Annotated in this window: 47 protein-coding genes, 1 tRNA gene, 1 rRNA gene and 1 pseudogene (1 of these 50 running past the window's edge); 14 read left to right on the plus strand and 36 right to left on the minus strand. The window is 44.9% G+C overall.

The window, feature by feature from the left end; genetic code table 11:
* Positions 1–210 (minus strand): 16S ribosomal RNA (locus tag AWH61_RS15515); the annotation flags it as partial.
* A gap of 501 nt (positions 211–711) precedes the next feature.
* Here AWH61_RS15515 and AWH61_RS15520 point away from each other — a divergent pair.
* Entirely contained in the window at positions 712–1,860 is a 1,149-nt protein-coding gene (locus AWH61_RS15520; RefSeq protein ID WP_075177567.1) for an iron-containing alcohol dehydrogenase, read from the plus strand.
* On the opposite strand, the gene AWH61_RS15525 is transcribed toward AWH61_RS15520, so the two are convergent.
* The 7 genes from AWH61_RS15525 to AWH61_RS15555 form a co-directional block, all read right to left on the minus strand.
* Positions 1,857–2,624: a 3-keto-disaccharide hydrolase gene (locus tag AWH61_RS15525; RefSeq protein ID WP_075177568.1), complete on the minus strand. Its 768-nt coding sequence runs from the start codon at positions 2,622–2,624 to the stop codon at positions 1,857–1,859. The genes AWH61_RS15520 and AWH61_RS15525 overlap by 4 nt on opposite strands.
* A gap of 65 nt (positions 2,625–2,689) precedes the next feature.
* Positions 2,690–3,307 carry a gluconate 2-dehydrogenase subunit 3 family protein gene (locus AWH61_RS15530; RefSeq protein WP_039225776.1) on the minus strand — a complete coding sequence of 206 codons (618 nt, stop codon included), beginning with the start codon at positions 3,305–3,307 and terminating at the stop codon, positions 2,690–2,692.
* Entirely contained in the window at positions 3,307–4,992 is a 1,686-nt protein-coding gene (locus AWH61_RS15535; protein ID WP_075177569.1) for a GMC oxidoreductase, read from the minus strand. The genes AWH61_RS15530 and AWH61_RS15535 overlap by 1 nt, the downstream gene beginning before the upstream one ends.
* A 44-nt stretch (positions 4,993–5,036) precedes the next feature.
* Entirely contained in the window at positions 5,037–5,966 is a 930-nt protein-coding gene (locus AWH61_RS15540) for a hydroxypyruvate isomerase family protein (RefSeq protein ID WP_014947964.1), read from the minus strand.
* Entirely contained in the window at positions 5,959–7,176 is a 1,218-nt protein-coding gene (locus AWH61_RS15545) for a nucleoside permease (protein WP_020745223.1), read from the minus strand. The genes AWH61_RS15540 and AWH61_RS15545 overlap by 8 nt, the downstream gene beginning before the upstream one ends.
* Before the next feature lie 26 nt (positions 7,177–7,202).
* The gene (locus AWH61_RS15550) at positions 7,203–8,270 is read right to left on the minus strand and encodes a sugar phosphate isomerase/epimerase family protein (RefSeq protein WP_014997052.1); all 1,068 of its coding nucleotides are present in this window, start codon (positions 8,268–8,270) and stop codon (positions 7,203–7,205) included.
* A gap of 36 nt (positions 8,271–8,306) precedes the next feature.
* Complete coding sequence (locus AWH61_RS15555) at positions 8,307–9,461, minus strand: Gfo/Idh/MocA family protein (protein ID WP_014978074.1); 1,155 nt, start codon at positions 9,459–9,461, stop codon at positions 8,307–8,309.
* A gap of 376 nt (positions 9,462–9,837) precedes the next feature.
* On the opposite strand from AWH61_RS15555, the gene AWH61_RS15560 reads away from it, so the two are divergent.
* From AWH61_RS15560 to AWH61_RS15570, 3 genes are all read left to right on the plus strand, one after another.
* The gene (locus tag AWH61_RS15560) at positions 9,838–10,842 is read left to right on the plus strand and encodes a LacI family DNA-binding transcriptional regulator (protein ID WP_075177570.1); all 1,005 of its coding nucleotides are present in this window, start codon (positions 9,838–9,840) and stop codon (positions 10,840–10,842) included.
* Between the two features lie 54 nt (positions 10,843–10,896).
* Positions 10,897–11,835 (plus strand): sugar phosphate isomerase/epimerase family protein, encoded by a 939-nt coding sequence (locus AWH61_RS15565; RefSeq protein WP_075177571.1) that lies wholly within the window; start codon positions 10,897–10,899, stop codon positions 11,833–11,835.
* A gap of 64 nt (positions 11,836–11,899) precedes the next feature.
* Positions 11,900–12,223, plus strand: a complete 324-nt coding sequence (locus AWH61_RS15570) for a DUF3392 family protein (protein ID WP_014947959.1) — start codon at positions 11,900–11,902, stop codon at positions 12,221–12,223.
* 18 nt (positions 12,224–12,241) lie between these two features.
* On the opposite strand, the gene AWH61_RS15575 is transcribed toward AWH61_RS15570, so the two are convergent.
* On the minus strand, positions 12,242–16,084 hold the full coding sequence (locus AWH61_RS15575) for a hybrid sensor histidine kinase/response regulator transcription factor (RefSeq protein WP_075177572.1): 3,843 nt from the start codon (positions 16,082–16,084) through the stop codon (positions 12,242–12,244).
* 77 nt (positions 16,085–16,161) lie between these two features.
* On the opposite strand from AWH61_RS15575, the gene AWH61_RS20165 reads away from it, so the two are divergent.
* Positions 16,162–16,317 (plus strand): hypothetical protein, encoded by a 156-nt coding sequence (locus tag AWH61_RS20165; protein ID WP_014947958.1) that lies wholly within the window; start codon positions 16,162–16,164, stop codon positions 16,315–16,317.
* 3 nt (positions 16,318–16,320) lie between these two features.
* Here AWH61_RS20165 and AWH61_RS15580 read toward each other — a convergent pair whose 3' ends face one another.
* Complete coding sequence (locus AWH61_RS15580; RefSeq protein ID WP_075177573.1) at positions 16,321–16,839, minus strand: HAD family hydrolase; 519 nt, start codon at positions 16,837–16,839, stop codon at positions 16,321–16,323.
* A gap of 281 nt (positions 16,840–17,120) precedes the next feature.
* On the opposite strand from AWH61_RS15580, the gene AWH61_RS15585 reads away from it, so the two are divergent.
* A complete protein-coding gene (locus AWH61_RS15585) occupies positions 17,121–18,014 on the plus strand; it encodes a DMT family transporter (protein ID WP_075177574.1) in 894 nt (297 codons plus the stop codon).
* A 159-nt stretch (positions 18,015–18,173) separates the two neighbouring features.
* Positions 18,174–19,973 carry a GGDEF domain-containing protein gene (locus AWH61_RS15590; RefSeq protein ID WP_075177685.1) on the plus strand — a complete coding sequence of 600 codons (1,800 nt, stop codon included), beginning with the start codon at positions 18,174–18,176 and terminating at the stop codon, positions 19,971–19,973.
* 70 nt (positions 19,974–20,043) lie between these two features.
* Here the strand turns inward: AWH61_RS15590 and AWH61_RS15595 are convergent, their stop codons facing one another.
* From AWH61_RS15595 to AWH61_RS15605, 3 genes are all read right to left on the minus strand, one after another.
* A complete protein-coding gene (locus AWH61_RS15595) occupies positions 20,044–21,567 on the minus strand; it encodes a trehalase family glycosidase (RefSeq protein WP_075177575.1) in 1,524 nt (507 codons plus the stop codon).
* A gap of 2 nt (positions 21,568–21,569) precedes the next feature.
* On the minus strand, positions 21,570–22,808 hold the full coding sequence (locus AWH61_RS15600; RefSeq protein ID WP_249922667.1) for an MFS transporter: 1,239 nt from the start codon (positions 22,806–22,808) through the stop codon (positions 21,570–21,572).
* Positions 22,809–22,975: 167 nt separating this feature from the next.
* Complete coding sequence (locus AWH61_RS15605; protein ID WP_014947952.1) at positions 22,976–24,010, minus strand: LacI family DNA-binding transcriptional regulator; 1,035 nt, start codon at positions 24,008–24,010, stop codon at positions 22,976–22,978.
* 306 nt (positions 24,011–24,316) lie between these two features.
* On the opposite strand from AWH61_RS15605, the gene AWH61_RS15610 reads away from it, so the two are divergent.
* Together AWH61_RS15610 and AWH61_RS15615 are read left to right on the plus strand one after the other, a co-directional pair.
* Entirely contained in the window at positions 24,317–26,575 is a 2,259-nt protein-coding gene (locus AWH61_RS15610; protein ID WP_075177577.1) for a TonB-dependent receptor, read from the plus strand.
* 280 nt (positions 26,576–26,855) lie between these two features.
* Positions 26,856–27,527 carry a haloacid dehalogenase type II gene (locus tag AWH61_RS15615; protein WP_075177578.1) on the plus strand — a complete coding sequence of 224 codons (672 nt, stop codon included), beginning with the start codon at positions 26,856–26,858 and terminating at the stop codon, positions 27,525–27,527.
* Positions 27,528–27,660: 133 nt separating this feature from the next.
* Here the strand turns inward: AWH61_RS15615 and AWH61_RS15620 are convergent, their stop codons facing one another.
* The 19 genes and pseudogenes from AWH61_RS15620 to AWH61_RS20315 form a co-directional block, all read right to left on the minus strand.
* Positions 27,661–27,921 carry a hypothetical protein gene (locus tag AWH61_RS15620; RefSeq protein WP_014947949.1) on the minus strand — a complete coding sequence of 87 codons (261 nt, stop codon included), beginning with the start codon at positions 27,919–27,921 and terminating at the stop codon, positions 27,661–27,663.
* Between the two features lie 431 nt (positions 27,922–28,352).
* On the minus strand, positions 28,353–29,399 hold the full coding sequence (locus AWH61_RS15625) for a protein-glutamate methylesterase/protein-glutamine glutaminase (RefSeq protein WP_014947948.1): 1,047 nt from the start codon (positions 29,397–29,399) through the stop codon (positions 28,353–28,355).
* Positions 29,400–29,401: 2 nt separating this feature from the next.
* Positions 29,402–30,019, minus strand: a complete 618-nt coding sequence (cheD, locus tag AWH61_RS15630; RefSeq protein ID WP_014947947.1) for a chemoreceptor glutamine deamidase CheD — start codon at positions 30,017–30,019, stop codon at positions 29,402–29,404.
* 8 nt (positions 30,020–30,027) lie between these two features.
* A complete protein-coding gene (locus tag AWH61_RS15635) occupies positions 30,028–30,861 on the minus strand; it encodes a CheR family methyltransferase (RefSeq protein ID WP_061439173.1) in 834 nt (277 codons plus the stop codon).
* Positions 30,861–33,770, minus strand: a complete 2,910-nt coding sequence (locus tag AWH61_RS20305) for a methyl-accepting chemotaxis protein (RefSeq protein WP_075177579.1) — start codon at positions 33,768–33,770, stop codon at positions 30,861–30,863. The genes AWH61_RS15635 and AWH61_RS20305 overlap by 1 nt, the downstream gene beginning before the upstream one ends.
* Positions 33,771–33,873: 103 nt before the next feature.
* Positions 33,874–36,180 (minus strand): methyl-accepting chemotaxis protein, encoded by a 2,307-nt coding sequence (locus AWH61_RS15645; protein WP_075177580.1) that lies wholly within the window; start codon positions 36,178–36,180, stop codon positions 33,874–33,876.
* Between the two features lie 4 nt (positions 36,181–36,184).
* Positions 36,185–36,688: a chemotaxis protein CheW gene (locus AWH61_RS15650; RefSeq protein ID WP_014947943.1), complete on the minus strand. Its 504-nt coding sequence runs from the start codon at positions 36,686–36,688 to the stop codon at positions 36,185–36,187.
* Complete coding sequence (locus AWH61_RS15655; RefSeq protein WP_075177581.1) at positions 36,685–38,646, minus strand: chemotaxis protein CheA; 1,962 nt, start codon at positions 38,644–38,646, stop codon at positions 36,685–36,687. Before AWH61_RS15655 ends, AWH61_RS15650 begins: the two co-directional genes overlap by 4 nt.
* Before the next feature lie 36 nt (positions 38,647–38,682).
* Entirely contained in the window at positions 38,683–39,048 is a 366-nt protein-coding gene (locus tag AWH61_RS15660) for a response regulator (RefSeq protein WP_014947941.1), read from the minus strand.
* A 66-nt stretch (positions 39,049–39,114) separates the two neighbouring features.
* A complete protein-coding gene (locus AWH61_RS15665; RefSeq protein WP_075177582.1) occupies positions 39,115–40,326 on the minus strand; it encodes a methyl-accepting chemotaxis protein in 1,212 nt (403 codons plus the stop codon).
* A gap of 201 nt (positions 40,327–40,527) precedes the next feature.
* Positions 40,528–41,574, minus strand: coding sequence for a protein-glutamate methylesterase/protein-glutamine glutaminase (locus AWH61_RS15670; protein WP_014947939.1), 1,047 nt, complete (start codon positions 41,572–41,574; stop codon positions 40,528–40,530).
* Positions 41,549–42,178 (minus strand): chemoreceptor glutamine deamidase CheD, encoded by a 630-nt coding sequence (gene cheD, locus AWH61_RS15675; RefSeq protein ID WP_061439163.1) that lies wholly within the window; start codon positions 42,176–42,178, stop codon positions 41,549–41,551. The genes AWH61_RS15670 and cheD (AWH61_RS15675) overlap by 26 nt, the downstream gene beginning before the upstream one ends.
* 14 nt (positions 42,179–42,192) lie before the next feature.
* Positions 42,193–43,023 (minus strand): CheR family methyltransferase, encoded by an 831-nt coding sequence (locus AWH61_RS15680; protein WP_039234773.1) that lies wholly within the window; start codon positions 43,021–43,023, stop codon positions 42,193–42,195.
* A 3-nt stretch (positions 43,024–43,026) separates the two neighbouring features.
* Positions 43,027–45,198, minus strand: a complete 2,172-nt coding sequence (locus AWH61_RS20310) for a methyl-accepting chemotaxis protein (RefSeq protein WP_502686374.1) — start codon at positions 45,196–45,198, stop codon at positions 43,027–43,029.
* Positions 45,172–45,927, minus strand: a pseudogene (locus tag AWH61_RS20370) (PAS domain-containing protein); the annotation flags it as partial. The pseudogene AWH61_RS20370 and the gene AWH61_RS20310, both read right to left, overlap by 27 nt.
* A gap of 51 nt (positions 45,928–45,978) precedes the next feature.
* Positions 45,979–46,482, minus strand: a complete 504-nt coding sequence (locus AWH61_RS15690) for a chemotaxis protein CheW (RefSeq protein ID WP_014947935.1) — start codon at positions 46,480–46,482, stop codon at positions 45,979–45,981.
* Positions 46,479–48,572, minus strand: coding sequence for a chemotaxis protein CheA (locus AWH61_RS15695; RefSeq protein WP_075177584.1), 2,094 nt, complete (start codon positions 48,570–48,572; stop codon positions 46,479–46,481). Before AWH61_RS15695 ends, AWH61_RS15690 begins: the two co-directional genes overlap by 4 nt.
* A 37-nt stretch (positions 48,573–48,609) precedes the next feature.
* A complete protein-coding gene (locus AWH61_RS15700) occupies positions 48,610–48,975 on the minus strand; it encodes a response regulator (protein ID WP_014947933.1) in 366 nt (121 codons plus the stop codon).
* Between the two features lie 56 nt (positions 48,976–49,031).
* Positions 49,032–49,994, minus strand: a complete 963-nt coding sequence (locus AWH61_RS20315; protein WP_429929613.1) for a methyl-accepting chemotaxis protein — start codon at positions 49,992–49,994, stop codon at positions 49,032–49,034.
* Positions 49,995–50,630: 636 nt separating this feature from the next.
* On the opposite strand from AWH61_RS20315, the gene AWH61_RS15710 reads away from it, so the two are divergent.
* A complete protein-coding gene (locus AWH61_RS15710) occupies positions 50,631–51,344 on the plus strand; it encodes an HAD family hydrolase (protein WP_249922668.1) in 714 nt (237 codons plus the stop codon).
* A 180-nt stretch (positions 51,345–51,524) separates the two neighbouring features.
* Here the strand turns inward: AWH61_RS15710 and AWH61_RS15715 are convergent, their stop codons facing one another.
* The 4 genes from AWH61_RS15715 to mutY all read right to left on the minus strand — a co-directional run bounded on the left by AWH61_RS15715 (position 51,525) and on the right by mutY (position 53,996).
* Positions 51,525–51,980: a hypothetical protein gene (locus AWH61_RS15715; protein WP_249922669.1), complete on the minus strand. Its 456-nt coding sequence runs from the start codon at positions 51,978–51,980 to the stop codon at positions 51,525–51,527.
* A 389-nt stretch (positions 51,981–52,369) separates the two neighbouring features.
* Positions 52,370–52,445, minus strand: a tRNA-Phe gene (locus AWH61_RS15720).
* A 151-nt stretch (positions 52,446–52,596) separates the two neighbouring features.
* Positions 52,597–52,869 (minus strand): oxidative damage protection protein, encoded by a 273-nt coding sequence (locus tag AWH61_RS15725; RefSeq protein ID WP_014947929.1) that lies wholly within the window; start codon positions 52,867–52,869, stop codon positions 52,597–52,599.
* Positions 52,870–52,928: 59 nt separating this feature from the next.
* Positions 52,929–53,996 carry an A/G-specific adenine glycosylase gene (gene mutY, locus AWH61_RS15730; RefSeq protein ID WP_075177588.1) on the minus strand — a complete coding sequence of 356 codons (1,068 nt, stop codon included), beginning with the start codon at positions 53,994–53,996 and terminating at the stop codon, positions 52,929–52,931.
* A gap of 113 nt (positions 53,997–54,109) precedes the next feature.
* Here mutY and AWH61_RS15735 point away from each other — a divergent pair, with 113 nt between their 5' ends.
* The 4 genes from AWH61_RS15735 to glgA form a co-directional block, all read left to right on the plus strand.
* Complete coding sequence (locus tag AWH61_RS15735) at positions 54,110–54,814, plus strand: alpha/beta fold hydrolase (RefSeq protein ID WP_075177589.1); 705 nt, start codon at positions 54,110–54,112, stop codon at positions 54,812–54,814.
* Between the two features lie 91 nt (positions 54,815–54,905).
* Complete coding sequence (gene trmB, locus AWH61_RS15740; protein WP_014978023.1) at positions 54,906–55,625, plus strand: tRNA (guanosine(46)-N7)-methyltransferase TrmB; 720 nt, start codon at positions 54,906–54,908, stop codon at positions 55,623–55,625.
* Positions 55,625–56,707, plus strand: a complete 1,083-nt coding sequence (locus tag AWH61_RS15745; protein ID WP_014947925.1) for a methyltransferase — start codon at positions 55,625–55,627, stop codon at positions 56,705–56,707. The genes trmB and AWH61_RS15745 overlap by 1 nt, the downstream gene beginning before the upstream one ends.
* Positions 56,708–56,856: 149 nt before the next feature.
* Positions 56,857–57,671: the 5' portion of a glycogen synthase GlgA gene (gene glgA / locus AWH61_RS15750; protein ID WP_075177590.1), read on the plus strand. Its footprint extends 610 nt past the window's final position; the window shows 815 of its 1,425 coding nt (coding positions 1–815); it begins with the start codon at positions 56,857–56,859; the stop codon falls past the right edge of the window.

Consider the following 57,671-nt stretch of genomic DNA (forward strand, 5'->3'; position numbering starts at 1 on the left):
GGAGCCGAAGCCCCGTTTGGTCCGAAGACATTATGCGGTATTAGCAGTCGTTTCCAACTGTTATCCCCCTCGCAAAGGCAAGTTCCCAAGCATTACTCACCCGTCCGCCACTCGTCAGCGATGTGCAAGCACATCCTGTTACCGTTCGACTTGCATGTGTTAGGCCTGCCGCCAGCGTTCAATCTGAGCCATGATCAAACTCTTCAATTAAATATATCGAAATATGAATCGTCGTTGCGACACTCTTAACGAGTGCCCACACAGATTGTCTTGTCTAAATTTTTAAAGAACATTCACTTGAAGCCGTTGCTTCTTAGTGACTCACCCTGTTCGAGTGAGGTGCGCATTATACGCTGGAAGTTTTCGCTGTCAACACTTTTTGAAAATTTATTTTCTGAAGCGTTTCTTCTAAACTCCCGTCTTTACTGACCTATAAAGGTAGTAGAGACTTACTTCAGGAGGCTTGCTGTTTTGCTTTTCCCCCGAAGCGGATGCGCATTTTAGGGAAATGAGCGCTCACGTCAACAAGTATTTTAAAAAAATCCTTATTTTTCGATCGTTTGCATAAACAATGTGCAATACGTTCATAAAAACCACTAATTCACCGCGCTTTTCACGATCTATAAGGTTAGTTAATTGGTAAGTCACGCTGTGTACTATAAATTAATAGAACAGTATTTGAACGTGTACGTGGATTATTGAGGGGTTTGCATGAAGGTTTCTGAATTTAAAACCGCTGGAAAACTCATAACGGGTCTTGGCGCTATTAAAGCCCTCACGGATGAAATGGCGAGATTATCCATAAAGGAATGTGCCATCGTTACTGACAAGGGCGTTTCTTCATCTGGTCTTCTTGATCAACTACTCACACTATTACCCTCTTCACCCTTACTTATTATTGATGACATTCCACCAGAGCCTGAAGTGAATATCATAGAAGATAAGTTAGCGATACTTCGTGAGAAGCAAGTAGACGGTATTATTGCTCTTGGTGGAGGTAGCGCTATTGATAGTGCAAAAGTACTTGCAGTTACATACGATCATACTGGCCTCCTCAGTGAACTCTTCGGAGAAAATACGCTTTCGAAACGTCGTTTGCCTCTTATTGTTATCCCCACTACCGCCGGTACAGGTTCAGAAGTTACCAACATTGCTATTTTGTCAGATCCGATAGCACAGATGAAAAAAGGGATTGTTAGTCCCTGCCTGCTACCCGATGTTGCGATTGTTGCGCCTGAGATGACAAAAACATGCCCACAGTCCATTACAGCAGCAAGCGGTATAGACGCATTCGTTCACGCGCTCGAAGCCTATATAAGTGTAAATGCTAGTCCGATAACCGACGCTCTGGCAGAGAAAGCACTCAAGCTTATCTTCAATTCATTACTTCACGCTTATAACAATGGTGAGAACTTATCTGCACGTGAAGATATGGCCACCGGCAGTTTAATGGCCGGTCTTGCGTTTGGAAACGCCGGCGTAGGGGCAGTACATGCATTGGCTTATCCACTGGGGGGACGGTTTCATCTGTCACATGGCATGAGTAACGCGGTAATGCTACCTCATGTATTGAAAGTAAATGCGCCGTTCTGCCAAGACAAACTTTTTTGTGTAGCAAAGCTATTAAAGGTATGTGAGCGCCATCACTCAAAAGAGGAAGCAATTAAATTGTTATTAGTTGCTATAGAAAAACTGTGTCGCGACGTAGGCATTCCCGCTTCACTCACCCACTTTAATATTCCGCCTTCTTGTGTAGGTGAATTAGCAGAAGAGGCGAGTAAAGTAACTCGCCTTCTTCGCAACAACCCCAAGCAATTGAGTATTGAAGAGATTGAAGATATCTATCGGCTTGCTTTTTAAAGTGGTCTTACCCACATATTTTTAAAGCTTACTAAATTGCCGTGATCTTGCAATTGAAGCGGCGCGCATCCGTGAGCTTTGTACTTAGGTGCACCGATCCATTCTGTTGTCCCTTGAATTTCAGTATGGTTCTGAACCACTACGCCGTTATGTATTACCGTAACATAACCTTTCGTTGCTAGCGCTTCACCGTTAAAGGTAGGCGCTTTATATATGATGTCGTAAGTTTGCCATTCGCCAGGCGCCTTCATAGCGTTAACTAAAGGAATAGTTTGCTTATATACGCTTGCCGCTTGTCCATTGGGATAGGTCTTATTCTGATATGAGTCCAAGACCTGAATTTCATATCGCTGCTGCAGGAAGATACCACTGTTATTGCGCTGTTGTCCTTCCATACCTGCTTCTGGCTGTGGCGCTTTCCACTCTACGTGCAACTGAACATCACAGAACTCTGCTTTCGTTTTGATATCGCCTGTTCCCGGCTTCACTGTTAGAACACCGTTTTCCAGCGTCCACTTAGCATCACCTTCCTTTACTGAAGTCCAGTTAGATAGGTCATCACCAATTAAAGAGATGGCATCAGAGGGCACGCCCGCCTTATCAAAAGAAACCACTTCAGGAACAGGTTCCCAAACTTCTGTTTTAGCGGCCTGTTGTTCGCGGGTTAACCGCGATTCGCTTTTCTCAGTATCTGCATCTGTCGTTGCGCATGCAGAGAGTGGCATAAGTAAAGCCACAGTTGAAGCGACGAGTGTTTTATTCATAGTGTCAGTACCTTGTTTTATCCGTTGTATAACTGTGTTGTGTTTGGCAGCTCGATAGCGCAGGCTTAGGTTGCCCACGCTTTGTCGCCCTTTTTATAAGGGAATGCACCGTCGTAACGTCCAGGAATAGCCACATATCGAAGTACTTTAGTCGCGCCAACTTGAGACGTGAAAAAGCAATAAAGTGTTAGCTGTTTTAATAACGTAAAGTAGTGAGGGGTTGGCTCATCGGTGCCTGGCTCCCACTGACTTGGCTTTCCTGTTTCAACACCCTGATAAACACCGTTAGCAAGGTTCGCCGCTTTCGCTTCTACATCCAGGTCGTTAAATAAAGCCTCTCGTTCTTGCTTGGTAAGCTGAACAAATTGCTTGTTGAAACGACTTTGACTTAACGAAGATATTTTCTTAATTCCATCAAGAAAGGTCTTTTGAAGTAAAGGTGTGTAGCAATCGGTTATCAACACAGCCATTGTCGCGCCAACGTTGGCCGCTTTTGCTCCAGGCGTGTCAGTTTGAGGAATGATCACCTCACCCATTTCATTCAGCAAGGCCACATCTTTTTCATTAAATAATGTGTCGCTAAGCGGTACAGCGGGCACATCTGTGTAGGCAAGTACATTACCTGCGAACAATGCTGTGCCTGTAGCAGTTGCTATGAGTTTAAGTAGTTCTCTGCGTTCCATTATAGATTTCCTCGCTTTAACTCTTCTACGGCAAAGTCTGCGGCTCTTGCCGTTAATGCCATATAGGTCAGTGAAGGGTTAACACAGCTGGCCGATGTCATTGCTGCACCATCGGTCACGAATACGTTTGGTGCATCCCATACTTGGTTATGCGCGTTGAGCACAGAGCTTTTAGGATCTCTCCCCATACGCGCCGTACCCATTTCATGAATGCCCATACCAGGTGCGTAGTCTGCATCCCAGCCTTGAACATTTTTAAGGCCAGCCGCTTCAAACATCTCAATAGCGTCTTGCTGCATGTCCTTACGCATCTTAAGCTCGTTTTCTTTAATCTCTACATCCATTGCGAGTACTGGTAAGCCCCATTTGTCGGTGACTTTTTTATTCAAGTACACTTTGTTTTCGTGATACGGAAGAATTTCACCGAAGGCTGTCATGCCTATTGTCCAAGGACCTGGCTCGGTTATCGCATCTTTAAGCCCAGCACCTATACCAAGTTCCGCTATGTCTTTGCTCCAACCTGAACGGCTTGCACCGCCTTGATAACCAAATCCACGCAAGTAATCTCGCTTATCACTTCCCCAGTTTCTAAACCTTGGCACATAGAAGCCACTCGGTCTGCGACCGTAGGTATATTTGTCGTCAAAGCCTTCTACGTCTGCCGAAGCACCTACTCTAAAGTGGTGATCCATAACGTTGTGACCCAACTCGCCGCTGCTGCTTCCTAAGCCACCGTCCCATACGTCTGTGGCAGAGTTCATCAGTACCCACGCCGAGTTAAGTGCTGACGCATTTACAAAGATGATCTTGCTTTTAAATACATAGGTCTCGTTGGTTTCAGCATCGATAATTTCAACGCCAGTCGCGCGTTTCTTGTCTTTGTCGAACAAGATCTCTTTTACTATCGAAAAAGGTCGAAGGGTTAAGTTACCTGTTTTAACCGCAGCTGGAAGCGTAGATGCCTGTGTACTGAAGTAGCCACCGAAAGGACAACCCAACCAGCACTTATTGCGGTATTGGCAATGAACACGCCCTTCTTCGGGCTTGCTTTGTGTCATGTTTGAAGTGCGGCCATGCACCATGTGCCGCGCGCCTTCATAGGCCTTTTTCACCCGCGCCGCGACACTTTCCTCTACAATGTTCATTGGCATTGGTGGCTGGTATACACCATCAGGCAATACATCTAAGCCATCGCGATTACCACTGATACCCGCGAATTTTTCTACGTAGTCATACCATGGCGCCAAATCGTCGTAGCGAATAGGCCAGTCGACTGCAATGCCTTCTTTAGCATTGGCTTCGAAATCTTCTTTGTTCAAACGGTAGCTTTGGCGTCCCCACAACAGTGAGCGTCCACCTACATGGTAGCCTCTGTACCAGTCGAAGCGCTTGTCTTCGGTATAAGGGTTTTCTTTTTCGTTTGCCCACATACCGTACGTTTTTTCATTTAGCGGGTAGTCGCGCTTAAGCACGGGATAATCCACTTTCATTGCTTGAGTAGGCAAGTCTCGGTGAGGAAAATCCCAATCTTCTTTGTGCGCATTTTTATAATCTTTAATGTGCTCGATATTTTGGCCACGTTCTAACATGAGCACTTTTAGGCCCTTCTCAGTTAGCTCCTTAGCAGCCCAACCGCCACTGATACCAGATCCAATAACTATTGCATCATATTCGTTACTCGCCATAACACGTCCTTAAAACTTAATTCGTCGCTGTGCCTGTTCGCACGTTACACATCACAGATATGGATCGCTTGTTGTAGCGACGCTATTCTGTTGGCTTTGGTTTTCGGTGTGGGTATAAACTCTTGTGCTAAGTAGCCTTTAAATCCGGTCTCGACAATGGCTTTAGCAATTGCTTCGTAATTGAGTTCTTGTGAAGCATCTATTTCGTGACGCCCAGGTACGCCGGCCGTATGGTAATGGCCAAAGTACTGATAGTTATCTCGAATAGTTCGGATGATATCTCCCTCATTAATTTGCATGTGGTAGATATCGTAAAGCAGTGAGAAGTGCTTAGAACCTAGGCGTTTGCAAAGTTCTATCGCCCATGCAGAATTGTCGGCCATGTAATCAGGGTGGTCGACTTTGCTGTTAAACAGCTCCATGAAAATCACTACGTTGCGTTTTTCAGCATGAGGTAAAATGCGTTTTAACCCTTTAACCGCATTTTCCAGTCCATCTTCTCGTGACATGCCTCGGGCATTGCCGCTAAAGCAGATAAGGTTTGTATAACCTGCATCAGCGACCAAATCGATGTGCTTTATATAACGCGCTTCTAGTTCGTCGTGGAGCTCACTGTGAATGAAGCCGTCTTCAAGACTTATCTCGGCGCCGTTACACATAGAAGAGTCGATGCCGTACTGCTTTAGCACAGGCCAATCTTCAGGGCCTACCAAGTCAATGGCTCCAAATCCTAATTGCTTAACGGTCTGGCACAACTCTTCAATGCTTAAATCGCCGTAAGTCCATCGGCTTACCGAATGATTTACATTTCCTTTAAGCGGCGTATTCATGGTGTTGCTACCTTTCGTGCCGTTTGTACTCGCTACAGCAGGCATCGCAGTGGCTAAACCAGCTGCTGCTAACCCTGTTCCGGCAATGCCTGCCCCTGTCATAGCCATACTTTGAAGTAATTTTCTGCGGGTAATGTTATGCATCTGCGTTCACCTTTTCCTTTCTGAACAGAATGGCGAATAGCACTAACACAACAGCGGCAAACCCTGCTGGGAATAACCAGACTTGCTGCCAACTGTGCGCACCGGTTTCCATCGTGTAGGTGTCGGTAATTGCGCCTGCCACTGCAAAGCCCACCAGCATACCTACGCCATATGTCGCTAAGGTAATTAGCCCCTGCGCTGCACTTTTTACGTTTTCTCCCGCCTTTGCATTGGTATAGATTTGCCCTGATACAAAGAAGAAGTCGTAACAAATACCGTGCAGTGCAATACCAACAATAAGCATGAACAAGCCTTCGTCAGCGTTCCCGAATGCGAACAGTGCATAACGTACTACCCACGCCGCCATACCTATCACTAACGTGGCTTTAATGCCGAAACGGTTCAAAAATACTGGCAGAGCCAACATGAACAACACTTCGGAAACTTGACCTAGTGTCATTTTGCCCGTTGCATTTTCAACGCCTATTTCAGTAAGGAAAGGGTTTGCATTCTGGTAGTAAAACGCCAGCGGAATACAAATAAGTACAGATGAAAGAAAGAATACAAAGAAGTTTTTGTCTTTTAACAATGCCAACGCGTCCAAGCCAAGAATGTCGCGAATAGTTACCGCTTTACCGCTAGATTGAGGTGGCGTGTTTGGCAGTGTAAAACTGAATACGCCCAACATTAGCGAGGCAACGCTGCACAATAAGAACGTGTTTTTGAGCATACCATCGGCAATAGACTGTGCAGAATCCCATGAGAAGACATAGCTAATCATAAGGCCTGCCACAATCCAGCCGATAGTGCCCCACACACGAACTTTTCCGAACTCTTTTGACGGGTCGACCATTTGTCCGAATGACACTGAGTTAACCAATGCAAGCGTAGGCATGTATGCAATCATGTATGCCAACACATAAGGGTAAAAGCTGGCAAAATCATTCGCTTGGTACATACAGTACATAAGCACGGCGCCGACAATATGTAGTAAGCCGAGGATCTTTTCTGCATTAAAGAACCGGTCAGCAATAAGGCCCACAATAAAGGGGGCAATGATGGCGCCCCAACTTTGGGTTGAGAAGGCCATGCCAATTTGCCCACCATTGGCAGACAAGGTATTCGATAAATACGTGCCTAATGTTACAAACCAGCCTCCCCAAATGAAGAACTGAAGGAACATCATCAAACTAAGGCGTAGGGTTATCATAGTTATTGTTATCCTATTGATGGCGCTTAGCGCTCAAGGCCTAAAATACGATTATTCTTCGCTTCGCTAACGTCTCCACCAGCAAAGTCGTCAAACGCATATTTACTTGGCTCGATAATGTGTGAAGCGATAAACGGTGCGCCTTCTGCCGCGCCTTGCGCACTGTCTTTTAAGCAGCATTCCCACTCTAGTACTGCCCAACCTGTGAAGCCATACTGGGTGAGCTTGCTGAAAATACCTTTGAAGTCGACTTGGCCGTCGCCAAGGGAACGAAAACGTCCCGCGCGGTCTTGCCAGTCTTGATAGCCGCCGTACACACCGTTTCTACCGTTCGGATTGAACTCGGCATCTTTGACGTGAAACATTTTGATCCGGCTGTGGTAGCGGTCAATAAAGTCAAGGTAGTCAAGCTGCTGTAAAACAAAGTGACTTGGATCGAAAAGAATATTTGCTCGTGGGTGGTTATCTACAGCTTTTAAAAACTGTTCGAACGAAGCGCCATCGTGCAGGTCTTCCCCAGGGTGAATTTCGTAGCATACGTCAACACCCGCATCGTCGAATGCATCGAGAATGGGTTTCCAACGCTTGGCTAATTCAGCAAAGCCTTGCTCAACCAAGCCAGCAGGACGCTGAGGCCACGGGTAAACCAAGTGCCACATTAATGCACCAGAAAAGGTAGCGTGAGCTTTCAATCCCAAGCGCTTACTGGCAATAGCCGCACATTTGAGCTGATTAATTGCCCATTCGGTTCGCTCTTGTGGCTTGCCGTGTAAGTGTGCCGGCGCAAAGTTATCAAATAACTCGTCGTAAGCGGGGTGAACCGCCACTAGTTGACCTTGTAAGTGCGTCGAAAGCTCAGTGATTTCTACGCCTGCGTCTTTACAAATTTTAGCGATGTTGTCGCAGTACTCTTGGCTCTCGGCTGCTTTTTCTAAATCAAACAGACTAGGGTCAGTAGGTACCTGTATTCCCTTGTAACCAAGCGACGCTGCCCACTTCGCCATATTTTCGAGCGTATCGAACGGCGCTTCTTTTCCCATGAACTGAGCAAGGAAGATAGCCGGCCCTTTTATAGGTTGTTGATTAGTAGCCATAAGCGCTCACCTTTTTCATTGTATGTTTTAATTGCATTACTGCGTTCCTTCCTGACTGACCGACTCCCATTTAGTGTCGCTGTCAGTACTGGCAAGCATGGCATCTATAAATACCATTCCGCGTATGCCTGAATTTATTCCTGGAACGCCATCAGCTTTGCCTTTTTGATTCGCGCGTACCGCTTTAGCAAAATCGGTATACAAGTTTGCCATTGCTTCTAAGTAGCCCTCTGGGTGGCCAGCTGGAACACGACAACGTGCAGATGCAGCATCACATAACCCAACTTGACCTTGGCCGGCTCTAAACACTTGATAAGGGGCATCAACAGGGCGATAGATAACGGAGTTTGGCTCCATTTGACGCCACTCTAAACCGCCCTTGTCACCGTAGACGCGGATCTTCAACGCGTTTTCTTCACCAGCACATACCTGCGAAGCAATCAACACGCCCGACGCACCCTTCTTAGTTTTAATAAGCGCGGCGCCGTCGTCATCTAAACGACGCCCTTCAACATGGGTGTTTAACTCGCCACATAACGAGGTAACACTGTCGTTTAATACAAACTCAACAAGTCCAAACGCATGAGTGCCGATGTCGCCCATTGCGCCCGTTGCGCCAGAAATTGCTGGATCGGTACGCCACTGCGCTTGCTTATTGTGCGTTTCTTCTTCGCCAGACAACCAGCCCTGCGGATACTCAACATACACTTTTCGAATTTTGCCCAGCTTACCGCTTTCAACGAGATGACGTGCTTGCCAAACCATAGGATAACCAAGGTAGGTATGAGCCAAGCCGTATAGCGATTCACTGGCGTGAATAACATCTTGAAGCTCTTTTACTTCTGCAAAGCTAACGCCTGCTGGTTTTTCACAGAAAACATGAAAGCCCGCCTTAATTGCGGCAAGTGAAATAGGTACGTGAAGATGATTAGGCGTTACGATAACCACAACCTGCATGCGCTGCTGCTCAGGTAATTTGGCTTCTTCTTCTAACATTGACTGCCAGCTATCGTATGTACGCGATGTTGATACGTTCAATGCAGAAGCAGTACGCGTATTATTTTCTTCGTTGCGGCTAAATGCGCCACACACCAACTGGTAGTTCCCATCTAACCCTGCGGCATGACGATGCACGGCACCGATAAACGCGCCTTCCCCGCCTCCGATCATTCCCATTCGAATTGGTTGCATTGAAATTCCTCTGTGTGCAAACGCACTATTGGTGTTACTAATGCCACAAAATGTAACCCGTTACATTTTAATGGTCAATACAAAAAACAGCATTTTATTAATCTAAAGTTTACAAATGGCGAGGTAATACCGGGGCTTTACTACCTTTAACCGCCTATTCCTGCACCAAATTTGAACATAACACTAGCTCAAATTTACATAAATCCTACAAATAACCTTTGACGTTTTAATGAAAGTGCGTATTCTTTTGCTTAAAATGAAAACGGTTACATATTAATTTCACGTAAATTTTGAATTCGCTACCATCGTATAGACCACACCTCTACTGGGTTAGGTTTACAATGCGCGAGTGAATTAACAAACAACAATAACGTAAATGGCAAATATTAGAGATGTAGCAGATAGTGCCGGCGTGTCGGTCGCTACCGTATCAAGAACATTGCAACAACCTGAGCGTGTTTCTCCTAAAACGCGCAATAAGGTGATGGCCGCTGTTCAGGCAGTTGGATATAAACCTAACTTAATGGCAGTTAAGTTTCGTTCGGGAAAAACGCACAATTTAGTGGTACTGGTGCCTACGGTAGCGAACGTATTTTTTGCCCGTGTTATTAGCGGTATGCAGGAAGCGGCAGCCGAACTGGGCTATTCCATTTTACTTGCCAATACGCTTGGTAATAGTGAAATAGAAAGCCATTACGCCAAGATGGTAAGTACTTCTCAGGCTGATGGGCTTATACAGTTACGTGCGCACAACCCATTTGATGCCACGATGATCAACGACAATGGCCTACTTCCCATGGTGAATGCCTGTGAGGTGATTGACGATGGCCAATATCCTGTTGTGTCGTTAGACAACCGTGCTGCAGCCAAAGCAATGACCGAGCACTTAATTTCATTAGGCCATACCCGTATAGCCATGATCAAAGGACCTAATTCAAGCCCGCTTACCCAAGAACGCTTGGTTGGATATAAAGACGCATTAGCGCAAGCCAATATTGCCTTTGATGAGAACTTGTTGTTCCCGGGGGATTTTACATTACAGGCCGGATACAACGCAGGGGAAACCATTAGTCACCTTGAAAGTAGACCCACCGCCGTATTTTGTGAGAACGACGAAACGGCTATTGGTGCCATGCAAGCCTTCAAGCAAGCCAACCTACATGTTCCTAATGACATATCGGTGGCAGGTTTCGATGACATTGCGTTTTCAGCATTTGTGGATCCACCGCTAACCACTATTGCCCAACCTGCAGAAGAATTTGGTAGAACGGCGGTTACGCTACTGGTGGACCTTCTTAACGGAAAAATTCGCAAGGCCCCCAAAGTTATTATGCCGTTTGAACTTATTGTGCGAGAGAGCACGGGCAAAGCTTTGGGTTAATTGATGATAGCGATGCGTCATCACCTATGTACCACTACAGAAAAGGAGCAAGCAGTGAATTTAAGTAAAACAAACTTAAGTAAGACAGCAATTTTAGACGCGGCCAGTAATATTGGCTCTGGCGTTTCAAGACGACAGTTCATTAAATATTCATCTGGTTTACTGGCGGCTATGAGCGCTCCTGCTGTTTTGGCGCACGGACATGGTAGTGATAAAGGAGCTATGATGAAGGGCATGCACAAAAGTGCTGTTGGTCTGCAGCTTTACACGCTTAGAGATATTATGAAAGTAAGTGTGCCGGCTACGCTTAAACTGGTCGCTGATGTTGGTTATTCGGAAATGGAATTTGCAGGCTACTTTGACCATAGCGCAAAGGAAATTAAGCAACTGCTTGATGACAATGGCCTAACTGCGCCTTCGGCTCATATTCAGTTAGACGCGTTCGATACTAACCTGTCACAAATTTTAGATGACGCACAAACCGTTGGTCACAAGTACTTGGTAGTTCCTTGGCTTAGCGAAGCCCAACGTGGTACGGGCATTGCGCCATACCAAGCCCTTGCCGATAAGCTAAATACCATTGGCGAAGCGTGTAAGAAGGAAGGTATTACTCTTGCCTACCACAACCACGATTTTGAATTTGAAGTACGCGACGGTAAGACACCATTAGACGTGCTTATAACTCAGACCGACCCAGACCTTGTTGCCATGGAACTGGATTTATACTGGACGGTAAAAGCAGGTAAAAACCCCATTGATTACTTTAAGCAGTACCCAGGCCGCTTTAAACTTTGGCATGTAAAAGATTTGGCTGAAGACGGCAGTTTTGCTGATGTGGGCACAGGCACCATTAACTTTAAAGAGATATTCGCGCACGGCAAGTTAGCCGGTATTGAACATAAATTTGTAGAGCGCGATCAAACCACCGACCGCATTGCCACTATTGAGCAAGGCTTTAAAGCAGTAAGCGCACTTAATAAAGGCGTTAGCTAACGCTTTTGATCTTACCGTGGTTATAATGGGCACACAGTAAAAACGTCATAATAGTAGTAATTTTATGAGTGAACTTTTCAGTGCCCTTTCTCGCGCCCTAAGCCCCTATTACACCGAAATGAGCATTATGCTTATGGCCACTATTTTAGTGGTGTACGGCGACCTGATTAACGGCCATGTAAAACGCATACTGGCACCTTACCATTTCACCATTCGCGTTAGTTTGTTTGTAGTGCTGTGTGCCTTTGGCTATGGCGCACTAACTTTGTACGGCGCGCCGTTCTTAAAACACACCCTAGCCTACTTGCCCTGGCAGTACCAAGGTGCAGGCTATGTGGCATCGTTTCTATTGATAGGCTTTTTGGCTGAAAGGCGCAGGTATATTTAGTTCTTTTAGATACTACCTTTACGCTACTGTTTTATTGTATTGCTCCACAAACTTTTTGGGTGGTAAGCTCATAACCTTTTTAAAGGATGTCGAAAAATAAGCTGCGGTGCCGAAGCCAACGTCTAGGCAGGTATCTAGAATGCTATTTCCCTCTAACAGTAACGGAATAGACTTTTCGATTCTGAAGCGTGAAAGAAACTCGCTGAAGTTGTATTCAAACAACTCTGACATTCTTCGGTTCAAACTTCTAGGACTTATCAATAACTGCGAGGCAGCTTGGTCTCTATTGAATGATTCATTGTGGTAGTTCTTTTCCAATACTGCGATAAAGTTCAAAAAGAACGCCATATCCTTTTCGTTATCAAACTCGGGGATTTTCAGGCATCCAAATTTAAATGCAGGCTCTTCGCTTTCCTCTTCCTCGCGCTCTTTTGCCTCTCTAACCGACAATAAATGCTCAACCCTAAGAGTAATTTCCTCTTTTGATGCAGGTTTTGCCAAAAAGTAGTCCACTTTTTCTTCTAGCGCTGATTTTTCTAATTCAGTTCCAGTTTCCGCAGTTAACATCAATATGGGAATACTGGCATAGCTTACATTACCGCGAATTTCTCTTATTAAACTCAGCCCGTCCATTTCGTGCATCATTTGATCTGTGATAACTAGATCGACAAGGTAATGCTGCATAACGTCTAACGCCTGCACACCATTTCGCGCAACTAAACAGCGATATTTGCTAGAAAACAAATCAAATAGATAAGAGCGGAACTCTCTGCTGTCATCAACTATTAATAGTGATTTCTTGTTCGATTTGGCATTTGCGGGTGACAATTTTTCAGCATGCGAATTTACATACTCAATGTCATCAATGGGTAACGTTACGGTAACTTTAGTTCCAATGCCTTTTTGACTCTCTAACGCAATTTCGCCCTGGTTCAATTCAACTAAGGTTTTCACCATTGCTAAGCCAACACCATGGCCTTCATGCTCACCGCTCCCTTTAGTGAATCTCTCGAATACTTTTTTGTGAAAGTGCTCATCAATTCCTTCTCCGTCATCACTAACGATAACTTTAAGCACTTTACTATCTTGTATAGCGGCCACTTTTATTGTGCCAAGTTCTGGTGTGAACTTAATTGCATTTTGAATTAGATTTGCCAGGATTTTCTCTAAGCTGTCGTTAATGAGCGATATTTCTTTTTTCCCTTTAATACGTAATTCTAAATTCTGCCGCTTCTGCTTGGCTAATGGCTCTAGCGATAGGACGATGAATTTTATGTTGTCTGGCGAGTAGGACCTGTAATAGTCGGCAGCAGCCAAGGCTTTAGGGACATCTTGACTCATTTGATTAATCAACTGTTCGACTCTTTTCATATTGTCCTGAACACATATCAGTTCTTTGCTCGCTGCATGAGCTGTTTTGGATATGCCTTCTAACGATCCATTGATGAGCTGAATTGGGGTGCGAAGTTCGTGAGTGATTTCGTTAATGAAGCGTTCTTTGCTGCGAAGCATCTTTTCAAATTTAGAGTGCCCGTCGGTTATTTCGTAGCGCGTAAGATGGTTGTAGAGTTTAGTAGTTTTGAATTTGTTATATAGCCTGCCTAAAACCCCTATTCTCCACAAACCCAAAACCCCAGCCAATATAAATAAATATATAGTAAAGCCGATATAAGAAGCCCAAATAGGTGGATCTATATCAAAACTAATTGTCAGTTCATTTGCAGTACTTTTATCTGCTGGAACACGGACTCTAAGAGTATGCTCACCAACGTTCATATCACTCAATGTTAAATTCATTACAGGTTTATTGTGAGAAACCCAAGCGTCATCATCTAATTTAAATTCAATACTGCTGCTTTCATTGTAGAAATCACTGACGATAAAATTGAATGTTACCTCCTTAAAGCTACTTTTAAACTTGAAGTCAAAGTCCTCAGGAAAATATGTGGTATGCCGTCCTTCTCCATCTCCCCATTGAACATAACTAAGAATAGTAGACATCTCCCCAATTGAATTTGCATTGAGACTCTCAATTAGCTTTTCTTCATCCAACAGGTAACTATACTTATCCCCCTTAACTAGCACTTTTTCACCAAGCGCTTCAAAGCTCTTATACTCAAAGTCTGTATCGAAGAGTCCAAAACGAATACCCACTTTAGAAGCTGAGTTGCTTATATTGGGCTTAACAAACAGGCCCATGTTAGACGCTACCCAGAGATTTTTCCCTTCGGTAACCATGGCGCCTCTAATGAACCTTAGTTTGTCTAGGCCCAATATCGTGGAAGAGCTAACTTTTCCATTTTTCTTGTTGATTTCTTTTAGTCCAGCACCTGATGTACATACCAAATAGTTTTCTTGGAACTCTATTAAACATTGAAGCCCGAACCAGCCACCTTCTTTAGAGGTAACAGTACGCCAATTGAATTTGGACAATTGAAAATGAACGTCATCAAATTCATCAATCGCAACGATTTCTCCACTACTCAACAAAGAGCTAAAGACCACTTTTTTGGGGGCTTTAATTGTGTCACGTATGGTGTTGTCAGCGATATAGTAGTAATTGGCATCGAGTCCATCATCAAAGTAAAAATAAAAAGCATTTTTACCGGCTTCTATATAATGGGAAAACTCGCTATTGCAGAGAACAGAAGGGTCTATTTCATTGAGACGTATAAAAGCTCTTTCCTGCCAAGAGGTACAAAACTCTGCCTTGTCTTTCTCCAAATGAGTATTGACTAACTCCCCACTCTTCTCGTTTAACTGAAAGAGACCTTTTTCAGTTCGAACTATAGTTCCGTTTTCATTTATTGATGTCTTTTGAATATTTTCCCTTACAACGCTCCCATTAAATGACACTAGGTTTGTCACTAGCTTTGTTTTAGGTAATGAAACTAAGCCTAATTGTGAGGAGGCGATAAGGATGGAATTGTAGGGGTCTATAGCTATTTTGGTTACTGACCTTATCGCTTCAGACGTCAATATAGGATTCATGAAAGGGGGAGCCGATAGTTTTTCATCTTCTAGCAGTAAAAGGCGACCGTCGGAAACCCAGATCACCCCATCTTCACCTTTAACCACATCTTGGATATAGGTGCCACTAATTCCCTCGGTTGGAACGAAGCGCTCGTTACTTCCTAATATGTACACCCCTTGTGGACCGCCGATATATAATTCTTCATCAATTACTTTAATAAACGTTGCATTTGATAGTAATGGTAGCTTGCTACTCAATTTAAATTCTTGCAGATTATCTAATGCCCCTTCAATTGAAAGATAGCCCTTATTAGATGCTACATACGCATTGTGATTGTTTGCAAAAAGCGAGTAAGTGCCGTTTAACTTGAAAGATTCTAATTTGGAATTTAGGCTTGTCGATTGCCCTGTAGTTCTATCTACTGCAATGACATCGTCAATGACTGAGAAATAAAAATGACTAGATGTCATTGCCATAGTCCAAATAGAACTCGACCATTCACGATCACTAAATACTTGCTGTGAGTTTTTATTTTCTAAATTAACTTTAAAAACACCAACTCCATATTCAACAACCCATAGGTCCGTTCCATTCAGTTGAATGTCAGAGATAACCCCTGTGGCGTGATTAGATATGTTGAACTCTAATTTCTCAGACTCGTGCCCAATAACTTCAAACACACCGTTTTCTGCCGCTACATAAACTGCTTTGTTTGAAACCTCTAAGTCTCGAATTACACCTGAAGGAATTCCATCAAATGATGTCCTTCCCTCTAAGTTAATACCTATGGCATGGCTCAATTTTGGAAAAACTAAGAAAAAAATTAGAAATATTGGGACACAAGTATGGATTTTCTGTCGATAAGGACAAACTGTCTCAGTAAACATGTCTTACATCCCTGTTTAATTATTACTTTATGTGTGCTCATTCGAGCTTGAGAATCAAAAAACAAAAAGGAAAAGACATGAATATCGAACAAAAAACAAACATGCAAGAGCTTGCCGAGGCAGAGTATACTAAAGTATATGCTGGAACTAATGCACCAACGTTGGAAATAGACTTTTACGTGATATTACCAATTGGGCCTATCAAGCCAAAGAAACCAGATGTAAATAGTTAATACCTAAACCAACAACCACTTCATCCCAGCATTCTCGGCGGCTTGCTGGTCATAAATAAAGTCGCCAACGTACAGGCAGTCTTCCGGCTGAAGCTGCCATGTGTTCGCCACCATCAGTAATGCGGTTGGATCGGGCTTGGCTGGGGCATCTTCGCGGGTTAGCACGTAATCGATGGGAATGCTGTTATTTGCTACCTTAATTGCGGTGGCTTGTCGGCAGTTGCGGGTAACTATTGCCATGGGAAGCTTGTGTGCCTGCACCTTTTCCACCATGGCTTTGCCAATGGGTAACCACTTAGCATTTTGCGCATCGTCAAGTTCGTGCTGCAATATAGCTCGGTGTGCACTCGCTTTGGCTTCGGCGCAGCTAAGGGCATCTACAAAGGTAAGAATATCTTCGTTTTGTGGGCAGCCTACGTCAGCGCGCATTTGCGTGAAGTTAAGGCTTGATTCTACCAAGGTGCCGTCTAAATCGAATATTACACCTTTAATACCGGTTAAATTCATCTGCTCAACGCTCACGCTTTTCTCGTCCTTTTACTTCACTGTTATTCTTAAACTTCGGTTAACGCCCACTTAATTAAGTACAGCGCTTAACTTACTCACGAATCTTACCACTAACATAATGCCACGAATGCCTTTAGCCTTCTGTTACGTTTGCTTAAGGCTTCAATATATTTAGTTAAAAACTACTGATGTGATTTAAGTTTACCCCGCCCACACCTTGCATTAGCATAGCCGCTCATTTTGGCAAGCTACTTATTTGCCCCAGCGTTTTTGGGCAAAGTTATAACAGGTAATGTATGGGTGTTTTTGCTGCGCTAGGTACAGCGCTTTGTTGGGCAATTGCTGCGCGTTTATTCCGTGGAACGGGTAACGCATTTTCGCCGCTTACCATGAACTTTTGGAAGGGACTTATTTCTATTGCCATTTTGGCAGTGGTTTTAGTAGTGGTTCAGCCAACAGGGCTTAGTACTCATGCTGTTTTGTGGTTATTGCTTAGCGGGCTTATTGGTATAGGCATTGGCGACACTTGCTTTTTTAAAGCCTTACAAAGCATTGGCGATAGCCAAGCGGTGTTGGTCGCCGAAACCCTTGCGCCTTTATTCACTGCCCTTTTTGCTATGGCGTTTATTGGCGAATGGATTACCTGGCAGCAGTGGGTTGGCGTTGCAGTAGTACTGTTTTCGGTAGATATGGTTATAAAGGTACGTAAACGCAGCACTACTCATGTATTTGCTACCAGTGGCTATTTGTATGGTGTGGGCGCGGCGTTATGTCAGGCAGTTGGTGCCGTAGTTAGCCGCGACATTTTAAGTGCCGGTGAAATTGACGCTGCCAGCGCTGCGTTCTTACGCTTAGTTGGCGGTATGATATTTGTGGTGCCATTTATAGCCATAACCAAAACACGCTATATGCCCGTTATTAACTATGAAAGTGACAGCGGAAAACGTGTATGGCCTGCTTTTGTGTTAGCCACGTTACTTGGCACGACTGCTGCTATTTACCTACAAATGTTTGCGTTTGCTTATGCGAAAGCGGCCGTGGTTCAAACCCTTATTGCTACAAGCGCATTAATGTCGCTAGGGGTTGCATGGGTACTTGGTGAACGGGCGACTAAAGCAACTATTGTATGGTCTGCCGTTGCCTTGGTTGGAGTAGCTATATTGGTTAGTTTTGGTTCGCCTGTACATTAGCAATTTAGGGGAAATACCTAACACGTGCCTATATAGCCCAACGTTTTAAAAAATAGTAGACGCATTAAGATACAAAAAATACGTAACTTTTAGGTGCCCCGTGTAGTAGTTCTGGGCTCAAATCGATATTATGAAGAAAAAACAAAAACGTTATTTCTCATGTTTCAAAGGTTATCTTTAACAGTATTCTCTTTTTTGAGCGTTGCGCTAGCTTCTTTTGCCGCGTTGGCAAACGACAACATCGATGCCGTTATCGAAAAGGTACGCACGCCTTCGTATGATTGCCCTAATCAGTCTCTACTTCCAGAGCTTGAAGACACACTTGCTCTTGAGTCGCTTACATCACAACAACGTTTTGCCTTAACCGTAGCCAAAGGGCAGTTTTTAATTTGCCGTGGTAAGTACGAAGAAGCTGAAACTATGCTGCTTAAAGCCATTATGCAAAGCAATATTGATGAAAGCTCTTATGCGTTTGCATCGGCTATTTATCAAATTGGCTTTTCTTATGACGCCAGAGAAAACCCTGCACGCTGTAAGTACTACCAACAAGCCCAAGAACTATCATCGCCCGAGCGCCACAGCGATATCTTTACCAGCTCTTCTTTAGGCCTAATTAACTACTGTTCAGAAACCACTTCACCTGAAATAAGATTAGGTAAGATGTTTGGTGTGCTTAAGCGTTATTCAAACGACGGCAGCCCCGGTGAGTTAGCGCATATTCACAACGCAATTGGCTTACTATATGGCGATTTAGAGCAACATGCCTTAGCAGCAGAGCAATATCTAAAAGCACATGAAATGGGCTTGCTTGTATATGAAGGCAGTAATAAGGTAAGTATTCTTATCAGCGCCATTGTGTCATTGCTAAGCAGCGGTCAAACTGAGCGCGCCTACCAAAGCATTTTAGAACTGGGTGTACTCAATAGCGAAATAGACACACCGCTAACCAACTTCTTGTATCAGTATGCACTGTCTATTTACTATAGAAAAACACAAAACTACAACCGACTTACCTACACCCTTCCCGATTTAGAAAAAGCGTCTTCGAACATCTCGAGTTCGTTTGGCGAGCTTCTTGTTAACTGGCACAAAGCTGAGATTTGCTTACATGACAACGATCTCACCTGTATTAAGCAGTATATATCAGGTATTGAAGCGTTAAATGATGACGCGATACCGCCGGTCTTTCGTTCAAATTTGGATTACCTTAGCTTCAACGTGTCTATGTATATCGCACTGCAGGACTTAGCTAAGGCGAAAGAAGCGCACGAGATTTATTCTAAAGAAGTGACTAAGCGCCGTGAAGTTACTCAAGACTCGGCCTTAATTATTGGTGCAGCTAACTTGTATACCCGCATTTATGATTTGGAATCTGCGATTGAACAAGCGGAACAGCAACGAAAGAACACGCTGTATACCGCTATTATTATTTTCCTTCTGGTAAGTGGTATTACTGGCTACGTACTTCGTAGAAAACACCTTGCGCGCAAAGCCATCGATCCCGTTACTCTGCTGCTTAATGCGAATTCGGCGATAGCCCGCATTAACAAGCTTGATGCGCCGAAAAAAGGCCGAGCCATTGCCATTGCTATCTTCGACATTAGCAACCTGCGTGAAATAACGCGGAAAATGGGGTCAACAAAAGGTGATTTAGTATTACGACAAATTGCACAAACTCTTCAAAATGTTACCCGCGGTAACGATATTTTAGGGCGATTTGGTACCGAGCAATTTATTTTGTGTCTGCACAATATTGAAGAACGAAGTGCGCGACAGTTTTTCGACCGCGTACAGAGCGCGTTAGACAATACCTTTGAAAACGATGCCACTTCCGACCATATCGTGGTTGAGTCGCAGATGAGCGTATTTATTGCTAACGAGAAAATTACTGGGCTAAACGACATACTCGATGATATTGCCATGTCGATTGATATGGGTAACCGCTCAGGCGACAATTAATATCTACACAACCAAAAACGCGCGGCCCGTTGTTACGGTACCGCGCGTTTTTGTTTTAATGGAAGCTTGTTTACTGGTTCAGATATGTCTGAAAACGGGTATACACGCCATTGGTCCACCCGAAACCTAGCTGTACGTCGTATTCACCGCCACCTGCTTTTATTTCCGGTTCGCACACATTGTACTTTTCAAGTAGCACACCGCTTGATGCAAAGTGACGCTCAATGGTTTTACAAAAGCGCAGCATGATGGTTTGAGCCTGCATTTCAAACCCATAGTTGCGCAGCCCTTCAACGGCAAACAGTTGAAGCGGTGCCCAGCCATTTGGCGCATCCCATTGTTGCGACGTAGCGTTTGAAGTGGTTACCACGCCACCTTCTTTTAACAAGGAGTTCATTACCGCGGCGCGCACTCCCTCTGCCTGTTGTTCATTTGCAATACCAACGAACAACGGCACACACATAGCCGCTGACACTACATCGGTTTGAGTTTGTGTGGGGAAGTGATAGTCAAAATAGCCCGCCTTTTCAGCATTAAACAAATAGGTGTTTATTGCGTTAATTCGCGCTGTAGATGCCGCACTGTAGCGCGCTTGCTCGGCACCTTTTGACACGCTTGCCAGAGTCTGTTCAAGCGTTACTAAAAGCGCATTTAAATCTACGGGAATAATTTCAGTTGTACGAATACTTGCTAGTGAATTGGGATTAGCTAGCCAGCGCGAACTAAAGTCCCAACCCGATTCGCAAGCCGCGCGAACATGCTGGTAAAACTGACTTTTGTCAGCGCCTATGTGCTCTGCTGTTTCTATGTCTTCTCGATAAGACTCAGGGCGAGGCGTAGGCTCGGTGTCGAAGTAACGATTAAGTGTAGCGCCACACGGCATGGTAACCGTGCGCAGATGTGCTACGCCCTTTTGTGACGCGTTCTCGCCCGCTTCATTCATCCAAAACTGGTATTCTTTCTTTAAGCCCCAGATAACGTATTCTTTTTGCTGGTCGCTTAGTGCGTCTTTAAGCAAATTATAAAACAACGCCAAAATAGGAGGCTGACTGCGAGAGTAATAATAGGCGCGGTTGCCATTAGGAATGCAGCCTACTTCATTTAAAATATCTACAAAGTTCACCAACATGTTAATTGCCATGTCGGTGCGCCCCGCGTCAATTAGACCTAACGCGGTAAAATATGTATCCCAGTAATAGATTTCGCGAAAGCGTCCACCCGGCACTATGTATGGGCGGGTAAGCGCTATTAAGCTGTCTTTCTGCTCAGTGTCGGGGGTACGCGTTAGCACCTGCCACATATGCTCAATATAATCGGCTACATTTTCAAACTTGGTTTGCGATGTTGCGCTAATCATTTCTGGAATATCGAAATGGGTATTAACAAACGTAGCTAAGTCTACTGCTTCGCCGCTTTTCTCAGCATCTAAGCACGCTTGCTCATAGGCCGCTAAAACGGTATTGAGATCAGTTTTAACAATAGCGTCAGCGAAGGTTTTGCTGTCTGGGAATAGCTGTGCCATTTGCACATGTTTAAACAGGTCGCTGGCAAAAAACGACAAGCTGTCGCGCCAGTTGTGTGAAGAAGAACTCATAGTTACTGCGCACCTTTAGGCGATAGAGAAGAAGACGCTCGTTTAAAGAAGAAAAGGGTTACCACTAATGCACCGATTGGAATAAGCGATAGATAAAATGCTTGTTGGCCCCCTACTGCGTCGAAAATAAATCCAGTCACGATAGAACCTGTGGTTCCCCCAAGAGCCGAAAATACCACAATTAGCCCTGTCATAGGTGCATGTTGATGTTGAGGTAGTGCGCTTAGCATTACCGAGTTTAATACGGGGTAAATAGGCGCCATCATCAATCCAATTAATGGAATAAGGAACGCAGCTATTGGTGCATCAGCCCAGCTGGCTATTGTGCTGTCAGCCACGTTTTCGGCAAGCGGTAAGCTTAGTAGCATTACCGTAGCCATACCCGCTAAACAGATATTTAAGAAGGGATACCAGTTCATTCGCGTAAGTACTGCGCCCGCAGTTAAGCGCCCAACGGCCAGCGCTATCGCAAAGATACTGGTTATTTGAATGCTGACTTGAGTAGGTAAGCCCAGCACCTCTTTGTTAAAAGTTGGCAGCCACGAACCTATGCCCTGCTCTATTAACACGTATAAGAAAATAGAGAAGATAAACACCAGCACTAACGGCTTATAGGCCAATTTCAGCATGCTGAAGAACTCGCTTGCAAGGCCTTCTGATTGCGCTTTTTCCACAGGCTTTATAGGAGCCAATACCACAACGATTAACGTAAAACCAACCAGCGCAGCTAGTAAGTAGTAAACGTTCAGCCAAGATAAAGAAGCATCGTTATTGGGGTCGATAAACCCAGCAAACACCCAGTAGCCAGACAACACGCCCAACATAAAAATACCTTCAATAGTGTTCATTAACGATGAGTGCGCTTTAGTGGTAGACGACAGCTGACCAATAATGGCGTACACCGACACTTTCACTAACGCAAATGCAGTACCTATGCAGGCAAACAACACTTTAATGAACCAGAAACTTGCGATAGAAGGCGTCAGCGCACAGGCAACGGCCACTAATGCTAACCCAAGTAACATTGAAAGCTTGTAGCCAACTCTTGGAATGAAGCTGGCCACTAGGAACGAGACAATAGCAATAGAGAGATCTTTAAAGCCTTCTAGTGTGCTTGCATCTGGCTTACTAATGTCGAAGCTATTGATCGATTGCAGAATAACAGTACCCACACTGTTAAGTAGTATGGCAAATACGTAGTAGCTAATGGCAATGGCTGCAATGACCATGAATCGGGACATGTGTAAACACTCTGTTAACTGAATTATGCAGGAGTGTAGTCGTAAGAAAATAAAAATGCAAACGTTTGCAAAACGCTTTTATTTTTTCGTTAGAGCTTAATATCGTCACCCTGTTACCGTTAAATAATAGCGTTTATGCGTTAAAAAGCTGATAAAAAAGCGAAATATTAGTCGCTGTGCTGCGTAGAGCGACGGGCAATTAAGGTTGTTTCCACTACCTGGCTTTCTGTAGGTTTGTTTTCAAACTGGTTTAATAGCTGCGTAACCATCTCTATTGCGGCTTGCTGAGTATTCTGACGCACCGTTGTTAACGACGGGTGCATAAGTTCAGCTAAAGAAATATCGTCGTAACCCACAATGCCTACATCGCTTGGAATACCTACATAGCGCTCTTTTAACGCTTTTAACGCGCCTAATGCCACCATATCACTTACACAAACGATCCCGTCGAAATCTAACCCATTCGCCTTTATTCGCTCGTTGATGTACTGGTACGCTGCTTTCGACGTAATATCGATGGCGCAGGTGCACTGCGTGTCGATTGGCACATTTGCATCGCGGTGGGCTTGCGAATATCCCTTGTGACGTTCCTGCATTTCCGCGTGTTCAGAGTCTCCAAGAAACAAGATGCGTTTGGCGCCGTGACTCAGCAAATGCTGGGTTGCCGTATAGCCACCCAAATAGTTGTCGCCGCCAATAATGGGATATGGCGCGTCTGTTTTTGCATCGCCCCACACTACAATGGGAATGCCCGACTGTGCTGCTCGGTCGATTTTGGCCGTGGATTTGCCTTGCCCAATGACAATAATGCCGTCGGCGCGCTGGCTGCGAATAAAGTAGTTCGCCCAATCGTCAGATGCCATAAATGAATTAGACAGCAGTAGCTCGTAGCCTTTGGCATTTAGCGCCTGATTTAGCTCTCCCACCAGCTTAAGCAGGAATGGGTCTGTAGTGCTTTGTTCGGTGTTGTCGATTAGATTTAAAATCACCGCTATAACGTGAGTTTTCTGTGTTCTTAAGCGGCTAGCGGCCGCGTTAATACTAAAATTGTGCTCTTTAGCTAGTGCCTGAATTCTGCTTCGGGTTTCCTGCTTAATAAGCGGGTTGTCTTTCAGTGCCCGTGATGCTGTCGATGTTGATACACCAGCAATATCAGCCAGCTTCGCTAAGGTGAGTTTTGTTTCAGAAACCAATGTGACCATTCTCTAATAATTTTCGGTATACCGGGTTACCCGTGATAGCACTACAAAATAAAAGCCTAAAACCGCTACCTAAACCGGATAAATCGTCGACTCTACAGTCGAATTCACAATATAGCGCGAATCGTCTTGGCGTAAAACCATGTTAACAACAATAAACAAAAAATTTGCAAACGATTGCATTTTATTCTTGCAATCGTTTGCAAACAGATCTATTTTGTTTCGCAATCGTGATGCGTATAACAATTTTTAAACCTGTTTAACGCATTCAGTTAACAACGCAATAGAACATTTTCGGGAGCACACACCATGAAAACGTTGTTTACAAAAGGAATGCTGGCGAGTGCAGTAGCGGTAGCACTAACGCAGCCTGCCATGGCACAAGAAGACGTAAAACAACAAGCGAAAGACAACGCAGAGATCATTGTTGTCAGCGGTACGCCAGGCGGCGCAGGGATTAGAAAGATTGACGCAAGCTTCGCGGTAACCAACATCGACGCTAGCGACATTGAAAAATTGGCACCTAAGTCTACGGCCGATTTGTTTAAGGCCATTCCAGGTGTTTGGGTTGAAAGCTCAGGCGGTGAGTCAGGCGCGAACGTATTTGTGCGTGGTTTTCCAGGTGGTGGCGATGCGCCGTTCTTAACGATTGCGCTTGAGAACTCTCCTATCTACCCTGCATCTACGCTATCTTTCCTTGAGAACTCTCAGCTGTTTCGCATCGACGACACAATTGAAATGGTTGAAGGTTTACGCGGTGGTCCAAACCCAGTAGTAAGCAACGGTCAACCAGGTCTTACAACAAACTTCCGCCTTAAACGTGGTGGCGAGTCGACAGAAGCGTCAGCGAAGTACACCATCTCTGACTACGGCCTAAACCGTATTGACGTGGTTGCAAGCGGCGCACTAGATGACGACTTGTACTACATGGTTGGTGGCTACATTAAGAGCTCAGAAGGTATTCGTGATGCCGGCTTTAACTCTGAGCAGGGTAACCAGTTCACCGTTAACATCACTAAAGTTTTCGAAAAAGGCGAGCTTAACCTTTATACCCGTCAAACTGACGATCGCGGTACTTGGTACTTACCTACACCTTTAAACGTTGAAGGTATCGACGCAAACTATACGCAAATTGGTCCATTGAATCGCCAAGGCACCATTACGTATGGCCCTAATGATACTACTGAGTCATTCGACTTTGGCGAAGGTCGTGGATGGGACGGTCACGTAAGTGGCGGTAGCATTAAGCTTGACTTAGGCAACGACTGGCAGCTAGTTGACCGCTTTAACCTTACCAAAGGTGAAGCCAATACTTTTGGTCTTGTACCGAATGGTTCTGCAACTACCGTTGCAAATGTTGCCGACAATGGCGAATCAGCCACTGGTGCAGTAACTGGCACAGTGTATGACGGTGATACGCCTATTCAGCAAATCGGCCGTTGGGTAGTACTTAAAGATATTGAAGCTTTCACTAACGACCTTGCTGTGTCGAAAAGCTGGGAAGACTTCGATACATCATTTGGTATTTACAGTGCATCAACCAAAGCTAATGACTGGTGGAGCATTGGTAACACGGCTTACCACGTGTTGCAGCCAGGCGGCGAATTGCTAGACGGGATCGAATGTAACACTGACGCACAAGGCTGCGATTGGAACTACGACATCAGCTCTGTAGGTGATGCAAGCACGTTCGCAGTTTATGCAACGGGTACGTGGTACGCAACCACAGACCTGAGCATCGACTTAGGGCTACGCCGTGAAAATCACGAAGTGAACTATTCGGTAGATGAAGATCTTGACGGCAAAATAACTAAAGCGCTTGAGTACGACGAAACCAAAACGTCGTGGACAGTGGGCGCAAACTACGCGCTTAATGACACCAGCGGTGTATTTGTTCGTATGAACCGAGGCTATAAAATGCCTTACTTCGACGACTTCAGAGACAACTGGGGTGCCTTCACTGGCGGTAACGACTTGATTCAAGAAGTTACTCAAGGCGAGCTTGGCTATAAGTTCATGAATGACAGCATCCAGTTCTTTGCGACTGCATTCGCAAACGAAGTAAAAGGCGATACGTTTGTACGCCGTCCAGGCGCACCGGCTGAAATTCTTACTAACGAAGCTTACGGTATAGAACTTGACGGTCGCTATAGCCACGATTCAGGCTTCTCGTTAAGCGTGAACGGAACTATTCAGGAAACTGAAATTACTGCCAGCGCCAATAACGAAGGCAATGAATCTCAGCGTCAGCCTGGTTGGCAAGTACGTGTAACACCAAGCTACGGCTTCGATATCGGCGATATGTATGCCACGGTATACGGTACATTATCAGCGGTTGATGATCGCTTTGGTAACAACGAAAACACAGTTGTACTAGAGGGATACGAGAAGATTGATGTAGGTCTAACGCTAGAGCCAACTGAATCACTTCGTCTTCAGTTCTCTGTTGATAACCTGACCGACGAACAAGGTATTACCGAGGGTGACCCGCGCAACCCAGATTCACCAAACGGCCGCTACATTATGCCTCGTAGCATGAAGCTTAGCGTTTCTTACTTGTTCTTCTAAGAACAAAAAGCGCAACACCTAAAAATAAAGCCGGCCTTAGTGCCGGCTTTTTGTTGTTCGTTTCTCTCAATATATTTCGTTCAAGGTTTATGAGGCTATTGCTGCCTTTTCTTGCACCCCTTTCTTGTTAGATTCTTCTTATATCCTGTCAGCGTTAATTTATCGACATTGGTCGTAATGTGCTTTAGCAAAACCAATTCTGTTTTACAGTGGTATAAGCAACGAACAAGCTAAAAACGAAACGTACCGTTTACTATCATCAACTATAGGAAGGTGAATCGTGACGCCAAAGGTTATTTTCTTCGATATTAATGAAACACTACTAGACATGCAGGCCATAAAAACAGGCTTAGCGTCGGTGCTAAACGGCGATGAGACACTGGTAGACTTATGGTTTGCTAACCTATTGCATCACAGTTTAGTGGATGTTGCGTCTGGACGGTTTCACGATTTCATTGATATTGGAGCCGCAGCGCTTACCATGGTAGCTCACAGTAAGGATATCTCTGTTGATGAGGCTACCGCAAAAGATACCATCAAAAAGCATATTACCCGATTGCCAGCGCACGACGATGTTGTTCCTACATTAAAGGCGCTTCAAAGCGCTGGTGTAACCTTGGTCGCGCTTTCAAACTCGTCTAAAGCCGGACTAGACGCACAGCTTGAGTTTGCCAATATTAAGCCCTATTTTTCCCATGTATTAAGTGTGGAAAGTGTACGTACCTATAAACCACATGCTGCGGTTTATCACTGGGCCTGTCAGCAGGCTAACGTAAAGAACGAAGATGCCATGATGGTGGCGGCTCATGGTTGGGATGTAAGTGGTGCTAAGGCGACAGGTATGCAAACCGCATACGTAGAGCGCTCGGGGAAAATGATGTACCCGTTAGGTCTTGCTCCCGATCACAGCATTGCTTCGCTTACTGCGCTTATCGAAATGATAAGTTCGTAACGTGTTCTGTGTGAGGGCACAACGACCTCGCTGTGCCTGACCACTATAAATCTAGCGTAGTTGCAAAATAGTTAGGCGCAAACAAAAAAGTCTTACCGAAGTAAGACTTTTTTCAAATCGAAATACAAAACAATTAAACTTTTGCTAGCTCGGGCTGGTTTGGCTTAAAACCTTGTGTGCTGCAAGAATTGCGTTTCGTTTCTAGTGCGCTTAATTGACGCTTAAGCCATGACTTCTGAATACCTGACTTAGCTGCGTCCATTTCAGTGCTTACGCGAGTGATTTCTTTTCCGACGTTCACGCATGCTTTCTTATTCGGTTCAAAGCCGCCATTAGCCAAAACAGAAGAAGAAAACATTAAAGCTGATACTGCTATAAGCGTTTGCTGTTTCATAAGAGTCCCCAACTACTCGTTATAATCCCGGGTTAGTGTCATACCGTAAGAATGAGCATATATTTGCTCTCAAATCTGTAAGGAATATAGCAGGCCTTTTATTCTAGTTAGGTACTACAAAACATACGCAGTAATAAAACTTTGCCTACCTTGTTCTTGCTAACGCACATAAGCCATTGTCTTTTATATTATTATGTCGACAATGATTTACCTTACCATTCCACTTACGTATCGATTTTTATATTTTTACGCACTAAATAGTGAGCCTATCCATAGTATCGGCTACAGCAACAGCATTCTGCAGCAGCATTACTCACTATTAAGCGTTGCTATTAAAACACCTTAGCTTTTCTGGAACAAGAAAAGTTATAACAATCCTTTTACAGGTTTTAGGACAGAAATTGCATTCTGTAAGTATTTACTCACTATACTTACAAGCGACTACCTGCCGAGAGCTTTTCTACGGTTTGCATAACACTTCTGCCCATATCATCTAGGCTTATTACGCGCTTAGCGGCGCCCTTTTCTATGGCTACTTTGGGCATACCAAAAACTATACAACTAGCTTCGTCCTGACAAAATGTTTCGCAGCCCGCGTTAAACATTTCGTGAAGGCCGCTTGCGCCGTCGCTACCCATGCCCGTAAGTAAAACGCCTAACGCATTGCTACCAGCACTTTTACAGATAGAATTAAATAACACATCCACCGAGGGCTTGTGACCCGATACGCGCGCGCCATCGGTCAATCTAATCCGGTAATCAGCCCCGCTTCTTTCAATTTCCATGTGTTTATCGCCAGGTGCAAGGTAGGCTTGGCCTGGTAGTAAACGTTCTCCGCCTTTCGCTTCTTTGACCTGCATTTGGCACACGGCATCTAGTCGTTTAGCGTAAGTCGAAGTAAACCCTGCTGGCATGTGTTGTGTGATCACGGTGGCAGGAGCGTTCGCCGGAAAGGTACGTAACACCTCTTTTATGGCTTCTGTCCCTCCGGTCGAGGCACCAATTGCAATGATTTTCTCAGTACCCGAATAATTGACTTTGCTCACGGTAGACACTTTCGAAGGCGCTGATTTTTTTACTTTAGAGCGCGCAGCCGTACGTATTTTCTCAACAATCAACTGGTGATAGTCTGCCATGCCTTGCGCCACACCTATTTTGGGCTTTGCAACAAAGTCGATAGCTCCTAACTCCAAGGACCTCAGCGTAGCATCAGCGCCTTTTTCGGTTAACGTAGAAATCATGACTACAGGCGTCGGCCTCGCATTCATCAGTACTTCTAGAAAGCGTAATCCGTCCACTTTAGGCATTTCTATATCAAGCGTAATAACATCTGGCGACTTTTCTAGAACCAGCTTTTTTGCCACGAAAGCATCGGGAGCAGCACCCACTAATGCCATGTCTGGCTCACTTTTTATAATCTCACTTAGAATTTGCCGGATCAGTGCCGAGTCATCTACCACCAAAACTTTTATCGTCATTGTTAGTCCTCGAAGATATCTACGCTACCGGTAGGTGCACGTCTTGACAGTTCCCACCGATGCTGACTTTCTCTTTCAATAATTGTGGCGTTATTAAGCTCGTGAATTCGCTTCATAAAGACATTGCCGTTGCTTGGAAAAAAGTAAACCTTGCGCGCGTAAACATCACATAAGTCACTGGCCAATATCGGTATGCCTTCCGTGCTTAAAAAGTCTGTTACGAATTCTGCGTTGAACTTCCCAACATCGTGCTGCACGAAGGACGGCACCACTTTTCCACCACCAAACACTTTTGCTTTTATTCGGGCTTTATTGGCACCGGCTTTCACTAAGTCGTTGATAAGAATTTCCATGGCATGCACGCCGTATTTGGCAGCCATACCTTGTGTTTTTTCGAACTCACTGGCAGTTTTATTTACTGTAGGCAACATAAAGTGATTCATGCCGCCAATGCCTGTTTCAGGGTCGTATAAACATGCCGCCACACAAGACCCCAATACCGTTACCAGCATTTTATCTTGTGTTGTTACGAAGTATTGTCCAGGTAATAGCTTTACTGCGTCGATAGAAAAACGTTTGTCGTAATAGCTAATAGGTACTTCGAAATTACAAGATTCCACACGTGCTCCTAATGAACCGGGCGATATATAGTTTTACCTACCGGTCTCACAAGATTAGTACACATATTGAAGTTTTCAGAATGCCCTGCCATATAAAGTCCTGCAGGCTTTAACATACCCACCATTCTTTGTAACACGTTTAATTGCGTGGGCTTGTCGAAGTAAATCATTACGTTTCGACAAAAAATGATATCGAGTGGACCTTTTACATCCCACTTTGCATCGGTAAGATTGAGTTTTTTGAACTGCACCATGTGTCTTAACTCATCCACTACTTTCACTTTTCCCTCGTTTGCACCTTTACCTTTATGGAAGAATTGTTTTTGTCTTTGGATGGGTATTTTCGCGATCGATGCTAAAGGATAAATACCCGCTTTGGCTTTTTGCAGTACCTTACTGTCTATGTCTGATGCAATGATTTTCACAGGAGTTTTGAAGCTTCCAAACGCCTCTGCGACGACCATGGCAATAGAGTAAGGCTCTTCTCCGGTTGAGCTGGCAGCACACCAGATAGTGGTTACTTCTGGATGTTGTTTTAAGTGCTCGGCCAGTGCAGTGAAGTGGTGTGGCTCGCGAAAAAACGACGTAAGATTGGTCGTCAATGCATTGATGAACTGCTCTAGCTCAGGTTCAGACTTATCAACTACGCCTAGATAATCGTTAAAGCTTGTGAGCTGAAGGGCTCTGATACGCCGAGCCAATCTGCTGTATACCATCGCTTCTTTAGCGTCTGACAACTTTATACCTGCTTTTTTGAAAAGCATGTTTTGCACTTTGTGGAAGTCCGCCTTTTCAAAGGCGAACTCCCGAGTGCTATCGCGCGATGAAAGAACCGTTGTCATTAGAACGACTCCCACTCGGCTTCATCAGGCAGTGCGGGTTTCAGTGCTTGTGCTTGAGGCGCGTTGTTAATCACTGAGGCTACGCGTGGCTGCTTGAAATCTGTGTGAGAGAGCGCAGCGATGTGCTTTTGCTCCATTGACAAGCCCTTTCCAACTTCAAATACCGATACCCGTTCATTAAGTTGCAACGACTGCTGCTTCAAACTGTCCGCGGCGGCGGCAGCCTCTTCTACCAGTGCTGCATTTTGTTGGGTCATTTCATCCATTTGAATGACCGCTTTGCTCACCTCTTCAATGCCCGCCGCTTGCTCGGCAGACGCAGCGGCAATTTCAGACATAATGTCGTTTACGCGCTTAATGGAAGTTACGACTTCAGCCATGGTGTCGCCCGATTTCACAACCAGCTCGTTACCGCTGGCTATTTTGGTTACAGAGTCAGAAATCAGTTCTTTGATGTCTTTCGCTGCTTCGGCTGAGCGCTGAGCTAAGTTTCTTACCTCTGAAGCAACTACCGCAAAGCCTCGCCCCTGTTCGCCCGCGCGAGCAGCTTCAACGGCTGCATTTAAAGCAAGAATATTGGTTTGAAAAGCGATGCCGTCTATAACGCCAATAATGTCAGAGATCTCTTGTGCCGAGTCGTTGATTTGGGTCATGGTTTTCACCACTTCACCTATAACCTGCCCCCCTTCTGAAGCAATTTTACTCGCCTGTGCGGCTAAGCCATTCGCTTGCTCTGCATTCTCTGCGTTGAGTTTTACGGTTCCCGTTAGCTCTTCCATACTCGATGCAGTTTCTTCCAGACTGGATGCCTGCTGCTCGGTGCGGCTTGATAAGTCAGCATTGCCCGTTGCAATCTCACCCGACGCCACATTAATGGTTTCTACTGCTTCGTTAATACTTGTGATGGTGCCGCGCATTTCGTTGATGAACTGATTAATGGCCTCGCCCAACACAGCAAAGTCACCGTCTAAAGCATGTTCAATGTTGACCGTTAAGTCGCCCTCAGTCAGCTTGGTCATTACGTGTTTAATTTCATCAACAGCTTGGGTTCTACCCGTAATATCGGTAGCAAACTTAACTACACGGAAAGGCTTACCGTTATGGTCTAAAATAGGGTTGTACGTGGCTTGAATAAATATCTCTTTGCCGTTTTTACCCAATCGACGATATTCACCTGAAGAAAAAGTGCCGCTGCGTAGCGCATCCCAAAACGCCGCATATTCAGGGCTAGCTCGGTGAGCAGGGTCGACGAACATGCTGTGATGCTTACCTTTGATTTCATCTAAGGTGTAGCCCACCGTAGTTAGAAAGTTTTCATTGGCATGCTGAATAATGCCATCCATATTGAACTCTATGACGGCCTGAGACTTTCCTATTGCAGCTAACTGCCCTTCAAAGTAGGCATTTTTCACTTTCTGTTCGGTGATATCACTGGCGTACTTCACCACTTTAACCACATTCCCACTCATGTCTAAGATAGGATTGTAGGTCGCTTGAATCCAAATATCTGAGCCGTCTTTCGCAATTCTATGAAATTCACCCGAGTAAAATTGGCCTTCTGCCAGTTTTTTCCAAAACGATTGGTACTGTTCAGATTCTCGCTCTTGTTTAGTGACAAAAATGCGGTGGTGTTTGCCCTCAATTTCATCTAGGGAATAGCCAACCGTTGCCAGAAAGTTATCGTTGGCTACGAGAATATTGCCTTTTGTATCAAACTCGATCACCGCTTGTGATTTACTTATTGCGTCTATTTGCCCTGTGTTAAACGCGTTTTGTAGCTTTTGTTCAGTCACATCAGACGCATATTTCACCACTTTTATTGGCTGGCCGAACTCGTCAAAAATAGGGTTATAAGACGCTTGGATCCAAAGCTCACTGCCATCTTTTTTTACCCGTTTGAATTCGCCTGACTTAAAGTCACCTTTCTTTAAGTCACGCCAGAACGCTGCATACTCAGGGCTCATTTTATAGTTGGGTTCAACAAACATACTATGATGCTGACCTTTGATTTCGTTCAGCTCATATCCCGTTGTTGCGCAGAAGTTTGCGTTGGCGTTTTGAATAACGCCTTCAAGGTCGAACTCAATCACAGCAAGGGACTTGTCTATGGCATTTATTTGGCCTTCGTAGTCTGCATTTTTGCGTTTTTGCTCCGTTACATCGGTAGCAAATTTTACTACCCGAACAATATTCCCGAGCTTGTCATAGATAGGATTGTAAGAGGCTTGAATCCATACTTTGTCGCCGTTTTTCGCTACGCGGCAATATTCACCGCTGCTGTGCTCACCGTTTCGCAGCGATTCCCAGAATGATTTATATTCTTCAGACACGCCGTAGTCTGGCAATACAAAAAGGCGATGATGCTTACCAACAATGTCTTCTTTCGAATAGCCTGTAACCTTCAAAAAGTTTTCATTGGCGTCTTCTACTATTCCCTCCGGCGTAAAGGAAATAATGGCTTGGCAACGATCTAACCCTGCCAATAAACCGGTTTTATATTGCAGCTCCTGATCATTAAGCCATTCCACCATGGTGCCGAGCTTGTCGCCTTCAACACTTTTAATGGTAGATAACTTAAGGGTAAAGAGTAAGTCGCCCACAGGCAGTAAAAAGGTATCGCTGCTATCACAGCTTTTATAACGCAAATTCAGGTCGCTATTGTTGGCGAAAAACGCGGCCATAGTAGAGCCCGTCAGGCCTTGAAAATTAATGCCTGGTAAAGCACGCTCGAACTGCGTTTGATGCTCGTTGGCTAAAGCATAAAATGCCTTGTTAGCGAAGGTGATCGTTCCCTCGGCATCGACCAACATCAAACATGCGGTACTTTCGCTTAGCGCTTGCTCTTGAAAGCGTGAAAGACTTTGTGCCGCTACTAACTCTTCATTATGAAATATATTAAATACGCCCATTATTCCATCCACCTGATTTGCGACGCTCTGTTCTAAAAACGTCAAACTAAATGCCGTGTAATAAAAAAGGCGAATTCCTTTTCAAGAATTCGCCTTCGCTTTTTTAGAACGACTCCCAATCGTCACTGCTTGGTACTTTTGGAGTCAGTTTCTTTTGCGTTTTAATTGCTGTAACCGGTGCAACGTGTTTATTCTTGTTTACTGATGCAACCTTTATTGGCTTTTCTTCACTGACCGTCGCTTTATCACCAATGTTAAATGCTGATACGCGTTCAGATAAACTTCCCGCTTGCTGCTGCAAACTTTCTGCGGCAGCCGCAGCCTCTTCCACCAGCGCTGCATTTTGTTGCGTCATTTCATCCATTTGCACAACGGCTTTACTTACCTCTTCAATTCCAGAAGCTTGCTCAGAACTCGCCGCTGCAATTTCCGACATAATGTCGTTAACTCGCTTAATGGAAGTCACCACTTCTTCCATGGTGTCGCCTGACTGATTGACGAGTTTGTTACCGCCATCAATCTTGCTTACCGAGTCTGATATAAGCTCTTTTATTTCTTTTGCTGCTTCGGCAGAACGCTGAGCCAGGCTTCGTACCTCTGACGCAACTACCGCAAAGCCACGGCCCTGCTCACCTGCTCGTGCAGCTTCTACGGCAGCGTTTAATGCCAGAATATTAGTTTGGAATGCGATGCCGTCGATTACGCCGATGATGTCTGAAATTTCCTGCGCAGACTCGTTGATAGACGACATGGTGTCCACAACCTGACGGATTAGCTCACCGCCCCGCGACGCGATTTCACAGCTCTGAGACGCTAAGCTATTGGCTTGTTCCGCATTTTCAGCGTTGAGCTTGACGGTACCGGTAAGCTCTTCCATGCTCGACGCCGTTTCTTCAAGACTAGACGCTTGCTGTTCGGTACGACTTGATAGGTCTGAATTCCCCGTGGCAATTTCAGACGAGGCCGTATTGATTGTCTCTACTGCTTGGTAAATTGAACCGATAGTGCCAGACATTTCACTAACGAATTGATTGATAGCATCGCCTAGTACTTGGAATTCACCCTCGAACTGTTCATCAAGCTCTGCCGTTAAATCACCGCCAGATAAGCGGGTCATCACATCACTGATAGAACCGATAATGCGACGCATATCGTCGATAAAGCGGTTTATTGACGTGCCAAGCTCTTTAAATTCACCCTCGAACTCATGCTCAATGCGACAATCTAAATTACCCTGAACCAATTCATTCATGGCGGTTTTGATATCGCTAATGGCCTGTTTTCTACCAGTAATATCAATGGCATATTTCACCACACGGTGAGGTCTACCGTTTTGATCCAAAATAGGGTTATAAGACGCTTGGATCCAAACTTCTTTCCCACCTTTGCCCACGCGCTTAAATTCGTCAGTGAACTGCACGCCTTGGCGCAACTGTTCCCAAAACTGACTGTACTCAACACTGCGCTTATACTCATCTTCCACAAACATACTGTGATGCTTGCCTTTAATTTCATCTAGGCTGTAGCCAACCGTGTTTGTGAAATTCTCGTTGGCGTTTAAAATTTTGCCCTCAAGGTCAAATTCAATAACGGCCTGCGCTTTGTTTATTGCGTCTATTTGTCCTTCGAAATAGGCATTGCGTAACTTAGATGCAGTGATGTCGGTGGCGAATTTCACAACGCGAATAACTTTACCTTCGCCATCGAAAACCGGGTTGTAGGTGGCTTGGATCCAAATCTCTTTCCCCATTTTGTCGAATCGACAAAACTCGCCGTTTTGTGACTTGCCCTCTTTGAGGTCGCGCCAAAATTGGGCGTACTCTTCTGAGCGAATGTATTGTGCGTCACAAAACATTTTGTGATGGTTGCCAACAATTTCATTGAGGCTGTAGCCAAGCGCATTAAGAAAATTGTCGTTCGCGTTTTGGATAACACCATCGGCGTTAAATTCGATAACAGCCTGGGCATTATTCAACACATTAAGCATCGTGCTTTTAATGAGTAATTCTGACTGATCAACCCATTCAACCATGGTGCCTATATTGTTATTCTCTTGGTCGAAAAACGGCGTAAGGGTGAGTTTGAAGTTTAAGTCGCCAATGCTAATCGTAGAGGTCATTGTCGATTTCAATTCAGCAAGGATATTGCGCTGATGCGAAGGATTACGATGAAACTGGTCGATGTTTTGACCTTCCAAGTTGTCAGCAGAAAAACTGGGGAGTACAGCCTGAAGTTTCTTCTCGTTTTCTTTAAGCAGCGACTTTACAGACTGATTAGCATAGATAATATTTCTGTCTGCATCGGCCATCATGATGCAACAGGTTGTAGCATCAAGTGCCTGTTTGTTTCTTAATGCTTGGTTAACGTCCGTTGCTTTTGTGAAGTCTTCTAACCACGTCATAATTCCCATTTTCTCAGCCCTCTACCACTTGTGCTTTTGTTTCAACTAAACCCAATTCGTTACTTGTAATTAAGCTTTCAATATTGACTAAAATAACCATGTGCTCATCGACATCGGCCAGTCCGTGAAGGTACTTGCTATCGAACGCCACACCGAACTCTGGTGGCGGCAGCATGTCTTCTTCGGAAAGGCGAATGACGTCAGACACGCCATCTACCACAATGCCAACGATCCGCTCGTGAACGTTAAGCATAATGACGATAGTAAAATCGTTATAAGTGGCTTCACCTACGTTGAACTTAATGCGTAAGTCGACGATAGGTACAATGTCGCCACGAAGGTTTATCACGCCTTTAATGAAGTTTGGCGCATTGGCAATTTTGGTAACCTGTTCGTAACCACGAATTTCCTTCACGGTTGTGATATCAAGGGCATAGTGCTCCTCACCCAAGACAAAACTTAAGAATTCGTTCTCTTTCGATGCGCTAACGGCTTGTTGTAAGGCTGCTTCGCTCATAGTGAAACCTCTTCATTTGGAACATTTGTACAGTTAGTAGCCACCGAGTCTGCATCCAAAATCATGGCTACCTTGCCATCCCCCATAATGGTTGCACCTGCGATCCCTGCTACTTTTTTGTAATGTTGCTCAAGGCTCTTAATTACGACTTGTTGTTGACCCACAAGCGAATCCACCAGCACGCCATAGCGCTTCTTACTGCTTTCTAGTAGCACGACGATGCCTTTGGTTGGCTCAGTGATGCCGTCGTCTACCTGCATAAGTTGAGTAAGTGACACCAGCGGCCAGTACTGGTCTCTAATCCACAGTACTTTGTCATTGCCAAGGGTTTTCACTTGAGATGATGTGGGTTGAAATGATTCGATAACGTTAAGTAGTGGGATAACGAAAATTTGATCGCCAACCGATACACACATGCCGTCTACGATAGCGAGCGTGAGTGGTAAGTGGATATAAAACGCAGAGCCCTCACCCTGCGATGATTCAATTTCAATACGCCCGCCAATAGACTCGATATTCCTGCGAACCACATCCATGCCTACACCTCTGCCCGACACATCTGTAACTTCTGCAGCAGTCGAAAAGCCCGCTTGAAATATAAGCTGCCAAATTTCACTGTCGGGCATATCTGGCGTAACCGTAAGACCGTTTTGTGTGGCTTTATCTACAATGCGAGCTTTGTTTAAACCGGCTCCATCGTCGATAATACCAATGATGATACTGCTACCTTTCTGCTCTGCACTTAAGATAACTGTGCCGTTTTCGGCTTTGCCTGCTTCAAGGCGTTTTTCAGGACTTTCTATACCGTGATCGATACTGTTCCTTACTAAATGCGTAAGCGGGTCGACCAGTTTTTCGATTAGGCTCTTATCTATTTCGGTGTTGCCACCTTGAATCACCAAATCTACTTTTTTGCCTAGCTTCGAAGACAAATCACGTACCACACGAGGGAAGCGATTAAACGTCATGTTTACCGGCAACATGCGCATAGACATGACTGATTCTTGAATTTCGCGGGTATTGCGCTGCAACTCGTCTATAGCAAGCTGTAGGCGCTCTCCGACTTGTCCTTCAACTTCCTGCCCCACGTTTGAAAGCATGGATTGAGTAATCACCAGTTCGCCGACCAGATTAACCATCGCATCGATTTTGGTGGTATCGACACGAATTGATGCTGCCTCTTTCGTCGCTGCTTTTGGCTTGGTTTTAACGGGCTTCACAATAGGTTGTTTTGGTGTAACTTGTTGCGAAGAAGATTCAGTAGCGTCTGTTTTTACAGGAAGGGTGTCTGGTTCGAAAAAGCCAAAGCCCTCATCAGCTACGCCGACCTTGGTATTCGCTTCACCTTTAGCCTGCGTCTCTTCTGATGTGGCTTCATCTTCGAAAAGTCCGAAGCCTTCAATGTCATCTGAGGTATTTTGACTTTGAGAACTTTCTAAATTGGTTTCTTGAGATTCAGTCTCGTCTTCATCAAAGAATCCAAATCCATCAATCTCGTTGTCTGTATTAGCTTCACCTTGAGCAGTTTGATCACATGTTTCTTCTGCGTTTTGTGGCATTTGTCCTGACGCACTTGCGAGGGTATCTTCAAGGACTTTTATGCTTGCATCAATTTGTTCTTGGGGAAGATCTGTTTGTTCTTTATATGCCGATAAGGTGTCTTTCAATACATCAAGGGTTTGCAAAAATATGTCGACAATGTCTGCCGTAACCTGAATTTCCTGGTTTCGGGCTTTGTCGAGCAAATTTTCCATTACGTGAGTCAGATTCATTAGTGCATCGAACCCGAAAATCCCACTGCCGCCTTTGATAGAGTGCGCCGCTCTAAAGATACTGTTCAGCTCTTCGGGGTCGGGCGCATCCACATCCAAGGTCATGAGCAACTGCTCCATATCTTGGAGGTGCTCATCACTCTCGTCAAAAAACACACCGTGAAATTGGTTTACATCAATGGTCATGACTGACTCCCATTTACCCTATTCAAACCGACTCTGTTAACCTAGAACGCGCTTCATCACATCGAGCAGCTTATTGGGGTCGAAAGGTTTCACCATCCATCCGGTTGCTCCCGCGGCTTTGCCTTTGGCTTTCATGTCATCACCGGCTTCAGTGGTCAGCATGACAATTGGCGTCGACTTAAAGTTCGCTAAACCTCTGAGCGATTTGATAAGCGTTAATCCGTCCATGCGAGGCATGTTTTGATCGGTAAGCACGAAGTCGAAACGCGCGCCTTGGCATTTGTCCAACGCATCTTGGCCGTCTTGTGCAGTAGTAACGTTGTAGTTCGCTGACTTAAGGGTCATTTCTACCATCTGGCGGATGGACACAGAGTCGTCCACAATCAGTATGCTTTTGCTCATAACTCAATCACCTATAAAAATGTCAGGGTTAATCACACATCGTTGTGTAACTGTTTATTCTTGCTGTTAAAAAAGTTCTACGTCACCTGCGTCCATTGACGTTGACGAAACAGGGTTGTGATCTGCTTGCCCTTTTTCCGTCAACGAAACCTGGTAGTTAGCTAGGTTGTCTTTCACTTTTGTCGCAGACTCAGGGCTTAGTTCTGAAAGCTGCAACACAATGAAATCAATAATCTCGCGGGTGTAGGTAAGGTTTTGACCGTTTATATCGCCAAATTGTAAGCCGCGAATAGCGGCAGCAGTTGAGTCTGCTAGTTGTTGGCGAATAGCTTCAAGCTCACTTGCGCCCTGTATGTCGGCTTCAGCTTTTTTGATAATGCCTTTTAGCTGCTCGCTAATGGCGTCTTTTGCTTTGACCACGTGAGAAATGTCCTGAGAAGCAACCACTTCTGCAGTTTCCGTTAGTTTATCGATGAGCGATTTGATGTTTTCTATTTGCGTTTTTATAACGTCGCTAAACTGTGTAGAACGGGTAGATAGCGCACGGACCTCATCGGCAACAACTGCAAAACCGCGTCCAGCTTCACCTGCTCGCGCTGCTTCAATGGCAGCGTTTAGCGCCAAAAGATTGGTCTGAGAAGAAATATCATCAATACCACTTAACGCCTCAATGACAGTAGGCATGGCCTGCTGAATGGTTTGTACTTGGGTTTCTAAGGCCCTTGTAGACTCGGTCATTTCAGTTGTTGAGGCGATGAATTGCGTTAGTGTGATGTCAGTATCAGAAGCAAATGTCCGCATTTTATCGGCATAGGCACAGTCGCTGTCATCATCATCTGTCAGCAGATTATTGATGCTAGTTTCTTGTTGGCCTAGAAGGGTTTGTAGCGAAATAAAGGAATCGCTCAAGGTAGCGACAGCATCGTTTTGTGTAGAAAATATGTCGGCCAGATTTGATGAGGTGATCGTCAATATGCTGCTTGCTTCAGATACAGCAACACCCATAGAGTCATTGGCTAACGAGTTTGTGTTTGGATATGAAAAATCTTGTGATGGCGTGCTTGTGCTATTGGCTGCAGAGTCCTGATTACCCTTTGTCACTTTGAGAAGTACGAAAAGCAAAAATAAAACGCAAACAGAGCTGATAGCAAGCCCCAAGTGCGCTATCGAGGTGAAAGCCAGACTCCAACTCGCCAACATCATAAGAAACGCGATAATAAACGCGTTGCTCTTATTAGAGAAAAAGTTATCCAGATAATTTGCTGCAATGGCGACCACAATCCCACCTCAATTGTTACTACCGCGTTAACGGATGTGCAAAACACAATCAAATTATGGTCAAGTTTCCAGCTTCAACAATTATACTTTTGAATATTTTTGTTAACTTATTACTTTGGTGACATTTGTGACACCCAATCATCAGCATTGCGCTAGACTAAAAAGCTTCAATAGTTCAGCACTGTGGGCATTGCATTAAGATTAAAGGCGCGAGCCCGCGCCCAATGCTTCTAGCGTATCTAGAATTGCATCTGAGATATCTTCTAACGGCTTGATAAAACTCGCGGCTTTCATTTCTACAGCCACTTTAGGCATACCGTAAACAACGCAGGTTTTTTCATCCTGACAAAACGTAACAGAGCCTTTTGTGTGCATACTCTTAAGGCCTTTTGCTCCATCCCGTCCCATGCCTGTAAGCAGCACACCCACCGCGTTTGCGCCAGCATGCTCAGCCAGCGAGTCAAACATCACATCAACGGAGGGCTTGTGTCCCGATACCTTGGGCCCATCATCAAGGGTTAAACGATAGTCAGCGCCGCTACGCTCTACTTTTAAATGTTTATTACCTGGTGCCAAGTACGCAAATCCAGGCAATAAACGCTCCCCTCCGTGCGCTTCTCTCACGGTTATTTCACAAAGGCTATCGAGCCGCTTGGCGTAGGTGGTTGTGAACCCTGGAGGCATGTGTTGGGAAATAATGGTGGCCGGTGCATTGCGGGGAAAATGCATAATAACGTCTTTTATTGCTTCAGTTCCCCCAGTTGATGCGCCTATACCAATTAACTTTTCGGTTCCTGTGTAGCGCATAGAAGCATGTTTTGTGCAGCGTGTTTGCGTTGGTTGGCCTAACCTCGAATGCGCTGCTGCTTTTATCTTTTCAACAATAACCGCCGCGTATTCAGCCATACCTTGCGCTACGCCGAGCTTTGGCTTTGCCATAAAATCCACAGCGCCTAGTTCGAGCGCACGCAGTGTTGCGTCGGCACCTCTTTCAGTCAGCGTAGATATCATCACAACTGGGGTCGGCATCGCCTTCATCATTACTTCTAAAAAACGTAACCCGTCCACCTTCGGCATTTCAATGTCCAGAGTAATAACGTCTGGCCTGAACTCTTGCACCATTCGCTTCGCCGCATAAGCATCCGGCGCCGCACCCACAAGCGTTAAACCTGGATCACGGGTTACTATTTCTGAAAGAATTTGGCGGATTAACGCAGAGTCATCAACTACGAGGACTTTTATAGGCATGTGACTGTTCCGAAAATGAGATTACACCCGTCTTAGCTTGTTCAGAAAGTAGAACCCGGTGGGTAGATTCGCGCTCGTAAAGGGTAGCATTGTTAAATTCGCGAATACGCTTCATATAAACATTACCGTCGGCAGGAAAGTAATAAATTTTGCGAGCATAAGTAGACATTAAATCACTACTTATTAACGGTATGTGCGCGTCATCCAAATACTCCAAGACAAATTCAGCGTTGACTCGTCCAATGTCTTGCTGCACAAACCCAGGAAGCACCTTTCCTCCTCCGAATGCTTTAGCCATCAACTTATTTCGCCGTGCGCCAAGGTGTACAAGCTGATCGATTAGCATGTTCATGGCGTGTACACCGTACTTTGTGGCTAGGCAAGCGTCGAGATTGGTGGTGAAGTTGAGGTCCGGCAACATAAAGTGATTCATACCGCCAATCTTCTTTTCTTGATCGAAAATACACGCTGCAACGCAAGAACCAAGAATGGTTACCAGCGCTTTGTCTGAAGCAGTGGCATAGTACTGACCCGGCAAAAGTTTAACGGCTTCTTTTTGAAGGCGGTTATCAAAGTATCGAATGGGATTTTCATCCTGACTCATACTGCAAATTCCTTTTAAACGACTGGCCGATAAATGGTTTTCCCCATGGGAGCGACCAGTTCAGGATACATCGTGAAGTTCTCAGAGTGCCCTGCGACATACATCCCGTCATTGCACATCATTTTAACCATTCGCGCTAAAATTTTGCGCTGCGTGGGTCGATCGAAATAAATCATGACGTTACGGCAAAAAATCACGTCCACTGGCGCATCTACACACCAGTTTGGCGACATCAAATTTAGTGGTTCGAACTGCACCATTTTTCTCAGCTCATCCACTACTCTTACTCTTCCGGTTTGTGCGCCTTTTCCCCTATAGAAAAATTGCGTTTTATAATCGTAAGACAGCTGACTGATACTGTTTTGGGCATACACTCCTTCCCGAGCCTTTTGCAGTACTTTACTGTCGATATCAGTGGCAAGTATTTGTACATTGGGAGTAAAGGTGCCAAACACCGACGCCACTGTCATTGCAATACTATAAGGCTCTTCGCCAGTGCTGCTTGCGGCACACCAAATACGCTTGGTTTGAGGTCGCTTTGTCAGGTAATTGGCAAGTGCGTCAAAGTGATGTGGCTCTCTGAAAAATGCCGTGAGGTTAGTGGTGAGCGCATTAATGAAGTGTTCCATTTCATCTTTACAGCTTCCTACATACGCTAAGTACTCTTTAAAGCTGTGTATCTCTAGTGCACGCAGCCGCCTGGCAAGGCGGCTGTAAACCATCGCATCTTTTGAATCAGCTAAGTTAATTCCGGCTTGTTTAAACAGCAGGCTTTTAACCCGTTCAAAATCTCTTCGGCTATATGGAAATTCCCTTTGCGCATCCGTGCTTTGTAGAGCGGTCATACACTAAAACGCCTCCCAATCTGACGCATCTGGTGCCGCTGGGTTCAGCGCTTTCATTCGCTGCTTGGGCACTTCACGCTCTTTAGGTAATGCTTTGCTGCCGTTTAGCGACTGAATGTCAGCATTCTGAGTGGGCTTGCGACTACTTCCCACTTTGAACACAGACACCCGTTGGGCTAGTTCACCCGATTGCTGTCTCATACTGTCTGCAGCCGCTGCTGCTTGTTCAACTAACGCAGCATTTTGCTGAGTCATTTCGTCCATTTGCACCACCGCATTGCTCACTTCCTGTATTCCGGTGGCTTGCTCAGACGATGCCGCTGCAATTTCAGACATAATGTCGTTAACGCGTTTAATTGCAGTGACGATGTTGGCCATGGTTTCCCCAGACTTATTCACCAACACGTTGCCATCACCAATTTTATCGACCGACGCAGAAATTAGTGCCTTTATGTCTTTTGCCGCCTCGGCAGAGCGCTGCGCTAGCGTTCTCACCTCAGAGGCAACAACGGCAAACCCGCGACCTTGCTCGCCCGCTCTTGCAGCTTCAACTGCTGCGTTCAGTGCGAGTATGTTAGTTTGGAAAGCAATGCCATCAATAACGCCGATGATGTCAGATATACGCTGGGCAGAGTCGTTAATTTCACCCATGGTATGCACTACTTGTTCAATGACCTTTCCGCCCTCTGATGCTACTTCTGATGCCTGGCTTGCCAAGCCTTTTGCTTGATCGGCATTCTCTGCGTTCAGCTTCACTGTGCCCGTTAACTCTTCCATGGCTGACGCTGTTTCTTCTAAGCTAGACGCTTGCTGCTCGGTACGACTAGACAAATCGGCGTTGCCGGTGGCGATTTCATTTGAAGCCGTATCGATGGTTTCCACAGCGGTGTGAATTTTCACTATGGTGTCGCGCAGTTCACCAATAAAGTGATTAATAGATTCGCCAAGCACCTTAAAGTCACCTTCTAATGGCTCTTCTATCGTTTTCAGTAAATCACCGTCTGTCAGACTTGCCATAATAGACTTAATACTTTCTACCGCTAAGGTTCTTCCTGTCACGTCCGTGGCATATTTCACGACTCTAAACGGCGTGCCGTTTTGGTCTAGGATTGGGTTGTAAGAGGCTTGAATGTAAACTGGTTTTCCTGACTTGTTGAAACGCTTGTATTCTCCGCTAGCATAAACGCCTTGGCGCAATTGCTCCCAGAATGCTGCGTATTCAGGGCTGTTTTTGAAAGCAGGCTCCACAAAAATACTGTGATGCTTTCCTTTCACTTCATCTAGGGTATATCCCATCGCGGCTAAGAAGTTGCTGTTTGCGTTTAAAATTACCCCCTCAAGGTCAAACTCAATGACGGCCTGTGACTTACTAATGGCATTTAATTGGCCTTCAAAGTAGGCGTTTTTCAACTTCTCTTCGGTAATGTTAGTCGCGTATTTGACCACCCTAAACGGGTTGCCATTCATGTCTTCTATAGGGTTGTAAGAAGCTTGGATCCAAACGGCTTTTCCTGCTTTGCTTACGCGCTTAAATTCTCCTGAGAAGAAATTACCTTCTTTAAGTTCAGACCAAAAACGCTGGTACGACTCTGACTGTCTGGTTTCTTCATCCACAAATAGTTGGTGATGTTTACCTTTGATTTCGTCTAGTCGGTAGCCCATGGTGTTAAGGAAGTTGTCGTTAGCAGTAATGATAGTGCCGTCGACATCAAACTCGATCACAGCCTGAGATTTACTGATAGCGTTAATTTGTCCTTCGAAATACGCATTTTTTAACTTGTCTTGCGTTACATCGGTGGCAAATTTAACGACTTTAAATGGCTTACCCGAGCTGTCGAAAATGGGGTTGTACGATGCGCGGATCCATATTTCCCTGCCACCTTTTGCAATGCGTTTATATTCACCCTCACTGTGCTCTCCGGCTTTTAAGCTTTGCCAAAAAGCAGCATATTCAGCGCTTAACTTATAGCTTGGGTCAACAAACATGCTGTGATGCTGCCCTTTAATTTCAGAAAGGCTGTAACCCATTGCGGCGAGGAAGTTTTCGTTGGCGTTAAGAATATTACCTTCTAGATCGAACTCAATAACGGCCTGTGATTTATTAATGGCCGTAATCTGCCCTTCGTAGTCAGCATTTTTTTGTTTTTGCGCTGTAATATCAGAGGCAAACTTGATGATGTAATCTACGTCACCGCTGTCATCAAATACTGGATTGTAGGTCGCTTGGATCCACACCTCTTCGCCTTGCTTGTTTATTCTGCAAAACTCACCGCTGTGTACGTCGCCGCTTTTTAGTTTTTTCCAAAACTGCTGATATTCATCGCTTTGAGCGTAATCACTGTCGACAAAAATGCGATGGTGCTTTCCCACCACCTCACTTTCGCTATAACCCATTGCGGATAAAAAGTTATCGTTGGCCGACAAGATTTCGCCATCTGTCGTAAACGATATCACCGCCTGGCTTCGCATAATGGCATCGACCATACCTTTATTGCGTTTATTTTCAGTGTTGTCCTGCCACTCGGTGACATAAAGCTGAGTGCCATTCTCGTCTATCGTTATTGTAGATGCACTTACACAAAAGCCGTGCTCAGCAAGAGAAACGAGGTGCTTATCGCCGGAAGTATGGGTAAGTAAATAGGACAGGTTTTCTGAAGCGCTTGCCCCATTTGCAATGTCGTCTATGTGCTTTCCTGATAGTGAAGACTCGCCATCGTGAACAGTAAAGTCCTTAGGGTAGGCCTTTGTCATTCGCAGGAATGCGGGAGTGTGGTAGTGAATAACCCCCGACTTGTCGATAACCAACAAGTTTGAGGCACTGGCCTTTAGAATATTCGACTTCAATAGCGAGTCGTGCTTCGCTATTTTTAACTCTTCGCCGTTCAGAAAATTAAATACGCCCATAACTAATATTTCCCAATGTCAGGTGTTTCCGTTTAGTGAAGGACCTTGTAACTACGCGTCGTCTTTTACGCTCTCAGGTGCGACTAAACCCAGCTCTTCGCTGGTTATTAAGCTTTCTATGTTCACCAGAATGACCATGTTTTCATCTACATCAGCTAAACCGTGTAGATACCTGCTGTCAAAAGCTACGCCAAACTCTGGTGGCGGAAGTACTTGTTCTTCAGACAAGCGAATAACATCGGATACACCATCTACCACGATGCCAACAATACGCTCTTGAATATTCAGCATTATCACTATTGTGAAGTCGTTATATGTGGCCTCGCCTACGTTAAACTTAATGCGCAAGTCCACGATAGGAACGATGTCACCACGCAAATTAATCACGCCTTTTATGAAGGCTGGCGCATTCGCAATCTTAGTGACTTGTTCGTACCCTCTAATTTCTTTTACTGTGGTGATGTCCAAGGCGTAATGCTCATCGCCAAGCACAAAACTTAAATATTCTTTGTCCTGTCCGCCGGTAACCGCTTGATGCAAGGCAGTTTCACTCATGAAAGTAACTCCTCTATTTGACTGGAGGTATACGTTGTAGCAATGGAGTCTGCATCGATAATAAGTGCGACTTTTCCGTCGCCCATAATGGTTGCCCCCGCTATTCCAGCCACCTTACGGTAATGCTCTTCTAAGCTTTTAATCACCACCTGCTGCTGACCGACGAGTGCATCAACCAAAACACCAAAGCGTTTTTTACTGCTTTCAAGCAACACCACAATGCCTTCTGTGGGAGAAAGCGCGGCATCCTCTACTTCCATGAAGTCGTAGAGGGGCACCAAAGGCCAGTATTGATCTCGTATATAGAGAACGGTGTCGTTGCCCAAGGTCTTCAGCTGCTGCTTAGTAGGCTGGAAGGATTCAATAATATTTAAAAGTGGGATCACGAAGATTTGCTTACCCACCGACACACACATGCCATCAACTATGGCTAGCGTAAGCGGCAGGTGAATGAAAAACGCTGAACCTTCACCGGCGCTAGACTCGATATCGATACGACCGCCAATCGATTCGATATTGCGGCGCACCACATCCATACCTACCCCTCTTCCCGATACATCGGTAATGGCTTCGGCAGTTGAAAACCCAGGTTGGAATATAAGCTGCCATACTTCTGAATCAGGCATGTCATCAGATACGGTGAGCCCGTTACTTCGCGCTTTATCGAGAATTTTGTCGCGGTGAAGACCGCCGCCATCATCAATAATGCTGATAATAATGCTACCGCCTTTCTGCTCGGCACTTAGAATAACCGTGCCTTTTTCTGGCTTGCCAGCAGCGACGCGTTTGTCGGGCATTTCTATGCCGTGATCGATGCTGTTGCGAACGAGATGGGTAAGGGGGTCGACAATCTTTTCAATTAAACTTTTATCAATTTCCGTGCTGCCTCCCTGGAGTACCAGTTCTACCTGCTTACCTAACTTACCAGCCAAATCTCTTACTAAACGCGGAAAACGATTAAAGGTTGCGGTTAGCGGGAGCATGCGCATAGACATCACTGATTCTTGAATTTCCCGGGTGTTTCGCTGCAACTCATCAATGGCTAGCTGCAGCCGCTCGCCAACTTGCCCTTCAACGTCTTGCCCTATCATAGACAGCATTGACTGGGTGATAACCAGCTCTCCGACTAAGTTAACCATGGCATCAATTTTAGTGGTGTCTACACGAATAGAGGCCGATTCACGGGCGGTGCTCTTTTTCGCTGGCGGTTTTGGTGGCGTTTTGGCTTGTGTTGTCGTGGGGACAACGCCAGTAGTTGGCGCTTTATCATTGTTAGATGTTGTTGCTATATTTAATTGAGTACTGGCGCTTTGCGCGTTATTACTACTCGCAATTTCTAGGGAAGTATTGATATTGGTAGCTGACGGTGCGTCTTCAAAAAAACCAAAACCCTGCTCTACTTCAGCTGTTTCGGCTTTAGTCGTTTCAGTTTGTGCGTCGACTGTATTATTCGATATTTCATCATCGAAGAAGCCAAAGCCGTCATCGTCATTATTCTCACTTTTAGTGTTGTCGTCGTGAGAGAGCGCTTCGTTAACTGATTCCTCGTCGAAAAAACCAAAACTGTCGTCAGCGGCTTCAATAGCACTATTAGGCTCATCGTCAAAGAAACCAAAGCTGTCGTCCTGAGCGCTTTCGTTTTGCGCATTCACGCTTACTTCTGAAGAATCGTCACCATCGCCTGGGGCTGCGTCTGTAGATTGACCGTTGATTACGCCATTTAGAATTTTAATGCGCTCGGCAATACTGTCTTCTGGTACGGGGGTCTCATCCCGGTAGGCGTTAAGCGTGTCTTTTAAAACATCGAGAGTTTCTAAAAGCACATTTACAATGTCAGCGGTAACACTAAGCTCATTGTTGCGGGCTTTATCTAACAAGTTTTCCATCACATGCGTTAAATTCATCAACGCATCAAAACCGAAAATACCGCTGCCACCTTTAATCGAATGGGCAGCGCGAAAAATGCTATTTAGCTCTTCAGGATCAGGGGATTCAACATCTAAACTCATCAATAGCTGTTCCATATCGTCGAGATGCTCATCGCTCTCGTCGAAAAACACGCCATGAAACTGTTCTATATCGATGCTCATTCCGAATCCTTCCAGATTTTAGGAGTGGGTGGGCGATTTAGCCCAGCACGCGCTTCGTTACATCAAGAAGCTTGTTTGGATCGAAAGGCTTTACCATCCAGCCTGTGGCGCCAGCGGCTTTACCTTTTGCTTTCATATCGTCGCCTGCTTCTGTAGTAAGCATAACAACAGGCGTTCTGCTGTAAGTCCCCAAACCGCGCAAATTTTTTATAAGCGTAAGGCCATCCATTCGTGGCATATTCTGATCGGTTAAAACAAAATTAAATTGCTGACTTTTGCATTTATCTAACGCATCTTGCCCGTCTTGGGCTGTCGTAACGGTATAGCCCGCACCTTTTAGGGTCATTTCTACCATCTGACGAATGGATACTGAATCGTCAACAACTAGAATGTGTTTGCTCATATGCTCACTTCTCCAAAGTAGGTCATTACTGACTGTGCTTCCTGTTCCTTGCTTAGCTAGAACAATTCGACTTCCCCAGCATCCATAGATGTTGCAGAAACTGGGTTGTGGTCATTTTTCCCTTTCGCAGCGAGTCCTTTTTGGTACTCGTTTAATGCACTGACGAAACGCTCGATATTGTTAGCGTCTAACGTCGCCAACTGCTCTAAAATGAACTTGATCATATCTTGGGTATACTGAATGTGTTGGCCGTTGATATCGCCAAACTGCATACCCCGAATGGCCGCATTTATCGACTCGTCAAGCTGAGAGCCAATGTCTTCAATCTGTTTAGTGGTTACAAGGTCAGCCTCCGCTTTCTTGATAATCTCAGACAACTGCTCACTGATATGTGATTTAGCATTAACCACCTGAGAAATATCCTGAGACGCTACAAATTCAGCAGTGTCTGTAAGCTTATCTACCAGACTTCTTATGTTCTCGACCTGGGTTTTAATCACATCACTAAACTGAGTGGAGCGAGTTGAGAGCGCCCTGACTTCATCAGCAACAACAGCGAAACCACGACCAGCCTCACCTGCTCGCGCCGCCTCTATAGCCGCATTCAAAGCAAGTAAATTAGTTTGTGCAGCGATGTCATCAATACCACTCAGTGCTTCAATTACCGTAGGCATGGCCTGTTGAATGGTTTGCACTTGCTCCATTAGGTGCTTTGTCGACGACGACATCTGTTCTGTAGAATCAATGAATTGCGTTAGTGTTCCATCGGTTTCGCGGGCGAAATTGCGCATTCGGTCGGAGTAAGACTGCGTATGCGCTTCGTCCACACTTAGCAGATCTTCAATACACTCAATTTGTTGAGAAACTAGTGATTTCAAACTGCTAAAGGCGTGAGACAAAGTTTCTACTGCGTCATCCTGCGTTGATTTGATGTCCGATAAATTGGCGTCACAAGTGCCAAGTGAAACACTTAACCCCTCACTGGCTTTTTCAATATCAGCATTTCTGCTTGCCGCCATATCCGCAGCACTATTCTCTGTCGGGTATATCTCGTCGCTCTCGCTGTTACTTTTTGAGTGAATAAGGGCACAAATCACCACTGCGCCGGTTAGCACAGCGAGAGCGGCTAACGCCGATACTGAAAAGTAGAGCACCCACGAAGCGATAACTCCAATACCTGAAATAGCAAATATGGTGTTTACTGCGCTCTGCTGATTTGAAGATGTGTTGTTAGCTGACAAAAAACTCTCCTTGAGAATTACGCGCGGCTTAGTTTCACCCTGAACATTCAACTGCCGGTTGCTTCTTTTAGACAAAGGCAGTTGAACGAAGCAGCTAGCTTCCTATCATTATTAACAGTTCGAAGTTTCTCACTCCGCTTAAAATCACAGGTGTTAAGCCAAAAACTATCTCTTTAAAACACAGAGCAATGGCGCGTTACCTCTTTTAAAAAGTAACAACGTTATATTTCGCTGCGTTTTTACTTATGAAGTAAGCGTAGTACCCATTTTGAAAAGTAGGCAAGAACATGCATAAGTTTTTTATTAAAAAAGCGTTTTTTGGCTTTAACTGCGCCTAAAAAGCGCAAACTAGTTCTTATCAGGCTTGTTTTCAGAGTATTTGGCGTAATTCCACTATGCGACAAGTGCGCGACTATGCAGGTTGCTCTTTCTGAAATCGAAATATTCATGTGCGACTATGGTGCACACCACTCCCTAGTAATTTATCCATACATGCCATTAATTATTTTTGATTTCGACAACTGCTTAGCTCCGGGCAATAGTGTAGGTGAAGACATATTGCTACCTCTATTCGATGTCATCGAGTCAGATAAGAGTAACGATTTAACTCCCTCTATGAGACAAGAAATGCGTCTGGATTTTTGGCGTAAACCTTTGGACTATATTGTTGAAAAATATAAGTTCTCTGAGCATTCAAAATCTGCGAGTTATGCTTACTTTTCGCAGTTGAGTATTGCGCACCCTATTGAAGGCTATGAAGACACTCATTTAGTTAATGCGTTTGAAGGGGTGAAGCTACTTGTAACTTCTGGATTCCAAAAATTTCAACATTCGAAAATTCGCCAATTGGGCGTTGAAGATGCTTTTGAAGACATTTACTACGATGACCCAGGTAACCCGCCTAGAAAAGGCAAAGCATTCTACTTCGACATCATAGCCAAAAAATATAATACAGCTCCGAGTGAGGTATGGGTTATTGGAGACAGTGAGGAGTCAGAAATTAGTGCGGGTAATAGTTTAGGTATGAAAACGGTTCAGATACTTCGACCGGGCGTTAAAAAGTCACCAAAGGCACAATTCCATGTGTCTTCGCTTCAAGAGTTTTTAAGTTTGGTACAGATGTCTTAGCGCTTGTGTGTTCGTCATCATCAATGACTTGAGGTGTTAATTGGCCTTTCAGCCCCGCTTCATGCTGCTTATTAGTGGAAACTATCTGTTCATTTCGATTTCATCGATAAGCACCACTAGGGGACATTATCATGCCCAAATTCATCTATATCGTGAATCCATTTATTTGAGGCCGGTCAATTACGGATCCAAACTATCAGCATCAGGCAAAGGTGTGTATTTGTATCCAGTCAATACCCAAACTCTATTCAAATAAGTATAAGTCCACTCCCTGGTTCCATCAGCTCTAGTCTGTTTGACTGTTTGTTTATCACCTTCTTTCTGTACTGGATCAGGATTTGGGACACTGTTAAAGGTTTCGAAAGCACTTTCGGTTCCTTTATTAGACTTACCTACACCCGAACAGAAATGTTTCTTACTTATCAAAGTATAAGGTTCGTTAAGGTCGAAAGTGTTAGTGCTAATTGCTTCATACATTGCATCAATCAGTTCAGAACTGAGAGTAGGGTTGCCTTTTTCCTCTACTACTTCAGTACTACAAACCGTTTTTGCTAAGGTAGAACCGGAAAATACAATAGATGAAACCACGAAGAATGTTACATAAGCACCTAATTTAAATACAATTGGCGACTTCACACGTACTCGATGGCTTTTAGTCGATAATAGAAAATTATGAATATACTTAAACATTTTAATAAAACTCCCTTTTAATTTAAATTGTGAAAATCTATAACGAAAGTTTAGTCATAACTCATACAAGACTCCAAACGCAAGACGCATTAAATCAAACCTCGACGATTAAGTGCATCAAGTTACTTAGATTAAAAGTCAATAAGTGCACCGCTCGCTAAATTAAGTACCCTTTCGTATGTATTAACGCAGAATTTGGCATAACTGGATGGTTAAAGCACTAGAGAAAGAACTTTTGTCAGAATAGTTTTTGGAAAAACCGGATTTGGTTGAAAATTCGGAACTGGTTGGCCGAGATCAAAAAAGCCCTCGCATTTCTGCAAGGGCTTCAATGATGGTGCCTCGACCCGGGATCGAACCAGGGACACGCGGATTTTCAATCCGCTGCTCTACCAACTGAGCTATCGAGGCTGAAACTTGTTAGCGTTCTAGGCGTTTACTGCCTGTCCTGCTGTGGGTGCGTATTAAACGGTTTTCGCCTTCACAAGTCAACCGTTTTTCTCGCTTTTTTTGCGCTTTTATTACTGTTTGCGCATTGTTTGCTCAAAAAACGCTTTTTTGCTTATTTTTCAGGCGGAACGTAGCCTTCAATCGTAGGCTCTACGTCGTCAAACAAGTATGCCGACATTTTTTCTTCTAAAAACTTACGGGCATTCGGCTCCATCATATTCAACTTGTGTTCGTTAATTAGCATGGTTTGCTTTTTCTGCCATTCGGCCCATGCTTCTTTAGAAATGTTGTCGAAAATACGCTTACCCAGCTCCCCCGGGTAAAGTTGGAAATCTAAGCCGTCAGCTTCTTTTTGAAGCTTGCGACAAAATACCGTTCTTGCCATGTTATTTCCTTTCGTTCGCTATCTGCTTAGCAAAAAATATTGCGTTGGGCTTAGAACGCCTAACGCATTAACTGCTGAATAATCTTGGTTGTAGGTGCCGCCAAACCAACTTCAATAGGCTCGTTCAACGAAAACCAACGAAATGCCGTTTCGGCTACGCGCTTTGATGGAGCAGAGTTTACCACGGCCACCACCGGGGTGATATCTAAATGAAAATGGCTAAAGGTATGACGGAACCCCTCAAGCGTTCGGGTTTCGTCGACACTGATACCTCGCTTGGCCAACTGCTCAATCCCCTCTTCTATTGAAGACACCTCAATAAAACCATATAGGCCACCCCACAGCCCTGTTGAGGGACGCTGCTCTAAATACACTTGGCTGTTAAACTGTGCCACCATCATATAGGTGGATTTCTCCGGTAGCGCTTTTTTCGGCTTCTTACCCGGGTAGTCGGCTTGCGCGCCTTGGGCGTAGGCAATACAGTTGGCTTGAAGCGGGCACTCATCACACTTTGGCTTGCTTCGCGTACAGATCATCGCGCCCAAGTCCATCATCACCTGCGTATAGTTGGCGCAACGTCCGCCTTCTGAATTGGTAGGCGTGTTTTTCTCGGCCACTTCCCAAAGCTGATTCTCTACCTTTTTCTGTCCCGGCCACCCGCCTATTGCATAGTATCGGGCCAACACACGCTTCACGTTGCCATCTAATATAGGAAAGCGCATATTGCGAGATAGCGAAAGTATCGCCCCAGCGGTAGAGCGCCCTATGCCGGGCAAATCCATGACTTCTTCTAGACTATAGGGAAACTCGCCGTTGTATTTTTCTACCAGCGTATTCGCAGCTTTGTGAAGATTTCTTGCTCTTGCGTAGTAGCCAAGCCCGGTCCAATGATGAAGCACATCGTCTTGAGAAGCCTTAGCCAAGTCGTGCACGGTGGGAAAAGACGCCATAAAGCGTTTAAAGTAGGGAATTACCGTGGTGACTTGAGTTTGCTGCAGCATTATTTCCGACACCCACACCTTATATGGCGTAACGTCTTGTTGCCAAGGCAAATGTTTTCGCCCGTGTTTATCAAACCATGCGAGTGCTCGCTCTGCAAAGCTACCTGTATATTGTTGTTCTGTCATAATCGTCTGTATGGGCAGTTACTACCGCTTGGTCGTTTTCTACTTAGCGACCATTCATTAAAAAGCGCGCTATGGTAGCATGTAACTAGCCAGTTTATTGTTAAGGAGCACACGTGTCTGTGCAGCACCCTTTTTTATTTTTTCCCGGTACGCTCTGTGACGAGCGCGTATTTCTACCGCTTTGGCGCGAACTAAATATTGCACAACGTCGTTATGTACCGCTTCAATGGGCAGCATCGCTAGAAGAAATGCTGGCATTAAGTGAAGATCGTATTCTTGATAACGAAAAAGTGCACCTTGTGGGTTATTCGATGGGCGGGTTTATAGCTGCATTAGTAGCACAGCGCAATCCTGCCAATATTGCTTCGCTAACCTTAATCGGTTACAACCCAGAAGGGTTATCAAAAGAAGAAATTGCAAAGCGTAAGCAGCTTACTACTATGCTTAAGCAAGGTAACTTTAAGCCCGACAACGACGCTTATCTTTCGCGATTTATCCACCCTTCCCGCTTAGCGGATGAAAACGTGGCTGGCGTTGTAAAATCGATGGCGCAGGATTTAGGTAAAACAACGTTACTCAACCACACGCTAGCAACCACACCACGAGAAAGTACCGTTAAAGCGCTAGCAAAGATCAATGCGCCAATAACGTTTATTACTGCCCAGCAAGACGCCATTGCACCAGCAGAAACAATTAAGCAGCTAAAAAATGTACTACCCAAAGCGACGTTCCACACCATTAGTGACGCCGGGCATATGGTAGTACTTGAGAAAACTGACGCCGTAGCGTCTATTATTGCGAAACAAATTGGCGTATAAAATTACAGCATTTTTGCCACGATAGCGTTGCATAAGCCGTGGGTAAGTGGATAATGCGCCACCATAAAATTGGGTAAGAAAGGCATTGCAAATGAGGCAATTCAAAAGTCAGGCGGAAGCAGAAGCCGCTGGAGTATACGTAAGCAAGGTAAAAAGCTTCGTGAAACGCGAAGGTAGACTTACTAAAGCACAAGAAAAAGCGCTAGAAGATCACTGGCCAACCAAGGGCATTGACTACGCTGAAGCACCGTTATCGCTGTCAGAAATTTTTGGCCGAAGTGCGCCTGTTGTTGTAGAAATTGGCTTTGGTATGGGCAAGTCATTGGTTGAAATGGCCGCAAACGCACCTGAGAAAGACTTTATCGGCATTGAAGTTCACCGTCCAGGCGTTGGCGCATGCTTAGCTGAAGCAAGCGAACAAGGCGTCGAGAACTTGCGTGTAATGGACCATGATGCAGTAGAAGTGCTTAAAAATATGATCCCAGACGGTTCGTTGTCTCGCCTACAACTATTCTTCCCAGACCCTTGGCACAAGAAGCGTCACCACAAACGCCGTATTGTTCAGCCTGAATTTGTTGAGCTGGTTCGCACCAAATTAGCTATTGGCGGTTGTTTTCATATGGCGACGGATTGGGAGCAATATGCTGAGCACATGTTAGACGTTATGATCAATGCCGACGGTTACACCAATACTGCAACTGACGGCGACTATGTACCTCGTCCAGACTACCGCCCAATTACCAAGTTTGAAACCCGTGGCCAAAAATTAGGTCATGGCGTTTGGGATCTAATTTTCGAGCGTACTAAGTAATGATTTTATCTCCTCAAAGCCAACTGTTAGAACGTAATATCGCGCTTTTCGACGAAGGTCAGTGGGCATTTATCAACCCTTCTGATGCGTATTTTCTGGACGGTCTTAAATCGCAAGAAGTCACGGTAATTCACCAATATTTCGATATTTTTTCAGAGTGCGTAAGAGTCGTACCCTCGGTATCGTTTGATAGCCGAGATATTACGCGCACAGGTTTTGAGGTGACGCAAAAAGTCGGAAATCATACTCATATATTTACGCCTTTCGTTGCACTAGAGAAATCTCACACTGACGTGATGATTTTCTTACCCAAAGCAAAAACACATTTTCAGATGCTATTGCGAATGGCAGCCAGCATGGTGGGCCAAAATGGTCGTATTCACGTGGTGGGTGAAAATAAGGGCGGTATAAAGAGTGCTGCTAAGTTGATGGACCAATACGGACCAACCCAAAAGGTTGATTCTGCTCGCCACTGCAGTCTTATTACCGTTTTAGTTGAAGAGCCACACCTTGCCTTTGAACCGGATGCATGGCTTGATATGAATACTTATCACGTTGAGGGCACAGCTTGGCAAGTGGCCTCTATGCCTGGCGTATTCAGCTACAAAGAACTGGATGCGGGAACTGAGCTTTTACTAGAAAAACTCTCAACATCACTGAGTGGTGAAATTCTGGATTTCGCATGCGGCGCTGGCGTGATTGCCAGTTATATAATGCTTAAGTATCCGCATTTGAAGCTTCATCTTACTGATGTTAGCGCACTTGCAGTTTATTGTAGTGCACTCACCCTAGCAGACAACGGATTATCAGCAACACTATATGCTGCGGATGGATTGCACGGTTTTACCCAAAAAGTACAGCATATTGTCACCAACCCGCCATTTCATACTGGCATTAAAACTGACTACACCATCACTAAGCGCTTTATCTCTGACGCTAAAGCAAGCTTAAGTCGTGGCGGCACTATGCAGATGGTGGCAAACCGATTCTTACCCTACCCAGGTTTACTCGCTGAGCACTTCCAAACGGTCTATACCACAGCACAAACGTCGCAATTTTCTGTTTATCAAGCGGCTTTGTAATTAAAAAAACCATTAGCTTGTGCTAATTTAGCTTTTCTACCTGTTGCTCATGCCATTGCATACTCCACGCAATGGCATATGGCGCTTTTTCCGTACACTATATTTAAGCATTACAAGTGCACTGCACGTTACGCTCTGGGGGATCACCTGTGAATATTGTATTTGCTATTTCAGAAGTTGAAGAATTGGTAAAAACCGGCGGCCTTGCAGACGTTGGAAAAGCACTCCCACTCGCGCTAGATACCTTGGGCGAAAGCATCACCATTGTTATGCCTTATTACCAAGTACTGGCTGAACAGTTGAACCTACCAACTGTAACCGAGCAACAAACCCTGTTTACTGAAGGTCAGGTGTACCATTTTGATATTCGCTACATGCAATGGCACGGTATTCCTATTTACTTTGTAGACTCGCCTGAATACTTTATGCGTGACGGGCTATACGCCAACGCATTTGAAGCCTATGAAGACAATGGTGAGCGCTTTAGCTTTTTCAGTGGCGCCGTACTTCAAACGCTAAAAGCTATTGATAAAAAGCCTGACATTATTCACTGTCACGACTGGCATGCGGCCATGCTGCCGTTTTTACTTACCCACGACAAATCTGGGTACTTTGACGGTACTAAAACCATATTCACTATTCATAACGCGGCTTTTCAAGGCGTGCATAAGCTTGAGAGCATTCCCTTTCTTCGCCATCATCCAAACATTCTGGCGCAAGTGCACGGCGGTTACATCAATATGCTGCAAAGCGGAATTGAGTTTGCCACGAAAGTGACAACCGTAAGCCCTAACTATGCGAGCGAGTTACTTACTGACCTAGGTAGTCATGGCCTGCACGAGCGGCTTGTAAATCGTCAAGCCGACTTAAGCGGTATTCTTAACGGATGTGACTACACGCAGTGGAACCCCGAGACAGATACATTCCTACCTGAGAATTACAGTGTAGAGAATCTTCATCCAAA

Source organism: Alteromonas sp. W12 (genome assembly GCF_001924945.1).
Classification (GTDB): Bacteria; Pseudomonadota; Gammaproteobacteria; order Enterobacterales; family Alteromonadaceae; genus Alteromonas; species Alteromonas macleodii.

Coding starts and splice junctions, on each gene's coding strand:
- AWH61_RS15745 (WP_014947925.1), top strand. CDS start 55,625: ATGATTTTATCTCCTCAAAGCCAACTGTTAGAACGTAATATCGCGCTT.
- AWH61_RS15605 (WP_014947952.1), bottom strand. CDS start 24,010: ATGGTCACATTGGTTTCTGAAACAAAACTCACCTTAGCGAAGCTGGCT.
- AWH61_RS15620 (WP_014947949.1), bottom strand. CDS start 27,921: ATGAAACAGCAAACGCTTATAGCAGTATCAGCTTTAATGTTTTCTTCT.
- AWH61_RS15655 (WP_075177581.1), bottom strand. CDS start 38,646: ATGACCATTGATGTAAACCAATTTCACGGTGTGTTTTTTGACGAGAGT.
- AWH61_RS15695 (WP_075177584.1), bottom strand. CDS start 48,572: ATGAGCATCGATATAGAACAGTTTCATGGCGTGTTTTTCGACGAGAGC.
- AWH61_RS15660 (WP_014947941.1), bottom strand. CDS start 39,048: ATGAGCAAAAGCATACTGATTGTGGACGACTCTGTGTCCATCCGCCAG.
- AWH61_RS15600 (WP_249922667.1), bottom strand. CDS start 22,808: ATGTCCCGATTCATGGTCATTGCAGCCATTGCCATTAGCTACTACGTA.
- AWH61_RS15690 (WP_014947935.1), bottom strand. CDS start 46,482: ATGAGTGAAACTGCCTTGCATCAAGCGGTTACCGGCGGACAGGACAAA.
- cheD (WP_061439163.1), bottom strand. CDS start 42,178: ATGAGTCAGGATGAAAATCCCATTCGATACTTTGATAACCGCCTTCAA.
- AWH61_RS15545 (WP_020745223.1), bottom strand. CDS start 7,176: ATGATAACCCTACGCCTTAGTTTGATGATGTTCCTTCAGTTCTTCATT.
- AWH61_RS15530 (WP_039225776.1), bottom strand. CDS start 3,307: ATGGAACGCAGAGAACTACTTAAACTCATAGCAACTGCTACAGGCACA.
- mutY (WP_075177588.1), bottom strand. CDS start 53,996: ATGACAGAACAACAATATACAGGTAGCTTTGCAGAGCGAGCACTCGCA.
- trmB (WP_014978023.1), top strand. CDS start 54,906: ATGAGGCAATTCAAAAGTCAGGCGGAAGCAGAAGCCGCTGGAGTATAC.
- AWH61_RS15680 (WP_039234773.1), bottom strand. CDS start 43,023: ATGACCGCTCTACAAAGCACGGATGCGCAAAGGGAATTTCCATATAGC.
- AWH61_RS15725 (WP_014947929.1), bottom strand. CDS start 52,869: ATGGCAAGAACGGTATTTTGTCGCAAGCTTCAAAAAGAAGCTGACGGC.
- AWH61_RS15555 (WP_014978074.1), bottom strand. CDS start 9,461: ATGCAACCAATTCGAATGGGAATGATCGGAGGCGGGGAAGGCGCGTTT.
- AWH61_RS15645 (WP_075177580.1), bottom strand. CDS start 36,180: ATGGGAATTATGACGTGGTTAGAAGACTTCACAAAAGCAACGGACGTT.
- AWH61_RS20165 (WP_014947958.1), top strand. CDS start 16,162: ATGAATATCGAACAAAAAACAAACATGCAAGAGCTTGCCGAGGCAGAG.
- AWH61_RS15610 (WP_075177577.1), top strand. CDS start 24,317: ATGAAAACGTTGTTTACAAAAGGAATGCTGGCGAGTGCAGTAGCGGTA.
- AWH61_RS15710 (WP_249922668.1), top strand. CDS start 50,631: ATGCAGGTTGCTCTTTCTGAAATCGAAATATTCATGTGCGACTATGGT.
- AWH61_RS20315 (WP_429929613.1), bottom strand. CDS start 49,994: ATGGCGGCAAGCAGAAATGCTGATATTGAAAAAGCCAGTGAGGGGTTA.
- AWH61_RS15535 (WP_075177569.1), bottom strand. CDS start 4,992: ATGGCGAGTAACGAATATGATGCAATAGTTATTGGATCTGGTATCAGT.
- AWH61_RS15520 (WP_075177567.1), top strand. CDS start 712: ATGAAGGTTTCTGAATTTAAAACCGCTGGAAAACTCATAACGGGTCTT.
- AWH61_RS15700 (WP_014947933.1), bottom strand. CDS start 48,975: ATGAGCAAACACATTCTAGTTGTTGACGATTCAGTATCCATTCGTCAG.
- AWH61_RS15570 (WP_014947959.1), top strand. CDS start 11,900: ATGAGTGAACTTTTCAGTGCCCTTTCTCGCGCCCTAAGCCCCTATTAC.
- AWH61_RS15550 (WP_014997052.1), bottom strand. CDS start 8,270: ATGGCTACTAATCAACAACCTATAAAAGGGCCGGCTATCTTCCTTGCT.
- AWH61_RS15670 (WP_014947939.1), bottom strand. CDS start 41,574: ATGCCTATAAAAGTCCTCGTAGTTGATGACTCTGCGTTAATCCGCCAA.
- AWH61_RS15625 (WP_014947948.1), bottom strand. CDS start 29,399: ATGACGATAAAAGTTTTGGTGGTAGATGACTCGGCACTGATCCGGCAA.
- AWH61_RS15560 (WP_075177570.1), top strand. CDS start 9,838: ATGGCAAATATTAGAGATGTAGCAGATAGTGCCGGCGTGTCGGTCGCT.
- AWH61_RS20305 (WP_075177579.1), bottom strand. CDS start 33,770: ATGGGCGTATTTAATATATTTCATAATGAAGAGTTAGTAGCGGCACAA.
- AWH61_RS15595 (WP_075177575.1), bottom strand. CDS start 21,567: ATGAGTTCTTCTTCACACAACTGGCGCGACAGCTTGTCGTTTTTTGCC.
- AWH61_RS15585 (WP_075177574.1), top strand. CDS start 17,121: ATGGGTGTTTTTGCTGCGCTAGGTACAGCGCTTTGTTGGGCAATTGCT.
- AWH61_RS15650 (WP_014947943.1), bottom strand. CDS start 36,688: ATGAGCGAAGCAGCCTTACAACAAGCCGTTAGCGCATCGAAAGAGAAC.
- AWH61_RS15540 (WP_014947964.1), bottom strand. CDS start 5,966: ATGCATAACATTACCCGCAGAAAATTACTTCAAAGTATGGCTATGACA.
- AWH61_RS15590 (WP_075177685.1), top strand. CDS start 18,174: ATGTTTCAAAGGTTATCTTTAACAGTATTCTCTTTTTTGAGCGTTGCG.
- AWH61_RS15575 (WP_075177572.1), bottom strand. CDS start 16,084: ATGTTTACTGAGACAGTTTGTCCTTATCGACAGAAAATCCATACTTGT.
- AWH61_RS15525 (WP_075177568.1), bottom strand. CDS start 2,624: ATGAATAAAACACTCGTCGCTTCAACTGTGGCTTTACTTATGCCACTC.
- AWH61_RS15635 (WP_061439173.1), bottom strand. CDS start 30,861: ATGACAACGGTTCTTTCATCGCGCGATAGCACTCGGGAGTTCGCCTTT.